The following is a 57,671-nucleotide window of genomic DNA, read 5'->3' as shown; positions in this document are numbered from 1 at the left end:
TGGCGGATAAGCTGGCTGACGTGACCCGCTGCGTGGAAGAGCATATCGGGCTGAAGATGGACGACTTTACCCGTGCGGTCGTGCTTCCGCAGGGCAAATTCGCCGAGTTTTTGTCGCTTCGCGGCGCCGACCGCCGGCAGATGCTGCAGCGCTTATTCCATTTGGAACAGTATGGCGACCAGCTTGCGATGAAGCTGAGCCGCAGAGTGAAAGATAACGATGCCGCGCTGCAGACGCTGGAAGCGGAGCAGCAGGGGCTGGGCGGCGCCGGCAAGGCCGATGTAGACACGGCGGCCGGGCGGCTGGAGGAAGCCGTCCGGCACGCGGCAGAATGCCGGGCCAAGCTGGAAGCGGCGCAGCGTCTGAACGAGCAGTATGCCCGGATTCGCGAGCTCCAGGAGGAGCGGCAACGCCGTGAACGGCAGCGGCAGGGGCTGCTCGAGCGGGAGCCGGCCATCCGGCTGCTGGAAGAGAAGCTTGGCAAGGCCGACGAAGCCGAGAAGCGGCTGCCCGCGCTTGCTGCTTGGCGGAGCGCGGACGAAGCCTGGCGCGGCAAGCTGCACCTCGCCGAGACGCGCGAGCGTGCCGCGGCCGAAGCTGCGGCGGCCGCTGAGGCGCTGGCCGCTGCGGAAACGGCCGCCGCCGCCGCGCTGGCCGCGGAAGAGCCGGCCCTCCGCCAGGGGGCCGACCAATTCCGGCGCGCGCTTGAGCTGGAAGCCGAGCTGGCACGCCTGCAGCGCGAGCTCGCCGAGGCGCTCGCGCGGCAAAGCGAAGCCTCCCAAGGGCTGGCCGCCCGCCGGGAGGCACTGGCCCGGGAGCGCGAGCTTTTGGCCAAGGGCCAAAAGCGCCAGCAGGAGCTGCAGCAGAGCCTGCAGCCCCTTTCGGTGCGCTCCCAGGAGCGGGCGTCGCTGCAGGAGGCCCTGCAGCGGCTGCAAGCCCTGCGTTCCGCCGAGTCCCTGTGGGGGACGGCGGAACGGGAGCGCCGCGAGCGCGAGGCACAGCTCGCGGCGGCGCAGGCGCGCCTCGCTGCCGCCGGGGAGCGGCAGCAGGCGCTGGCGGCGCAGGGCGGCGCGGCGGTGAACGCCGCCGCCCTGCACCGCGAAGCGCTGCGGCTGGGCGCCGCCGCAGCGGCTTCCGCGGCCGCGCGCCTGGCGGAGCGCGCAGCGGCGCACGAGGCGGCGCTCAAGGCACAGGAGCGCCGCCGCCTGTCGCTGACGCTGGCCGGGGGGCTGCTCGAAGGGCAGCCCTGTCCGGTATGCGGCAGCATGGATCATCCCGCGCCGGCTGTTGACGGCGCGGAAGACAGCCTTGCAGCCCTGGAAGAGGGGCTGCAAGCCGTCCGTGCGCTGGAGAAGCGCGCGCACGAGGCGGCGAACCTGCTCCGCGGCCAGCTGGAGCAGGATCAGGCCTGGCTGGAGCAGGCCTACGGAGACCTGGCCGGCGAAGCTTCAGGGGCGCTAGTAGCCGCCGGGCTGGCGCAGGAGGCGTTGGGGTGGCCGCAGGAACAAGCCGCCGGCTTATTGGAATCGGGCCAAAGCGCCGAAACGCCTTCGTTGGCTGCGGTATGGGCCGCTGCCGGCATTAGCTTCGATGGCGGTATGGCCCTTGGCGATGCTAAGTTTACGCCTAGCGGCGCTTCCCATGCCGGACAAGACCTCCCGGACGAAACCATGCTGTCCGCGCTGGAGACGGCGCTGCCCCGCCTAAAAGCGCGCTCCGGCGAACAGCGCCGGGCGGCGGGGGAATGGCAGCGCGCCATGCAGGAAGCGCAGCAGCACAGCCATAAGGAAGCTGCGCAGACCGCGGCGGAGCAGTCCTGGGCGGACGGGCTGGCGGCCAAAGCGGATGAGCAGCGTGCGGGGCTTGCGGCTCTGCGCGGCGAATGGGAGGCGCGCTTCCCCGGTATGGCGCCGGGCGAAGCCGAAGCCGCTTACCGTGACATGCAGCACAAGGATGAGCAAGCAGAGGAGATTCGCGGCCGTCTGGACATCGCCGTGAAATTTCTCGACGAGAAAAGCGCCGCCGTGCAGTCGCTGCAGGAGCAGGCAGCCGGGCTCGACAAGGAGCTGACGCACTGGAACGCCCAGCTTGAGGGCAAACAAGTGCTGGCGCAAGAGAAAGAGGAACGGCTGCGGCAAATTACCGGCGGCCGGTCCGCTGCTGAACTGCTGGCGGAATGCGAGGAGCGGCTGCGGGGACTGCAGGCGGCGCTGGAGAGCGGCCGCGAGCGCGCCCGCAGCGCAGCGGAGCTGTCCCAGCAGGAGACGAGGGAAGCGGCGATTGCCCGCCAGGCGGAGGTCTCGGCACGCGAGCATCTCGCATCCGCCGCTTCCCGCTGGCAGGAGAGCCTGGCCGCTTCGCCGTTCTCCGCACCGGAAGAAGTGGAAGCTGCCTCGCTTGGCGCAGACGAGCGGACGGAAGCTGCTGCCCGTGTTCAGGCGTACCGCGCCGAAGAAGCCGAGGTGGCGCTTCAGCTGCGGGATATCGAGGCCAAGCTGGGGACCGGCAGCCTAAGCGAAACGCAGTGGCAGGAGAGCGTCCAGGCGCTGCGTGCCGGTAAAGAAGCGGACGAGCAGGCGCTGCAGTCCCGGGCGCGGGCGCAGCGCGATCTGGAGGATGTGCAGCAGCGGCATGTTCGCTGGCTTGAGCTGGAGGAGCGGCGCAAGGAGCATGCCGTGCTGCAGGACCGCTTGGCCAAGCTGCAATCCGTTTTGCGCGGCAACGCCTTTGTCGAATACATCGCCGAAGAGCAGCTGATGCAGGTGTGCCAGTCCGCGTCGCAGCGGCTGCGTTTCCTGAGCAAGCAGCGCTACGCGCTGGAGGTCGATTCCGGCGGCGGCTTCGTCATCCGCGACGACGGCAACGGCGGAGTGAAACGGCCGGTGTCGACTTTATCCGGCGGCGAGACCTTCCTGACCTCATTGTCGCTGGCGTTGGCGCTGTCCGCACAGATCCAGCTGCGGGGCCAATATCCGCTGCAATTCTTTTTCCTCGACGAAGGGTTCGGCACGCTCGATCCCGAGCTGCTGGAGACCGTCATTACGTCGCTGGAGCGGTTGCATAACGATCAGCTGTCGGTCGGTATCATCAGCCATGTTCCGGAACTGCGGGCCAGGCTGCCGCGCAAGCTGATTGTCGTACCGGCCGAGCAGGGCGGAGAGGGCTCTCGCATTGTTTTGGAAAAAATGTAAAGTCTTTTTTTAGAGAGTGACGTTGGTCACAGATACACCACCATAGCACTGTTATAATACAGCTAAGCCGACATCATTTGAAACACCTCGGCGGACGTATGACGGGGAACTGCAACATCTCCTAATCATACGTTCGCCGCCATCTCCGTTTTCTGAACGGAGAAGGGTGTTTCTTTTTTTTTGTCTTTTTTGCTTATAAAGAAAGTATACTTCCCGGAATCTCCGCAAAATACCGGACTTCACAAAGGTACCCCTCACTATGAAGGGGTGTTTTGAGGTCTGTACCTGATACAGTTCGGCTGTCTGTAGACACAAAGATGACGTTCGCTTTCGTAATCCGTTACGATCCTGTATGATGGAGGATAACGAGGCAAGACTGCATACCGAAACCAACTGTTTGGGAGGCTAATGGATGGAAACCATATTTAGCAAAATTATTGAAGGCACAATTCCGGCCAAAAAAGTATTCGAAAACGAACGCATTCTGGCCTTTTACGACATCGAACCGGCTGCTCCGGTGCATGTGCTGATTATTCCCAAAAAACCGATCCCTTCGATGAACGAAGTGACGACCGAGGATTTGCCGCTGATCGGCGAAATCCACGCCGTCGCCCAGCAAATCGCCGCCGAACTGGGCATCAAGGAGTCCGGATACCGGCTGATCAATAACTGCGGACCGGACAGCGGACAAGCCGTGCCGCATCTTCATTACCATCTGATCGGCGGGGCCAAACTCGGCGCGCTTGTCGGCGGATCGAAGTCGCATGCCTGACATAGGAAGTGCGTCTTGCTGCCGGCAGAAAAAAGAATGGTGTGAAGGTTGACACCCTATTTATTTTTGACCTATAATGAAATTTGATGAACCGTGTTGTTATGCTCTTGGACGGTCTGGTCGGAGGGAGGGAAAACTGGTGTCTGAAACGAAAGTTCGTAAAAACGAGACAATTGATGCTGCACTTCGTCGCTTTAAACGTTCCATCGCTAAAGATGGTGTCTTGGCTGAGGTGAAGAAACGCAAGCATTATGAGAAGCCAAGCGTGAAGCGCAAGAAGAAGTCTGAGGCTGCTCGCAAGAGAAAGTTCTAGGAGGATCACTGTAGCATGAATCTTAGCGATCGATTGAACGAAGATATGAAGCAAGCGATGAAGAGTAAGGACAAGTTCACACTCTCCACCATTCGAATGGTTCGTTCTACAATAAAGTATCTTGAAATAGATTTGAAGAGAACATTAGACGACAACGAAGTGCTTGATATCCTTAGTCGTGAAATCAAACAGCGCAAAGATGCCCTCCAGGAGTTTGAAACGGCGGGACGCGATGAGCTTGCCGCCAATACGAAAGCAGAAATCGAGATTATCAGCAAATACCTGCCAGAGCAGCTTACCGAAGAAGAAATTAAAGTAATTGTACAGCAGACCATCCAGGAAACCGGTGCTTCTTCGAAAGCGGATATGGGTAAGGTAATGAGCGCGCTGATGCCGAAAGTCAAAGGCCGCGCTGACGGTAAAATCGTGAACCAAGCGGTTCAGCAGTTTCTGCAATAATAAAACGCTAGCACCCCTTTAACGAGGGGTGTTTTTCGTGTTTTACGGACCTCCGTACTCCCGCCAGGGAGTACGGAGGTTTTTTCGTTTTGTCCGCACCAATTGCCATACGCGCATCCTCATAAAAAAAAGATTGCCCGCATAAGGTGTTACAGAAGGCAGGAAGGGGGAGAAGGCTACTTATGACCCGGATCGGCCGCAAACTGCGGGGTTTGACGGGCGGAATATTGGATCTTCCGCAGGATGTGCTGCAGGAGCTGCCCCGCATTACCCTGATCGGCAACCAGGAATTGCATATTGAGAACCATCGCGGTGTTCTGCATTTTTCAGACTCCGAGCTGCGCATCGCGCTGTCCAAGGGCTCGCTGGAGATTGTCGGCAACAATCTCTCGATCCGTAACATCGTGGGCCAGGAACTGGCGGTTGAAGGGAGCATCGGAGAAATCAGATATAAGGGAAGCGAGGAGAAATTATGAAAGAGCCGCCTCTTTCGGCGCTGCGGGGATACGTTACGCTGCAAATCAAGGGAGCGCAGGTGGAAAGGTTCATCAATGCCTTGTCAGAAGCGGGAATCCTGATCTGGAATGTCAAACCTGCTGCCGGAGGCGCCGAGCTCCGGTTGCTGCTGGATGATTTTTTCCGGCTGCGCCCGCTCCTGCGGGGGACAAGCTGCCGGATGCATGTGAAATCCCGGCACGGCCTTCCATTTCGCATGGCGAGATTGTGGAAGCGGAAGTTTTTTGCCGCGGGCATCTTAATGTTCGGTATCGGTCTGCTGCTGCTTTCCTCCATGGTCTGGAATGTGGAGGTGGAGGGCAACGACAAAATTCCTTCGGAGGATATTTTGGCCGCTGCCCGGCAGGAGGGCATTTTTCCGTTTCAGTGGATTTGGCGCCTCGGCGAACCGGACAAGCTGTCGAAACAGCTGAATTCGCGAATCCCCGGCGTAACCTGGGTGGGTCTTCAGCGTACGGGGACGAACATCACGATCCAGGTGGTGGAAGCCGATCAGCCGGAGCCGCGGCCGCTGCTGAATCCGAGGCATCTCGTCAGTTCGGCCGATGCCGTCGTTACCGAAATCTATGCCGAGCAAGGCCGGCCGGTCGTCGGCATCCATTCGCGGGTAAAGAAAGGCCAGATCCTAATTTCCGGAACGCTCGGCGATGAGGCCAATCACCAGACCGTGGTCGCCAAAGGCGAGGTCCGGGGGCTGGTATGGCATGAATACAATATCGAGGTTCCGCTCAAGACCACCAGCAGCCAATATACCGGAGAACGCAAGGACCGGATCTACGTGGTGCTGGGCCATTGGGCCATCCAGGTTTGGGGTTACGGAAAATCGGGGTTCGCCTCGTCCCGCACCTTGACCGAGCTGGATCCGCTGTCCTGGCGCGCGTATGACCTTCCGCTCGGCGTGATGACCGAGAAGGAGCTGGAGTCCCGGCAGGTCACGGAAACGCAGACGCCGGAGGCGGCGCGCGAGGAAGGCATCCGGCAGGCGCAGGCCGATATTCTGGCGAAAAACGGAACCGACAGCGTGATCAAAAGTCAAAAAATTTTGCATGAGAAGAGAGAGAATGGTAAAGTTTATATGAAAGTGCTCTTCGAGGTGGAAGAGAGAATCGCGGAAGAACTTCCGATAGTAAACAACTGAGGAGAATGAGGCTACTTGTCAGAACAGACTTCAAGCATTCGTATAGCTTTGCAAAATGCGGGAGAAGCGCAAGCTCTGTTTGGCCCGCAGGATGGCTTTCTAAAAATCATCGAACGGGAGATTCCGGCGGTCATTGACTCGCGCGAGGCGGAGATTACGATCCGCGGCGCGGGCCGCGAGGTGGACATGCTGGAACAGCTGTTTCTTGTGCTGTTGTCGCTGATCCGCAGCGGCTACATCCTCAGTGAACGCGATGTGCAGTATGCCGTGGAGCTTGCCAAGGACTTTCATGCCGACCAGCTGCTCGACTTGTTCAAAGGAGAAATTACGACGACTTTCCGCGGACGGCCGATCCGTGTCAAAACCATTGGCCAGAAGCATTATGTGACTACGATTAAAAAACGCGACATCGTCTTCGGCATCGGACCTGCGGGTACGGGCAAAACCTATTTGGCCGTCGTGCTTGCCGTGGCCGCGCTCAAAGAAGGCTCGGTCAAGCGCATCGTGCTAACGCGTCCGGCGGTGGAAGCGGGGGAAAGCCTCGGATTTCTGCCCGGCGATCTGCAGGAAAAGGTCGACCCGTATCTGCGCCCGCTTTACGACGCCCTGTACGACGTTATGGGCCCGGATCAGGTCGCCAAGGCGCTGGAACGCGGGCTGATCGAAATTGCGCCTCTGGCGTATATGCGCGGCCGTACGCTCGACGATTCGTTCATTATTCTGGACGAAGCCCAGAATACGACGCCGGAGCAGATGAAAATGTTCCTGACCCGCCTCGGGTTCGGCTCCAAGATGGTCATTACGGGCGACGTGACGCAGATCGACCTGCCGCGCGGCAAAAAATCCGGTCTGATCGAAGCGTCTTCGATCCTGTCGGGCATTGAAGAGATCGGCTTTGTCTATTTTGCCGAGCAGGATGTAGTACGGCATTCCCTGGTGCAGAAAATAATCGTTGCCTATGACCGCTCTGCCGAAAACCTTGATTAAAAGGGGATTGTCTTATGGCCTCCAAGCAACCTTCGAAACTAAGCGCATTTGTATACAGCAACAACGGATGGAAGTATAGCGCGGCGACGCGCTATGCTCTTTTCCTGTTATTGGGGCTTGTTTTTTATTTCAGCCTTGCACCGGACCTGGTGCCGAAGAAATACGACATTAAAGTGAATACGGTCAGCGCCACGGAGATTACGGCGCCGATGAAGATTCAGGACAAGAAAGCGACGCTTAAAGCGCAAGAGCAGGCGGCGGAGAATGTCCTTCCCAAATACCAGATCGTTCAGATGCGCTCGGAAAATCTCGTAACGTCCCTGCTGGACCGGATCGACCGCCTGAATCAGGACGACTCCATCTCCCAAAGCGATAAAATTACGATTTACCGAGAGGAAATCCCGCAGCGGGCGAACGATTTCGTGGCAAGTTACGTGGCGTCGGCCCGAAGCGCCGGCACCTACACAGATAACCTGCTAACCGAAATGCAGGATAAAATCAAGGAACAGGCGTATTCGATTCCGGAGGAAACGTTTATCAAGATCCCCCGGCTGACTTCGCAGGACATTATCGACATGAAGCCGGTGGCGCGCGACATTGTCAGCCGGCTGATGAACGACCAGATCTCCGAAGCCGATGCGGTTCGCGCCAAGGTCGCGGAGCTCGTCAGCATCAGTTCATTGAACCAGCGGACGGCGCGGGAGGTCGTGCAGGAACTGGTTCGGCTTGCGATTACGGCCAACAAATTTTACGACGAGGATGCCACCAAGGAAGCGGAAGTGCAGGCGCGCGACAACACGCCGCCTGTCTATATCGAGCAGGGGGATGTGCTGGTCGCCAAGGGGCAAGTGATTACCCCCGAACTGTACGCGCTTCTTGACGAAAACAAGCTGCTCAGCAGCGAGGTCAATTACTGGCCGCAGTTCAGCCTTTTTTTGCTGTCGGTGCTGCTTACGGCCGGACTTTTGGCGTTCATCCGTTATTCGGGCGGCCCTTCCGGCTTTAAATACAACAATTCCCAGCTGCTGATGCTGGTGCTTGTCTTCATCATCAACATTATCTCCATGCGTTTAATCGCCATTTTACAAACGGATGCCCGTACTTATGTCGGTTATCTGGCGCCGGTCGCGATCGGCGCGATGCTGATTACGATGCTGCTCGATCTGACGCTGGCGTATTTCTGCTCGATTCTGTTTGCCGTGTTGTCCAGCATTATTTTCAACGTGCAGACAAATTCGGTTTTCGATTTTAACTTCGGATTCTTTGCCCTTATTGTGTCCTATGTTGCGATCTTCGCCACCCACCGGGCCGGTCAGCGCTCGACCCTCCTCAAGGGCGGGATTATGGTATCGCTGTTCGGCAGCGTCTCCGTCTTTATGCTGATTTTGCTCGGCGGAGGGGTCTGGAACGAGACGTCGACCCTGTATGCGACGGGCTTCGCTTTTGCCAGCGGCTTGCTGACGGCGGTGCTTGTCATCGGGCTGATGCCGTTCTTCGAAGCCACCTTCGGCATTTTGTCCGCATTGAAGCTGGTAGAGCTGTCTAATCCGAACCATCCACTGCTGCGCAAGCTGCTTACGGAGACGCCGGGGACGTACCATCACAGCGTGATGGTCGGCAATCTGTCCGAGGCTGCTGCCGAAGCCATCGGGGCGGACGGGCTGCTCTGCCGGGTAGGTTCGTATTATCATGATATCGGCAAGACGAAACGGCCGTTTTATTTTATCGAAAACCAGAACGACATGGAAAATCCGCATGATGCGATCGAGCCGAAGCTGAGCAAATCGATTATTGTGGCACATGCCCGCGACGGCGTGGAAATGCTTAAGGAATACAAGCTGCCCAAGCCGATCCGCGATATTGCCGAGCAGCATCACGGCACGACGTTCCTGCATTATTTTTACCATAAGGCACTGAAATTGGCGGAGGAAAAAGGCATCGAGCCGGATTTCACGGAAGAGGATTTCCGGTATCCGGGGCCGAAGGCCCAGTCGAAGGAAGCGGCTGTGGTCGGCATCGCGGACAGCGTCGAAGCCGCTGTACGTTCGCTCCGCAAGCCTACGGTAGTGCAGGTGGAGACCATGATCGAGAAAATAATCAAAAGCCGGCTCGACGATCATCAATTCGACGAATGCGATTTGACGATCAAGGAGCTGGACATCATCGCCCGGACGCTGAAGGAGACCGTGATGGGGATTTTTCACTCCCGGATTGAATATCCTGAAGATGTGCGCAAGCCTAAAAAAGAGGAAGGGGCCGCGAATGCATGAGCCTGCAATTAGTATGGAGCAACGAACAGGAACAATTTGAAATCGGCGGCGAATGGATCGGCCTGCTGGAGAACATCCTGCAAAAGGCGGGGGAAGCCGAAGGCGTGGAGGACGGGGAAGTCGCGCTGACTTTTGTGGATAACGAGCGGATCCACGAGTTGAATATGGAATACCGGGGAATTGACCGCCCGACGGATGTGCTGTCGTTTGCGATGAACGAGTCGCTGGAGGATGAACCGGATATCATTTACGAACTGGAGGAAGGCGAGGAGCTGGAAGAGGTTCCTAACATTCTCGGCGATATCATCATTTCCGTGGAACGGGCGCAGGAGCAAGCCGATGAATACGGCCATTCCCTGAAGCGCGAGCTGGGCTTCCTTTTTGTGCACGGGTTTCTCCATCTGCTCGGGTACGACCACCAGGATGCCGCTTCCGAAGCGGAAATGATGGGTAAACAGGAAGCCGTGCTGGCGCAGGTCGGGTTGACGCGCTGATGGCGAAGAATACGGCGATCGGCCACAAACGGTTTTGGCATTCGTTCCGGTACGCCGCCCAGGGCATTGCGTGGGCCTTTAAATCGGAGCTGAATATGAAAGTACATACCGGAGTGTCGGTGCTTGTATTAATTGCTGCGGCTGTATTCCGGCTGCCTCCGGCCAGCTGGCTGCTGCTGCTGCTCGCGATTACGCTGGTTTTGACCGCTGAACTGCTGAATACCGCGATCGAAGCCACGATTGACCTGGTTTCTCCGGACGTCCACCCTCTGGCCCGCGTTGCCAAGGATACCGCTGCGGGAGCCGTTTTAATCACGGCGGTGTTTGCCATTATTGCGGGAATTTATGTTTTTTATCATCCGGTGATGGACTGGATCCGCCTTTATGTTATATTCGAATAACCTTCCCGTGCGCGGCGGTGTGCCCGCCGCGGAAGAACGCAGCTAATCCACCCAGCATTCATTTAAGGAGGGGCTTTATGGACGCAGCCTTACTGTTGCAAGAAGCGATCAAAGCAAGAATCAACGCTTATATACCTTATTCCCATTTCGGCGTCGGCGCAGCCCTGCTCGATCAGCAAGGACATGTCCACCATGGCTGCAACGTGGAAAACGCCGCCTTCGGACCGACCAACTGCGCGGAGCGGACTGCGCTGTTCCGGGCCATTGCGGACGGTGAGCAAGCCGGTTCGTTCAAGGCGATCGCCGTCGTCGCGGATACCGACGGTCCCGTATCGCCCTGCGGCGTGTGCCGCCAGGTGCTTGTCGAGCTGTGCCCGCCCGATATGCCGGTTTTTCTCGGTAATCTTAAGGGCGACGTGACGGAAACGACGGTACGCGATCTGCTGCCGGGGGCGTTTGGCCCTTCGGATCTGGAGCAGGGCAAGACGAGCTGAGCCGCTGCGGCTGTTCAGGTAGTGCCCGTTGTATTTTATACAACGAAACGACCGATTATTGTGCAAAACCCCGATTCTGTTGTATTTTATACAACAGAATTTTGCTTTTTCGCCTAAAATGGCGCATAGTAGATAAATCCATTGCACTAAACGCAATCAAAACAAGAAATCGCCCGTTTTTAGCGGATTCCATTGCACAAAATGCAACGCAGCAATGTTCCCGCAGGGAACGAGCGCTCCGAAGTGTGCCGCAGTAAAGCAATGTTCCCATAGGGAACGAGCGCTCCACGCGCAAACGCAGCACGCAGTGCTCCAATTCCGCGCCGCATTCCAGCGTGTTCCCGCAGGGAACGAAAGCGCTCATCGCACTACAGCCGCCAACAACGCGCCTTTCTGCCGCCCTAGCCACATTCCGGGTGTCCAGAGGGCCGGGGCCCTTGGGGTCCCCCTTGGCTAAGGGGGATTTAGGGAGATCGAAAATCTTTATCAAAGATATTCAGTTGCATCCATTCACGAGAGGAAAGATGTTATGCCATTCAAATCCGGGTTTGTCGCCATTATCGGCAGACCGAACGTCGGCAAGTCGACGCTGATGAACCAAGTGATCGGTCAGAAGATCGCCATCATGTCGGACAAGCCGCAAACGACCAGAAACAAAATCCATGGCGTGTACACGACGAACGATTCGCAAATCGTTTTCTTGGACACGCCGGGTATTCATAAACGTCAATCGAAGCTGGGCGATTACATGAACAATACGGCGATCGGCACGCTGGGCGAAGTGGAGGCCGTATTGTTCCTCGTGGACGCGTCCGAAGGCATGGGCGGCGGCGACCGCTTTATCGCCGAGCAGCTCGCTAATGTCAAGACGCCGGTATTCCTGGTGCTGAACAAGATCGACAAAATCGAGCCGGAGGCGCTGCTTCCGCTGATCGAGTCGTACCGTAAGCTCGTGTCATTTGCTGAAATCGTGCCGATTTCCGCAAAGCTGGGCAGCAATGTCAACACGCTGCTGGAGCAAATCACTAAATATTTGCCGGAAGGGCCGCAATATTATCCCGAAGATCAGGTAACGGACCATCCGGAGCAGTTTGTCTGCGCCGAGCTGATCCGCGAGAAAATTCTCCATATGACCCGCGAAGAGGTGCCGCATTCCATAGCGGTTACGATCGAGGACATGCGCGTGCAGGAGAATGGCGTGGTTAATATCTCCGCCGTTATTTTTGTGGAACGCGATTCGCAGAAAGGCATTATCATCGGCAAGCAAGGTGCGATGCTGAAGGAAGTGGGCCGCCGTGCCCGCACGGACATCGAAAACCTGCTCGGCTCGAAGATTTTTCTGGAATTATGGGTAAAAGTGAAAAAAGACTGGCGCAACCAGGAGCGCGTACTGCGCGATTTGGGCTTCCATAAAGACTCTTAAGGCTGCGGTATCCGGCGGTATATGGCAGGAATTGCAAGGATAGAACCTGTTTTTGCGCACATCCTATCTCTGAAGAGACATCGTGTTTCCGAAGAAAGGGTGAATACGAATGCGAGATTTTTCGTGGAAGTATTTTGCAATGACTGGAGATGTCGATGCTTATCTGCTGTACCGGGAGGCCGGAGATTCGCCGGTGGAGGCCGGACCGCTGCTCGCAGAGGAAGAGAAGGTTCTGGATGAAGAAGCGCAATAACGACTGGTTGCTCGCCGAATGGTTGGGGGAAGAGGCATGCTTTACAGGGTGGAAGGGATCGTCATCCGCAGCATGGACTACGGCGAAGGGAACGCGATCATTACGCTTTGCACCGAAAACGCCGGCAAGGTAGGGGTGCTCGTACGCGGAGCGAAAAAAGTAAAAAGCCGCCATGCTGCACTCATTCAGCCGTTTACCGTGGGAGAATTCGTGTTTTTCCGGGGGGGCAGTGGGCTGGGGACCTTAAACGCCGGAGAGATCAAGGAATCCCATCATGCGCTGCGCACCGACATCGTCAAAGCGGCTTATGCTTCATATGCCTGCGAGCTGCTGGACCGCGTGCTGCATGACGAGGAGACGGGCAGCTTCTGGTTCCGCCAGCTGTCTGCCTGTCTGCAGGCGCTCGAAGAGGGCAAGGACCCCGGCGTTATCATCAATATGTTCGAAATGAAAATCCTTCAGGCGGCCGGATACGCTCCGGAGCTGAACGCATGCATCGTGTGCGGACGCGAACGGCCGGATGAAGAGCTGCGGATCAGCCCCCGCCTCGGCGGGGTGCTTTGCCGCGCCTGCAAGCACAACGATCCGCCGGCGATGGAGATTTCGCCCCGGTCGCTGAAGCTGCTGCGGGTATTCGCCATGCTGGATCTGACAAGGCTCGGCAACGTAGATGTCAAGGACAGCACACGGGAAGAGCTAAAGAAGATTATGCGCGGATTCATGGACATGCAGCTCGGGCTGAGGCTGAAGTCGCAAGGTTTTCTCGACCAGCTCGATAAATACGATATTTGACGAAATCCGTTCTATCCGTTATTATATGAACAGTTTAAGCTTACATGACCGCTATTGCTCCGGTGACACGGAGACGCACGGCGATCGGGAAAGTAATGAACGTAAAGGCCGTCCAAAGCGAACCGGGGACAGTGAAAGCCCGGCGGGGCAGCGTTCATGAACATGGCGCCCGGGAGTGCGGAAGCGGCGAATGCAAAAAGTGGATTGCACGGCGGACCCCGTCAACGCGGATGATCCGGTGCGCAATCAAGTAGGGTGGAACCGCGGGAGTACATATACGCTCTCGTCCCTATGTCTGAATGTTCAGGCATGGGGGCGAGAGCTTTTTTGTCTGAGTGGGTTTAAGGCTATTTATTTTACAAGCGAAGGAGACGGTAACATGAATTTTCAGCAAATGATTCTGACGCTGCAGCAGTTCTGGGCGGCGCACAACTGTATTCTCGTCCAGCCGTATGACACGGAAAAAGGGGCGGGAACGATGAACCCGATGACGTTTCTGCGTTCGCTCGGACCGGAGCCGTGGAAAGTGGCGTATGTGGAGCCTTCGCGCCGTCCGTCGGACGGACGTTACGGAGAGAATCCGAACCGCTTGTATCAGCATCACCAATTCCAGGTCATCATCAAGCCGTCGCCGGACAACATCCAGGAAATTTATCTGGAGAGCCTCAAGGCGCTCGGCGTTGATCCGCTGCTGCATGACATCCGTTTTGTCGAAGACAACTGGGAGAACCCTTCGCTCGGCTGCGCCGGCCTCGGCTGGGAAGTATGGCTGGACGGCATGGAAATTACCCAGTTTACGTACTTCCAGCAAGTGGGCGGCATCGAGACGAACCCGGTCGCGGTAGAAATCACCTACGGCATGGAGCGCCTGGCTTCGTACATTCAAGAGAAGGAAAATGTGTTCGATCTGGAGTGGGTGGACGGCGTGACGTACGGCGACGTGTTCCATCAGCCGGAGGTTGAGCATTCGACGTATACGTTTGAAGTTTCCGATGTAAAAATGCTGTTCACGCTGTTCAACACCTATGAGGAAGAAGCCAAACGCGCGATGGACAATCACCTCGTCTTCCCGGCGTACGACTACGTGCTGAAATGCTCGCATACGTTCAACCTGCTGGATGCGCGCGGCGCGATCAGCGTGACCGAACGGACCGGCTTTATTACCCGGGTACGTAATCTGGCCCGTACGGTAGCGAATACCTATGTGGAGGAACGCGAAAAGCTCGGCTTCCCGATGCTCAAGAAAGAAGGTGCTGAGGCATGAGTAAAGATATTTTATTCGAGATCGGACTTGAGGAAATTCCCGCACGGTTTATCCGCGCCGCCATGGAGCAGCTGAAAGAAAGAACTCTGAAATGGCTGGAAGCCTCGCGTATCGCCCACAGCGGCGTAACCGCTTATGCCACCCCGCGCCGTTTGGCCGTGCTGGTCAAGGATGCTGCCGAAAGACAAGCGGATGTCAGCGAAGAAGTGAAGGGGCCTTCCCGCAAAATCGCGCTGGACGCAAGCGGCCAATGGAGCAAAGCGGCGTTGGGCTTCGCCCGCAGCCAGGGCGTGTCCCCGGATGCGTTTACGTTCAAGGAGCTTGCCGGCGTAGAGTATATTTATGTTACGAAAAACAGCGACGGCGTCGAAACCGCCTCCTTGCTGTCCGAAGGCCTGAACGGCATCGTGCATGCCATGACCTTCCCGAAAAATATGCGCTGGGGCGCTTATGATTTCAAATTCGTGCGGCCGATCCGCTGGCTGGTGGCCCTGTTCGGACAGGAAGTCATCGACCTGGAAATTACCGGCGTCAAATCCGGCAACGTAACCCGCGGCCACCGTTTCCTCGGAACCGAAACGACGATTGCCGAACCGGCGCAATACGTCGAGGCGCTGCGCGCACAGCATGTGCTGGTTGATGTAGAAGAACGCCAAGCGCTGATTCTGGAGCAAATCAACAAGCTGGCGGCCGACAAAAACTGGACGATCGCCGTCAAAGACGATCTGCTGGAGGAAGTGTTGTTCCTCGTCGAAACGCCGACCGTGCTGTTCGGAACGTTCGATCCGGCATTCCTGAACATTCCGCAGGAAGTACTGATCACGTCGATGCGCGAGCATCAGCGTTACTTCCCGGTGCTGGACGCTTCCGGCAAACTGCTGCCATTTTTCGTGACCGTGCGCAACGGCAACGGCGAATCGCTGGACGTCATTGCGAAGGGGAACGAAAAAGTGCTGCGCGCCCGCCTCTCCGATGCGAAGTTCTTCTATGAGGAAGACCAGGAGCTGAAGATCAGCGACGCACTGGCGAAGCTGGAGACGATCGTGTATCATGAAGAGCTCGGCAGCATCGGCGACAAGGTGCGCCGCATCCGGAATATCGCCGACTCCCTTGCCGCCAAGCTCGGACTTTCCGGCGAGACGGCCGCCGAGGTCAGCCGCACCGCGGATATTTGCAAATTCGACCTCGTGACGCAAATGGTGTACGAATTCCCTGAGCTTCAAGGCACCATGGGCGAGGATTACGCCCGCAAAGCCGGCGAGCCGGAAAATGTCGCCAAAGGCATCTTCGAGCATTACCAGCCGCGTTTTGCCGGCGACGCCGTGCCTTCGACGGAAGCGGGCCTGCTCGTCAGCTTGGCCGATAAAATCGACACGATCGTCGGCTGCTTCTCGATCGGCATCATTCCGACCGGCTCCCAGGATCCTTACGCGCTGCGCCGTCAAGCGGCAGGCATCGTGCAAATGGTGCTGGAGCATAAGTTATCCATCGGGCTGGACGAAATTTTCGCCGCTGCGCTTGAGGTTCACAAAAGTTTCCGTCCGGAGAAAACTTTTGCGAACGAGCTGCGTATAAGTCTTTACGAATTCTTCGGCCTTCGCGTGAAGCGTCTTCTCGCCGACAATGGCGTTCGTTACGACGTCGTGGATGCTGTTACTGCCGCAGGCTTTGACTCCATCGTTGACGTAGTGGACCGGAGCCGCGCGCTTACCGATGCGGTGAGCAGCCAAGCCGATTTCAAGGTTACGGTCGATTCGCTGACCCGCGTCGCCAATCTGGCGGCCAAGGCAAGCGGCAACGCCGCGGTTGATCCGTCGCTGTTCACCGAAAAAGCCGAATCGGAACTGTATGCTACCTGGCAGTCCAAGCACGCTCCTTATGCGGCTGCGCGCGAAGCGCGGAACGCCGCCGAAGCGCTGGCGCTTTTATCCGGACTGAAGGATGCCGTTACCGGATTTTTCGATTCCGTAATGGTCATGGCCGAAGATGAGCAGATCCGCGCCAACCGTCTGGCGCTGCTGTCTGCCATCGACGCCGATTCCCGGGCGTTTGCCGATTTCGGCAAGCTGGTCTGGTAGCACCCGCTTAGACGGTGTGAAATGGTGAATCCTGCGCATTTGCTGCATTTTTGGTATAGATCGCTGGTTTAGGGTATAAATATACGGAACGGTGCCAATTTTCGTAAGTTGACATCCGTTCCGTATTTATGCTTCTGAAAGAAGGAATTTAGTTCCTGGGAGCGTATATATATTACACGGGAAACGGGTGATGTCCTTGGAAGAAGCCCGAAGAACTACAATTGTGGTCGACGGCGATGCCTGTCCGGTCAAAAAGGAGATTGCGGCGGTGGCCCGTTCTTTTCGCGTTCCGGTGTTGATGGTTTCGTCTTTTGACCATGTGCTGCAGGCGGAGGAAGGCGTAAGCGTCGTCCAGGTAGACCGCGGCGATCAAAGCGCCGATCTCTACATCGCCAACCATATCCGTCCCGGCGATATCGTATTGACCTCGGATTACGGTCTGGCCGCGCTTGCGCTCGGCAAACGCTGCAAGGCGCTCTCCTTCCGGGGGCGCGAATACGACGATCGCTCGATGGACTTTATGCTGGAGGGCCGGCATGCGCGAGCGGTGGAACGCCGAAGAGGAACATATGCGAAAGGACCGAAAGCGATCACTGCGGAAGAAAAAATTCTTTTTCAACATAAACTGACAAAACTTTTGACTCTTTTGCAGGAGAACGCGCAAATTTAGCGAATTATATTTATTTGTTAAGAGATGAAGGTGGTTACAGTGGCTAACGGACACGGAAATATCCCGGAAGAAATCATCGAACGCGTGCTTGCGCGGCATGATATCGTGGATACCGTCGGCAAGGTTGTCCATTTGTCCAAGCAGGGGAAATATTTATGGGGCCTCTGCCCGTTTCATTCGGAGAAAACCCCTTCCTTCACCGTGACCCCGGAACGGGGCGTCTTTCACTGCTTTGGTTGCGGCATGGGCGGAAATGCCATCAAATTCAGGATGGAAATTGAAGGATTAACCTTCCCCGAAGCTGTCCGCATCATGGCAGAAGAAAGCGACATTCCTTTCCCGGAAGCCGGCGGAGGCTATGTGGCGCCACCGGACCCCGAACGGGATCGATTGCTGCAGGCATATGAATTGTCTGCCAAATTCTATCATTATTTGCTGAAGAACACGGAATACGGCAAGTCTGCCATGGAGTATTTAAGGTCCAGAGGCTTCAGCGACAAAATGATCGACCAGTTTCAAATCGGATTTGCGCCCGACCAGTGGGACCGGCTGCTGCAGTTTTTGGAGCGGCGTGGTTTTGATCCCCCGGCCATGGAGAAGGGCGGATTGTTATCGGCGCGGGGAGAAGGCAAAGGGTACATTGACCGTTTCCGGGGAAGGGTGATCTTTCCGATTGCCGGACGTACGGGCAAGGTCATCGCGTTTGCCGGAAGAATCCTCGGCGAGGGCCAGCCGAAATATTTGAACTCGCCGGAAAGCAAGCTGTTTAACAAAAGCCGCACGTTATATAACCTGCACCAGGCCAAAGCGTCCATCCGCAAAACGCGGCAAATCGTCCTTTTTGAGGGCTACGGCGATGTCATTTCGGCATGGGAGGCAGACGTGCATAACGGCGTGGCTACGATGGGGACGTCGCTTACCGAAGGTCATGTGTCTTTGATGAAGAGCATGGCGGATGAAATCGTTATCGCCTACGACGGCGACCGTGCCGGACAAGCTGCGGCGATGAAGGCTATTCCGATGCTGGAGGGCGGCGGCCTTAGGGTAAAGGTTGCGCTGCTTCCGAGCGGCATGGACCCCGACGAATTTATTGCCAGCTACGGCGGCGAACGCTTCAGGAACCAGGTTATCGAGTCCGCGGTTTCGTCTATAAAATTTAAGCTTATATATCTGAAAAAAAACCATATACTCGTAGAAGAAGACGGTAAAATCGCCTATGTCAAGGAGGCGCTGCCGATTATCGCTACACTTGCTTCCTCGACAGAACGGGAAGTGTATTTGCGGGAAATCGCCACCGAGCTGGAGCTGTCATATGATAGCTTGAAGCAGGATTGCAATCTGCTGCGGGCGTCCATGCAAAAAAACATTCCCGAAGGGGATAATAACGATAAAAGGTGGAATAATGGTAGGCATAAAAAAGGGCAGGTGCAGACACCCACGCTGCTGCCCGCTTATCATGTTGCGGAACGGAGACTGCTCTCGCTGATGCTTCAAGATCCGGAAGCGGCGACCTATGTCGGCGAGCGCCTCGGAGAAGAGTTCAACATCGATGATCATGCGGCAATTGCCGCTTATCTATATGCCTATTACGCGCAAGGCAAACCGCCGGATATCTCGCTGTTTTTGTCATCGCTTCAGGATGACCGCCTGGAAAAGACGGTAACGTCGATCTCTATGATGGATCATCCGCCGGGCTGGAATCCGCAGGTTCTGGACGATTGTATCCGCGAAGTGCGGAAGTATCCGGTACAGCGCAGGATGGAACAAAAACGCGAAGAAATGATCCAGGCGGAGAAGTCAGGTGATTTTTTGCGTGCGGCACAAATCGCAAGTGAGATTATAGCCCTAGAGAGACAATAACCATTGACTGGATGAGACTAGGGAGGAGGGAGTCGAATTATGGCGAACGATCAGCACACTGAACTGGAAACGGAACTCACACTGGATCAGGTTAAAGATCAGCTTATTGAGTACGGAAAGAAAAGATCGTCACTGAATTACAAAGATATCATGGAGAAACTGTCGCCATTCGATCAGGACCCCGAGCAAATGGAGGAGTTCTACGAACAGCTGAGCGACCTCGGTATTGAGGTTGTGAACGAAAACGACGATGAAGGCTCTCCGCTGCGCCAAGGCGAGGACAACGAAAACGGGGACAGCGACGATTTCAGCTTTGATGACGACCTCTCTCTGCCGCCGGGCATCAAGATCAACGATCCGGTCCGGATGTATTTGAAGGAAATCGGCCGCGTTCCGCTGTTGTCCGCCGACGATGAAATCGAGCTGGCGATGCGGATCAAGAACGGGGACGAAGAAGCGAAACGCCGGCTGGCGGAAGCGAACCTGCGTCTCGTAGTCAGCATTGCCAAACGTTATGTCGGCCGCGGCATGCTGTTCCTGGATTTGATTCAGGAAGGCAATATGGGTCTGATCAAAGCGGTCGAGAAATTCGACCACAACAAAGGCTTTAAGTTCAGTACCTACGCCACCTGGTGGATTCGTCAGGCGATCACGCGGGCGATTGCCGACCAGGCGCGGACCATCCGGATTCCGGTGCATATGGTCGAGACGATCAACAAGTTGATTCGTGTCTCCCGTCAGCTGCTGCAAGAACTGGGACGCGAGCCGTCGCCGGAGGAAATTGCCGCCGAAATGGAACTGACCGTGGAAAAAGTGCGGGAAATCATGAAGATTGCCCAAGAGCCGGTATCGCTCGAAACGCCGATCGGCGAAGAGGACGATTCCCATCTGGGCGATTTCATCGAGGATCAGGAGGCACTTGCGCCTGCGGATGCGGCTGCTTACGAATTGCTCAAGGAGCAGCTGGAGGATGTGCTGGACACGCTCACAGAGCGCGAGGAGAATGTGCTTCGCCTGCGTTTCGGTCTGGATGACGGACGGACGAGAACACTGGAGGAAGTCGGAAAAGTATTCGGCGTTACCCGGGAACGGATCCGTCAGATCGAAGCCAAAGCGCTGCGCAAACTGCGTCATCCAAGCCGCAGCAAGCGGCTTAAGGATTTTCTCGAATAGGATTTGCGCTGGACCTTCTGCTGCACGCGGCAGGAGGTCTTTTTGCTTGGATTAGCCAAGAGCTGGATGGATTCACATGCGGGGGGAGCCGGTGATTCTGGAAAAACGTGAGATTATTTTGAGAGAAATCCAATACTGGCGGAGAAGCAAGCTGCTTCCGGAGCAGTACTGCGATTTTCTGACCAATCTGTATAACGACGATAAAGAAATCAAAGACAGCAACCCGGTTTCGCTTAAAAATCTGGGGCAGGGAAGCGTCAAAGTCTGGCTGTTTGGTTTTGGGATAATTTCCTTGATTTTCTTGATTAGTCTTTATTTTAGCGTTTTTCCCTGGCCATTGCAACTTGCGACAGCGCTCTGCGTACTGGTCGTCTGCTACGGTTATGCGGCACTGTACCGGGATCGGAACCTTGTCATCAGTCTCATGCTAGCGGGTGTTGGCAGCGTGCTGACGCTGGGCTTTGGCTTATGGATGATCTCCCTGCACAAGCTGGACCCGGATCTGTGGCGCCCGGCACTGATCGCGTTTTGCGGTCTGCTTTGGTGCGTGCTTGGGTTTACGCTGCGGATCGGACTGCTGCAGTATTGCGGTTATGCTTTTTGGGCTTTGCTGTACGCCGGATTCTTCGGGGATAAACGTCCGGATGCTTCGATGCTCGAGTTGGAGCTGCTATGGCTGCCGCTCTGCGTGCTGATGATCTGGCTGAGCTGGCTGCTGCACCACCGGGTGGCCGGTGTGTCGGGCGTGTTCCTGGGTGTCGGCGTTTCGCTGTGGCTGATGCCGGAAATCGATGCTTTGTGGCTGAGACAGGATTACCCGGATTGGGTACCCTTATTGTTAATCGGAAAAGTGGCAGTGGGCCTTGCGCTGCTGTTTATTTTCCGTAAAAAATGGATAACGTGGGTGGCTTCATGAACAATGTGAAATTATCGGACCGGCTGAGTAGGGTGCTGGACCAAATCCCGGCCGGCAGCCGTCTGGCCGACATTGGCTCGGATCATGCGCTGCTGCCGGTGGCAGCGGTGCAAGGCGGGAAGGCGGTATCGGCCATTGCCGGCGAAGTGAATCCCGGGCCGTTCGAGGCGGCCAAACGCGGCGTCGCCGAAGCGGGTCTGGGACGCGTCATTGATGTGCGCCGCGGCGACGGGCTGGAGGTACTGGAAGCCGGCGAAGCGGACTGCGTCACTGTATGCGGGATGGGCGGTGCGCTGATTGCGGCCATTCTGGACCGCGGAACGGCACTGGGCAAGCTCCACGGCGTGAAGACGCTGGTGCTTCAGCCCAATGTCGGCGAAGAAATTCTGCGCGCCTGGCTGGTGGAGCATGACTGGGTGCTGACCGGCGAGCAAATTCTGGAGGAAGACGGCAAAATCTATGAGATTCTGACGGCGGCACGCGAGGATGCGGCTGCCGGTTTGACGAACGATGCGCTATACCGTACGCGGAAGCTGGCCCACGGTGAGCTGCTCTGTGACCGGGAACGGATGCTGCAGATGGGACCTTGGCTGCTGGAGGCGCCGAATGCCGTATTCGCGGCCAAATGGCGCAGCGAGCAGGCCAAGCTGGAGGGTATTCTGCAGTCGTTATCGCGTTCGGAGCTGGAATCCGCCGAAGAGAAGCGGAATCAAATCCGCGGACGGATGACGTTAATTTCGGAGGTGCTGGCATGCTTGCCAAAGGTCAAACCGTAATTCAATATATGGAGCAGCTGGCTCCAAAACATTTGGCGGAGGAATGGGACAATGTCGGGCTGCAGCTTGGCAGCCTGCAAAAGGAGATTACCGGCGTGCTGGTTGCGCTCGACGTCAACGAACAGATCGTCGATGAGGCCATCGCCTTGGGCTGCAACCTGATCCTGGCGCATCATGCGATCATTTTCCGCCCGATTAAAGGCATTCTGACGGATACGCCGATGGGGCGGCTCTATGAGAAGCTTGTCAAGAACGATATCGCCGTCTACATCAGCCACACCAATCTGGATGTCGCCGAGGGCGGCATGAACGACTGGATGGCGGAGGCACTCGGTATCGAAGGCGGCGCGCCGATCAAAGATATCCATACCGAACAGCTGTCGAAGCTGGTGGTATTCGTGCCGAAGGATCATCATCAAAAAGTGCTGGATGCGATCCTGAACGCCGGTGCGGGTTGGATCGGCAATTACAGCCATTGCAGTTTCAATATCGAAGGCTATGGCACGTTTGTTCCGCGCGAGGGCGCAGAGCCCTACATCGGCGAGACGGGCAAAATGGAGCGGGCGGAGGAAATCCGCATCGAAACCATCGTTCCGCAGCCGATCCGCAATAAGGTCGTGCAGGCCATGCTGAAGGCGCATCCGTATGAGGAAATCGCCTATGACCTCTACCCGATGGATCTCAAGGGCCGCAGCTTCGGTCTCGGCCGGGTCGGCAAGCTGAAGGAGCCGCAGACGCTCGGTGAATTCGTGGATACCGTCAAGCAAGGCCTGAACGTGCCGCATGTCCGCGTCGTCGGCGATTTGAACCGGCCGATCCGCAAGGCGGCCGTCATGGGCGGCTCCGGCGCGAAATATTACAGCAGCGCCGTCTTCAAAGGCGCCGATGTCCTGGTGACCGGGGACATCGATTACCATACGGCGCAGGATGCCGTGCTGGCTGGGCTGGCGCTGATCGACCCGGGCCATAACGCGGAGAAGATCATGAAGGTTAAGGTCGCCGAATGGATCAAAGCCAAGCTGGAAGAGCACAAATATGCGACAATGGTCCATGCTTCGCAGATCGAAACGGAACCATTTGCGTTTATGTAAATTCTTCTTGTAAAATCTATAATTAACACTTGTGCCGGCTTGCCTCACTCTGTATAATATACAATGTTGTTCGGGAAGTTTGACAGACAATCGCCGGCGGCTTTGACCGCGGGAGGAAAGTCCGGGCTCCACAAGGCAGGGTGCTGGATAACATCCAGTCGGCGCGAGCCGAAGGATAGTGCCACAGAAATGGACCGCCGATGGCCGCTTTCGTGCGGCACAGGCAAGGATGGAACCGAGGTGTAAGAGACCCCGAGGAACGCTGGTGACTTCGTTCCTGGTAAACCCCATCTGGAGCAAGACCTAATGAGACGCAGCGCACCCTTTTTAGGATGCGCAGCCTTCGCCTGAGGCGCGTCTAGGTTGGTCGCTGGAGCTGTGCAGTAATGTACGGCCTAGATAGATGATTGTCGCTTAAAGTGGGAGGGTAGTTCCCGTTTGAACCACAAGGAGCACAGAACCCGGCTTACGGCAAACTTTCCTAACTGACAACTAATATGCATTTTGATCGATGTTGCCGATGCAACTGACAACAGGCAGCCCTCAAGACGATCCGCAAGGATGGCCGAGAGGGCTGCTTTTTTGCGTTTTCAGTTTAGCACGGGTTTAGGCGCGGGCTTCTGTCCGGCGGTGCGCATCATATTGCGCCACCGCCTGCTCGAGCCGCGAAATGGCGAGCGGCACCAGCTCCGGCGGCGTATGCGTGAAATTCAGCCGCATCGTGTTGTGCAGCGGCCCGGCGGCATAGAATACCTCGCCGGGCACGAAGGCGACGCCTTGTTCCACGGCGTAGGGCAGCAGTTCCGCGGTGCGGATATGCCCGGCCAGCGCCAGCCAGAGGAACATGCCGCCGGCCGGCTCGCGGAAGGCGGCGTCCGGCAGCGCCGAAGCGCGCAGCCCGGAAGCCAGCCGAAGCATCCGTGCGTGGTATTCGCGCGAGATCCGGCGGATGTGACCGTCCAGGTCAAAGCGCTGCAGCAGCTCGTACAGCGCGCGCTGGTCGATCGTGCTGGAATGCAGGTCCGCCGCCTGCTTCGCTTTGGCGACGGTGCGGATCAGCTCCTGCGGGCCGACGAGCCAGCCGGTGCGCAGAGCCGGAGCGACGATTTTGGAGAAGGTGCCCGTATAGACCACTATGGATTCCCCGCCGCTGCTGCGGTCAAGGCCGGCGATCGCCGGCGGGCGGGCGCCCGGCGTTTCATCGAAGGCAATCTCCCCGTACGGATTATCCTCCAGGATCAGCACGCCATATTTGCGGCAGAGCTCCAGCACTTGCTCGCGGCGTTTCCTGCTCCAGGTTGCTCCGGTCGGATTATTGAAGGTCGGCACCGCATACAGCAGCTTTGCCTTCCACTGAAGGATCTGCCGCTCCAAGTGATCCGGCAGCATGCCTTCATCGTCGCTCTCCACGGCGTGGATCGCGGCCCGGTAAGAGCCAAGCACCTGCAGCGCGGCTAAATACGTCGGCGCTTCCACGAGCACGGCATCGCCGGGATCCAGCAGCATTTTGCAGACCAGATCGATAGCCTGCTGGGAGCCTGTGGTCAGCAGCAGATCGTCCGCTCCGGCGGGAATGCCTTGCGCCGTCAAGCGGGCGGCAACGGCCTCGCGCAGCGGGGTATAGCCCTCGGTCAAACCGTACTGCAGCGCCGAAGCGTCTACCGAAAGCGCTTGGGCGTAGGCCTCGCGCACCGCTTCCAGCGGAAACGTCTCCTCGGCGGGCAACCCGCCGGCCAGGGAAATGATGTTGCCGCCCTGGGTCAGCTTCAAAATTTCGCGGACTGCCGATGATCCAAGATGCTGCGCTGCCTGGGAATAAGGAATTTTCATGAATGGAACCTCCCGTAGCCTTGATTTTGTAGTATCATAGCGGCATAATGCTATAACAGTAAAGCAATGAATATAACAGTGGGGGCATGCCAGATGCATATGGAATTGCGGCGCGGCGGCGGAAAACCGCTGCCCCGGCAAATCAGCGAAACGTTGGCCCAGCGGATTACCTCCGGCCTGCTGGCCCCGGGAACTCAGCTGCCGTCCGTCCGGCGGCTGGCAGCCGAGCTGGCGGTGAGCCAGGTGACGGTTAGCAAAGCCTATGAGGAACTGGAGAAGCGGGGCCTCCTGGATTGCCGGCAGGGAAAAGGCTGCTACGTCGCCAACCGGCAGCTTAGGACTCCTGACGAAGGAAAGAGCTGGGCGGACGAATACGGGGACTATTTGCCGCGCGCGCAGCTGTGGCATAATTTCGACTCGTCTGCGGTCCATTATTCTTTTCATGTAGCCGCCATCCACTCGAGCTTGCTTCCGCTTGCCCCGGTAGGTGCCGCAATGGCCAAGCTGGTGCAGGAGCAGCCTGAACTGATGGCGGAGTACGGCAATTTTCAGGGCGACCTGGACTTGCGGGAAGTCATGGGCCGGCATTTGCAGGTGCGGGGAATGCAGGTGACTTCGCGGGATATCCTGATCACGAGCGGAGCGCAGCAGGGAATCGATCTGGTGGCCCGGACGTTTATCGGGCCGGGAGACGCCGTGTACATGGAAGCGCCGGGCTATACCGGGGCGATCGACGTTTTTGCCGGCCGCGGGGCGGAGATCATTCCGGTACCGGTCGATGAGGAGGGCATGCGGGTAGACATTCTGACCCGGTTATGCGACCGCCGGCCCCCGAAGCTGATCTACACGAATCCTTCGTTCCAGAATCCGAGCGGCGTGACCATGAGCATGCGAAAAAGACAGCGGCTGCTGGAGCTTGCCCGCAGCTACCGCTGTCTCATCGTCGAGGATGACCCCTTCAGCGACTTGTATTTCCATAAACCGCCGCCGCCGGCGATCAAGTCGCTGGACGGCTCGGGCCATGTCGTTTATTTGAAAAGCTTCAGCAAGGTGCTCGCTCCCGGGAGCCGCATTGCCTGCGTGGCCGCCGAATCCGGCATATTGTCCCGCCTGATCGCCGCCAAATCGTCCAGCGACCTCGGCAGTCCGCTGCTGACGCAAAAGGCGGTGCTGCCTTTTATCCGGGATGAATACGAGCCGCATGCGCGCATGCTGCGCAGCGCCCTTCAAAGACGACGGGACAAGGCGATCCGTCTGTTACGCGCCTATGCGCCGTCCGGCGTAACCTGGAACACGCCGGACGGCGGGCTCAACCTCTGGCTGAAGCTCCCCCCTGCCGCGGATGTCATCCGGCTGCACGGGGAAGCGGAGGCTTCGGGCATCTCGTTCCTGCATGGAGAGGTCTGTTACGCCGGAGAAGCGCCTCCCGGCCATATCCGCATTTGTTATGCGCAGATGTGGGAGGATGAGATGGCCGAGGGGTTGCGGCTTTTTCTGGTGCTGCTCGCGAAGCATCTCCGCAGCGCGGCCGAATAACGGCCTCCCGGCACTGACCGATGGTAAGGGCGGCTTTTTATTTGCCTTCCTGCAGCCGCTGCTGCAGCGTCTTCATCTGCTGGCCGACATGCTGAGGGAACAGCTGCAGCGGCACTTCGCCGCCGGCGGCCTGCAGCGTCCGGTAAATGTCGACCTGGCCCCAGCCGTAATATTTGTCGTGGCCCGGGTCGCCGAGATCGATTGTATTGGCCGTCATCAGATCCATGACTTCCTTGTTGGTCAAAGAAGGATTCATCGAGCGCACCAGGCCGGCAAGCGCGGCTACATGCGGGCTGGCCATGGAGGTGCCGGACAATGCCGCGTACTGGCTGCCGGGATAAGTGCTGGCAATGCTTTCTCCGGGGGCGGCGACATCGACATAATCCCCGTAATTGGAGAAAGAGGCACGCTCTCCGGAGGCGTTCGTGGCCGCGACGGCCAGCACTTCAGGATAAGCGGCCGGATACCCCGGACGCTCCGTGTTGTCGTTCCCCGAAGCGGAGACGATGACGACATCCTTGTTGTAGGCGTATTTGATCGCGTCATGCAAAAATTCCGAGTCGGCATAGTTGCCAAGGCTGAGGTTGATGACTTTGGCGCCGTGATCCGTAGCCCAAATAATGCCTTCTGCGACGGAATAGGTCGTCCCTGCGCCTGAGCTGTCGAGCGCTTTGACCGGAAGGATTTTGTTGTACCAGCTGATGCCCGCAACGCCTTCGCCGTTGTTGACGAGAGCGCCGATGATGCCGGCCACATGGGTACCGTGGCCTACGTCGTCATCGGGAACCGAGCCGCTGGTCAGCGCATTGTAACCGGTCAGCAGCTTGCCGTTTAAGTCGGGATGGTCCGCCTGAACGCCCGTATCCACGACGCCGACGATAATATCCTTGCTGCCCCTGGAGATATTCCAGCCTTTCCCGGTCTCGATCGCCGGCAGATTCCACTGATAGTCGGAGAACAGCAGATCGTTTGGCGTAATTCCGTTCGGCTCCAGATTTTCGGCCGCCGCTTCATTGGTTAAATACATGAAGTGGGGCTCCACATATTGCGGCTGCCATTTACGGGCAAAATAAGCCTTCAGCCGGGCATAATCCATCGATTCGGAACGGAAAATATAGGCGTAGCCCAGCTTGCGCGGTTCCTTGCAGGCGATATCCGCCGAAATGGTCTTCAGTTCCGTATTGGAGGGATGCCCGCTTTGGAAACGGACGACGATTTCATTTTCGTAAAAATGGCTCGCGTTTTCGTTGTCATGCCCGGTTTTGACCGTAATATCCTTGAGCGTATCGGCATGTACCGACTCCACGCGGAACTTTCCTTCCTTTGGATAAGGGATGAGGCGCAGATTTTTCAATTGGTGATCGGCAACGCGGTCGAGAATCTGTTGGCTGATCAATGCGATAGCGCCGGAATCGGTTTTTGGATCACGCTGCGCGATAAAATAATATTTTTTACCCCCCATCACAAAGGAAGAGGATTCGTAGGAATCTTGGGATTTGCCGGCTTTTTTGGCCGCTTCCAGTTGTTTGCTCAGGAGCTTGTGTTCTTGATCGGTGACATCCGGAAGCTTGGACTGAAGAACATGGGTTTTGCCGGTGCCGTAATCGGCTTTGAGCAGCATGGCGATATGCCCGTGTCCCTGCTGCAGGCGCTGTGCATATGCTGAAAGACCGGCAGGGGGCATTCCCGCCGTTTCGGCCAGCATGGCCTGCATATGTTTGCGGACGTCGGCCCGGTTCAATTGATCCGTTGCCGTAACATCCTGCGTCAAATGCTCTTTTTTCAGTGTTTTTTCCGACGAGGGATTCGGAACGGACGCCTGCCTGAGTGTCCCGCCGTTCGTCTGCGGACGCAGCAAAACCGTAAGCAGTACCAGGGTGAACGCCGCTGTGGCGATACCGGCAAAAAGCATGTTTTTCCGTGACATAGTTCCCGCTCCTTCAAGCTTTTGTGATAGCTGTAGGGTTCGGAGGGGAAGGATGTTTTATGCATCCAGAAAAGGATACCGCGTCCCACAGATTTATGTTAAGATCAAAAAGTAAACGCCTTCTCAAGTATGAAAAATTGGCCCAATGTCCGGCCAGGACTAATTTAAGGGGGAGCAACCGCCATGTCAGCAGCCAATGTGCACAATTTGTGTGAAACTACGAGAGAGAAATTGAAATCCGTCATCGGAAAAATGGAAGCCTTCCTGAACGAACACGCGCTGCCGCAGCTGGTTAACGACGAGGATGAAGAAACCGTTGTTTTCTATAAAGGATTTTTGTCCGACCTGCGCCATTTGCTTGTCTTTTCGGAAATGTCTTACGAGAAGCTGGGAATCGCGCTGCGCCGCGCCACCTTCGACGAAGCTTTCGCCCAAAAGGCGCTTTACAATGTATACCACTACGGGGTAAACAATTTCTTTTATCCGAAAAATGAAAGTTACTCTGAAGACGGCCGTTACGCTTATACCGGCCAGGACGCGATCCGTTTCCGCAAAAAACCGGTGCGCGCCGCCCGCGATATCATTTTGGACATCACCAAGGTGTACGAAGAACTTCGCGACGATCTGACCTACTACGAAAACGATTATTTGACCGAAAAACGGATGCAGAACCAGGTTTAGACGAATTCTGTCTCCATTCCAGAGAACCGTGCCTGTTCGGCGTTATGCCGGCGGCCGGTTCTTTTTTTGCAGAATAGAGGGAAAAACCGCTGGACATAATGAAGCTTAAGCAACGTTGACGGACAACCCGCCATTATTTGCATCCTAAGCTGATGTTCAGGAGGCCATTACCCATGGATACACATGAAGACCGCCCGGGCGAAAACGGCACCCCGCGGAGAAGAAAAATCATCCTGCGTCCACGAAGCCGGGTGGATTACCCGCGTCGCGATAAATCTTTAAACGAAGAATATGCGGCTGAAGTCAGTCCGCTGCCCGCCCATGTTCACCGCATGAACGAAGGGGAAAAGCAATCCGGCCAAGCGGGCGCTGAACCCGAAGCCGGCATTCAGAAGCTGGGCTATTTCGGTTTGGGCTTCGGCATCGCTTCCCTGTTTATCTGGTCGATCATTCTGGGGCCGGTTGCCGCCGTGCTGGGCTATTTCGCCTACGGCCGGGGGGAGAGAACGACCGGTGCCTGGGCGATGGGGCTGGGTCTGGTGTCCACGCTAAGTTACTTCGTGATGATTCCGTTCGTGCGCTAAAACGTTCCTGATCCACCCTGCTGAAACAGGCTTGAAGACCTATCTTTGAGGGTCTCAGGTCTGTTTTTTTGTGGAGAACTGTAGCATAATGGTGCAGAAAATTGTAAAATAAAGGCGCAAATAAGGTCATCACCCCGCTAGAACGGGATTTGTATAAAGGAAGGTGTACCGATGGATGTCAATTCGGTTTCCGCGGGCGGAACGGGACAGCTGAAATGGGTCAATTTAAAAAGCGTAAGCACCGGCGAATCGGGGAACTCCGGGAGCGTGGGCGGTACTTCCGTAAGCTCAGCCAAGGATTTTGCCGCATTGCTTCAGGGTTTGGCGCTTAGCGGAAGCAGCGGTTTGGGCAGTTTATCTTCGTCCTCGGGCGATGAAGATTCCTCCATATCCAGTTTGTTATGGCAGCAGCTCGGTGGAACGGGCCTGTCATCTTACGGAGACATTTCCGGGGAAATAACGGATACGGTGCCAACGGAATACGAGGGGCTGATTCAGGCGGCAGCCGCCAAATACGGCGTCCCTGTTGATCTGATCAAAGCGGTCATCGATACGGAATCCTCGTTTAATCCGAATGTCGTCTCCTCGGCAGGAGCCAAAGGTCTGATGCAGCTGATGGATGGCACGGCGAATGGGCTGGGCGTGTCCAATCCGTTTGATCCGGCGCAAAATATCGACGGCGGCGTCAAATATTTGTCGTATCAGCTCAAGCGATATGGCGGCGAGGAAAAGATGGCGCTCGCGGCTTACAATGCCGGACCGAGACGGGTGAACGACCTCGGCGTCAGCAATGACAGCCAGCTGATGGCCAAGCTGTCCGAGCTGCCGAAGGAAACCCAGGCCTATATCGCCAAGATCGAGCGGGCGCGGGCTCAGTATACAGGTTAAGGCTCATAGGAAAGTTCGTCCAGGCGTGACGTCGTGAAAGATCAGGACGTCGTTGCGGATGTTTGTTATAATAAAGATCAACGGATTTTGGTGTCCGCAGGGACCCGGAATCCGCTGGTCTTTTTTTATTAAGATTTTGGGGAGTCCACGCAAAGGAGAACATCGGGTCATGCTGTATTGGGATTATGCCGCGGCGGCTCCACCATACGACGAGGTCGTGCAGACGCTGGAGCAGGTGATGAGGCAACACTATGCGAATCCGTCTTCGCTGCATCAAGCGGGTGCGGATGCGAACCGTTTGATCAACCGCGCCAAAGAGGTATGTGCGGCTGCGCTTCAATGCAAGCCTGCGGAGCTGATCTTTACCTCCGGGGCGACCGAAAGCAACAATTTGGCGATTAAAGGCGCCGCTTTGCAGTATCAGGGCAGAGGCCGCCATCTCATAACGACCGGGATCGAGCATCCTTCGGTTTATGAAAGCTGCCGGCAGCTGGAGCAGCTCGGCTGGGAAGTTACTTTTATCGCGCCTGATCAAGACGGCGTCGTGAATCCGGAGCGGCTTGCTGCGGCGGTCCGCAAAGACACGGTGCTGGTCAGCGTGATGCATGTCAACAATGAAACCGGAGCGGTTCAGCCGCTCCGTGAGATTGGGCAACGGGTCAAAGCTGCCAATCCGCGCACGCTGTTTCACATCGACGGCGTGCAGGGCTACGGCAAGCTGGAAACGAAGCTTGCCGGGTGGCAGGCCGACCTCTACAGCCTGTCGCCGCATAAAGTGCGCGGTCCGCGCGGCGTCGGCCTGCTGTACGTCAAAGCAGGGGTCAAGCTGTTCCCCCTGCTGACCGGGGGCTCGCATGAGCAGGGGCTGCGGGCCGGCACGGAAAATGTGCCGGCCATTGTCGCCGCGGCCAAAGCGGTGCGGATGAGCACCGAGCGCCGCGAAGCCTTCGGCGAGCAGGTCACGCCGCTGCGGGACCGGCTGCTGCGCTTCTTGCGGACGGTGCCCGAATTTCAGCTGAACAGCAGCGAAGCGGGAGCCCCGCATATCGTGCATTTTTCGTATCCGGGTATGAAGGGCGAGGTGCTGGCGCGCAAGCTGGAGGAGCTTGGGATGCTGGTCTCGACGCGGTCGGCGTGTTCGTCCAAGCTGGCAGAACCAAGCCGAGTGCTGCTGGCGATGGGCCGCAGCGTTCCGGCCGCCCTGGGCGGCATCCGGATCAGCTTGGGCGACAGTCACGCCGATGCGGATGTGGCGCAGCTGGAGCAGGCGCTGCTCACTGCGGTGAAAGAACTTAAGATTGCTGAAGGAGGCATGAACTGACCAATGAAAGCGAATGGGGCGGAAGGCGCGATCAGCGCCGGACGCCATTATGAATATGCCGATATGCTGCTGCTGCGTTTCGGCGAGTTTACGTTAAAAGGCAAAAACCGCGCGCGCTTTGAGAAAACGGTGCTGCGCCATGTTAAGGAACTGCTGAAGCCGTATTCCCGGGCGGTAATCAGTAAAGAGTACGGCCGCTTGTACGTGGAACTGAACGGCGAACCCGCAGGCGAGCTGATTGGGGCGCTGAAAGGTGTATTCGGCATCGAATCGGTCAGCCCGGTTAAAGTGGCGCGGTCGGAGTTTGACGATATTTTGGCGGTATCCCGCGCTTTCCTGGAGGTTGTCGCGCCGCCGAAAGGCACGACCTTCAAAGTAAACGTACGCCGCGTATGGAAAGGTTTCCCTTACGAGTCGCTGGCGATGAGTAAACGTGTAGCTACGCCGCTTCTGCAAGGCTATCCTGGGCTTATCGTTGATGTGAAGGCACCGCAGATGGAGATGAAGATCGAAATCCGCGAAGGCAGCACCTATATTTTCTGCGAGCAGATTCCAGGCGTCGGCGGTTTCCCGCTCGGCACCAACGGCAAAGCGATGCTGCTGCTATCCGGGGGCATCGACAGTCCGGTCGCAGCCTGGTCGTCCATGCGGCGCGGGCTTGAAGTGGAATGCATTCATTTTTACAGTTTTCCTTATACGAGCGAGCAGGCACGTCAGAAGGTTGTCGACCTTGCCCGCGTCCTGTCGCGGTATGCAGGCGCAATCAAGCTGCATCTCGTGCCGTTTACGGAGGTGCAGACCTCTTTTGCCGGCATCGGCCAGGACAAAATGATGATTACGCTGATGCGGCGGGCAATGCTGAGAATCGCTACGCAGCTTGCCGAACGCGAAGGCGCATTGGCGCTGGTGACCGGCGACAGTCTCGGGCAGGTAGCCAGCCAGACGCTCGGGAGCATGAACGTGATCGGCCGCGCGACGGACCTGCCGCTGCTGCGGCCGCTCGTCATGATGGATAAAAGCGACATTATCGGGATTGCGCAGCAGATCGGAACCTACGATCTCTCCATTCTTCCATACGAAGACTGCTGCACGCTGTTTGTGCCGAAATCCCCGACCACCAACCCGAATCTGCATATCGTTGAGAAGATCGAAGCGACGCTGCCAGGATATGCGCAGCGGCTGGAGACGGCAGTCGCATGTACGGAGACGATCACCATAACGCCGCACGGCAATGAAAAACCAGGCGAGCTGGCCGGCGCCGCGCCGGGAATCAAAGAAGAGTGGTTCTAACGACAAAGCCCTTATTTCCGAAAATGACCTGCCCAAAGCGGCATTTTCAGTGAAATAAGGGCTTTTTTTGTCCGTAAAGATTGCAGTGCCCATTCGAAACTTCTACCGATCCGGCTTACCACCGCTTACCCCAACGCTCCGCGGTGCGGCGCTTTTTTCGGGGCATGGCTGCGCCGCCAGTGGCCGGCAGCCAGTATGCCGGCGATGATGACAAGCGCGAGCAGCACCCGCAGCAGCGGATGATCGCCAAAGAAAGGCTCGATCCGCTGCTCGCCCGCGATCATCGTGGAGGCAGTGTAGCCGAGCACGGCGGAGCCAATATAGATGATCCACGGATACCGGTTGATCAGCTTAATGAACAGCGTGCTGCCCCAGACGACGATCGGCACGGAGATCAGGAGGCCGATGACTACCAGGACGATGTTGTGGCCCGATGCTCCGGCGATGGCGATGACATTGTCGAGCCCCATGGCGGCGTCGGCGACGATGATAGTGCGGACGGCCGACCACAGTGTTTTGCCGGCTTTGATCTCCTCGTCTTCATGCGATTCGCCGGTCAGCAGCTTGTAAGCGATAAAGATCAGCAGCAGCCCGCCGATCAGCAGCAGCCAGGGCACCTTCAGCAGCCAGACGACGAGAATCGTGGCGACAATCCGCAGCAGCACGGCGCCGCCGGTGCCGAGTAGGATCGCCTTTTTTTGAGTTCCTCCCCTGAGGTTCCGCGCGGCCAGCCCAATGACTATGGCATTGTCGCCGGCCAGTATCAGGTCGAGAAAAACGATGTTCAGCAGCGGCAATATAAAATCCGTGAAGCCCATGCTCACGTAACGTCACTCCTCTAAAATGTTGGCCCGAATCCGAAACCATCCTTAGTTTTGTATACGCCAAAACCGCCCAGGACATGCGTCCGTACGGAAAAAAGCCGGACAAACGGCATAGCTTGCCCCGTTTTTTCATACAAGTATTACAGGTAGACGGGGAGGTAAGGGAATGGAAACGTTACTGCTGCTGGGGGAAATTTTGATGATCAATCTGGTGCTGAGCGGAGACAACGCCATGGTGATCGCCATGGCAAGCAAGAATCTTCCGGAAAAGCACCGCAAAACGGCGGTATGGTGGGGAGCGGCCGGTGCCGTGCTTCTGCGCTGCGCGATGACGTTTGCTGCGGTGGTGCTGCTGAAAATTCCCTTCATCCAAGCCGGCGGAGGCGTACTGCTGCTCTGGATCGCTTTCAAGCTGCTGATTGACGAGGAAGAAGAAATCACGGTCCGCGACAGCGGCAGCTCGATCTGGAAATCGGTCCGGACAATTCTCATCGCCGATTTCATTATGAGTCTCGATAATGTGCTGGCCATTGCGGGTTTGGCCCAAGGTGATTTAGCGCTGATTGTCATCGGGATCGCCATCAGCATTCCGATCGTTGTCTGGGGCAGCGGCATCATTGCCAAATGGCTGCACCGGTATCCTGTGCTGATCTACCTCGGGGCGTATATTTTGGCCTATACGGCGGGGGACATGCTCCTGCAGGATGCCAAATTCGGCATGGTGCTGTCTTTCCTGCTCCCGGCCTTTCACACCATGCTGCCAGTGGCACTGGGAGTCGCCGTCGTAGCGACCGGTGCGCTTAAACGCAAGTGGGCGTCCGTCGACTGACGGCGAAGACACAAAAACCGCGGAAACGGACGGATCGGGTCCAAGCCGCGGTTTTTGGCTTGTCCGGCAACCTTCAAGGTGATAGCGTTTTATCTCTTTTTCGGATAAAATAAAGAAAAAAACTGCCGCTTCCCGGCAGATGAACGCTGTCGAACTTCGAAGGGACGGGTGTCTTATGTCTTCCAAAAACGATATGAAATTAGGTATATTTATTGTCGCTGCGGGTCTTGTCATTCTGCTGGGCAAGCTGGGCGTATTCGGATTTCTGGGGCGGACGCTGTGGCCGCTCGTTATTTTGCTTCCCGGTTTGCTGCTGCACGCCCTGTTTTTCAGCCGCCGGGCATCATCCGCGGTGCTGCTGCCGGCCGGAATTTTAACGGTTTACGGACTTTTGTTCGGTTTCTGCAACACCTTCGGCTGGGGCTTCATGAAGCATCTTTGGCCGGTGCTGCTGCTGGGCGTTGCCGTTGGTTTGTTTGAGCAGTCGCTTGACGGCCGCAGCGGCGGGGTGAAGGTGGTTTCGATCGCTCTGGGGCTCATCAGCATCGTCCTGCTGTTCTTCAGCCTGCTGGGTACGGGCGCGCTATATCTGGTCGGAATCGTATTGGTGGCAGCCGGCGTTTGGCTGATTGCCGGCCGCGGCAAATCGGGCAATCGCAATAAGTGGAATCGCGGCTGGTAATTGACAGTTATTTTTTCATGAAAAGACTTGCTTTTCATCGTACTTTCAATATAATATTAGTGGTATTGAAGCGTCGGCTTTTCGCCTGGCGCTTCTTTTGTGAGAAGTCTCGAACTTGGTATAAATTTGAATAATTTCAATTTGATAAATGAGAGGATTTGGGTACAAATCATGCATTCAAGAAAAGATATTCGCAATATTGCGATCATTGCCCACGTCGACCATGGTAAAACGACGCTGGTCGATAAACTGCTGCAACAGTCGGGGATTTTCGGCGCCCATGAGCATGTGCAGGAACGCGCGATGGACTCCAACGACTTGGAACGGGAACGCGGCATCACCATCCTGGCGAAAAATACGGCAATTACCTATAAAGATTTCCTGATCAACATCGTGGATACCCCTGGGCACGCCGACTTCGGCGGCGAAGTGGAACGGATCATGAAAATGGTTGACGGCGTGCTGCTGGTCGTCGACGCTTACGAAGGCTGCATGCCGCAAACGAAATTCGTCTTGCGCAAAGCGCTGGAACAGCATTTGACGCCAATCGTGGTCGTGAACAAAATCGACCGTCCGGCGGCGCGTCCGCAGGAAGTAATCGACGAAGTGCTCGACCTGTTCATCGAGCTCGAAGCCGACGACAATCAGCTCGACTTCCCGGTGGTCTACGCATCTGCGCTGAACGGAACCTCCAGCATGAACGCGGAGAAGCAGGACGACAACATGCTTGCACTTTATGAAACGATTATCGAGCATATTCCGGCACCGACCGAAAAAGTGGATGAGCCGCTGCAATTCCTGGTTACGCTGATGGACTATAACGAGTATCTCGGCCGGATCGCCATCGGACGCGTCAACCGCGGCATCATCAAGCAAGGCCAATCCGTAACGGTCATCATGCGCGACGGCAAGAGCAAAACGGCCCGCATCGAGAAGTTGTTCGGCTTCCAGGGCCTCAAGCGCGTAGAGATCGATGAAGCGGGCGCAGGCGATATCGTGGCGATTGCCGGCATCAAGGACATCAACATCGGCGAAACGATTGCCGATTCGCAGTTCCCTGAAGCGCTGCCTGTCCTGAAGATCGACGAACCGACGATGCAAATGACCTTCCTGGTCAACAACAGCCCGTTCGCCGGCAAGGAAGGCAAATGGGTGACTTCCCGCAAACTGCGTGAACGCCTCTATAAAGAACTCGAAACCGACGTCAGCCTGCGCGTCGACGATACGGACAGCCCTGACGCATTTATCGTTTCGGGACGCGGCGAGCTTCATCTCGGCATCCTGATCGAAAACATGCGCCGCGAAGGATACGAGCTGCAGGTATCCAAACCGGAAGTTATCGTTAAAGAAATCGACGGCGCCAAGATGGAGCCGCTTGAACGCCTCCTGATCGACATTCCGGAAGACAGTATGGGTGCGGTCATGGAAAGCCTGGGAACGCGCAAAGCGGAAATGGTCAACATGATCAACAACGGCACCGGACAGGTCCGCCTGGAGTTCCTGATCCCTGCACGCGGCCTGATCGGCTACAATACGCACTTCCTGACCCTGACCCGCGGTTACGGCGTCATGAACCATGCGTTTGACAGCTACGCGCCGTTGATCGGCGGCCAAGTCGGCGGACGCCATCAAGGCGTTCTGGTCTCCAGTGAAACGGGCACAACCACCTTCTACGGCATGATGGGCGTGGAAGACCGCGGCATCCTGTTCCTTGAGCCGGGCACCGATATTTACGAAGGCATGATCGTGGGCGAGCATACGCGCGACAACGACATCATCGTCAACATCTGTAAGGAAAAAGCGCTGACCAACGTACGTTCGGCAACCAAAGACGAAACCGTGAAAATGAAGACTCCGCGTCTGTTCTCGCTGGAAGGCGCGCTGGAATATTTGAACGACGACGAATATTGCGAAATTACGCCGAAGTCGGTCCGCCTGCGCAAAAAGATCCTGAACAAGGGCGAACGCGAACGCGCTGAAAAGCAACGCAAATCCGCGCAAGCAAGCCAAGCCTAAGCTCCTATAAAAAAGGGCCGTCCCCAGCCGCGTTGCGGCTGCCGGATGGCTCTTTTCATCTTCAGTTTCGAATTTGCAGATAAACTAGCCGGCAGATGGTATAATGGTAAACGATACGGAATCCGATTCCCGGAGAGGAGTGACGGGCCTTGCAACATTGGTTCGCTGAGCATCCAGTCATCGCGTATTTCATTATTTTTATTTTGCTGACTTATGTGTACAACCGGGTGTTTCGACCCAACCAGAAACTGTCGCTTGCCAAAGAAATCATGCTCTACGTCATGATGGCCATCGGCTCCGGCATGCTGCTGATTTTTCAGCACGATAAGCTTCCGATCATCCAGTGCCTCATGGTGGCGGTCGCTCTGATGCTGCTGGTGCGCGTCCGCTATATAGTCGAGGCCAGGCAGAAACGGAAGGCTGCCGCTGCAGCCGAGCGGAAATGAATGGACGCAACTACAAAGAAATGAAAAGGATTATTTGCCATTATGAATAACAACAAAGGAAATTTGCCGCCGAGATCGCGCGGTACGTACAATCGGCTGCCGTCCGCCGCGCCCGGGAAACCGGTCAAAAAACGGCGCAGTAAAGCCGCGAGAGTGTTACGGCTCTTTCTGGCCGTGCTCCTGATCGCCGTAGTCGCGGTGATGATTTATGGCGGTTCATTGCTCTGGAAGTTTTTTCACGGAAGCTTCGGGGTCGATCAGCCGGTGGCCTCCGGCCAGCTCGCTTCGCAAAAACCCTTGACGCTGCTGTTGCTGGGTACGGATAACCGCCCGAAGCACAAATCGAATCTGACGGATGTCATCATGGTCGTGTCCATGAATCCGGATACCCAGAAGGCCACCGTCGTTTCGCTGCCCCGTGATACGTATGTACAGCTGAGCGGCTATAAAAAAACGAAAATCAACGAATTTTACGCCCGCTTCAAAGGTAAGGAGAAGACCTCCGGCATTCTTGCCAAAGACGAGATGAAGACGATGATGGGCAAATATCTCGACATCAAGGTCGATTACACCGCCGTGCTGGATTTCCAGGGCTTCCGCGACATCGTGGATGAACTGGGGGGCGTCAGCGTCAACATCAGCGAAAATATGTGTTATACGGATTCCGTGGACGGTACGGATATCAACTTAAAGCAGGGACCGGCCAAGCTCGACGGCGACGATGCCCTGGATTATGTGCGTTACCGCAAGTCCAATTGCAGTCCGCAGACCAAAGCATCCAATGATTTTGAACGCAACGAACGCCAGAGCGAAGTGCTGAATGCGCTGATCGGCAAAATGCAGAGCCTCGGCGGCGTGCTGAAAATCGGCAGCGTGATGGATTCGATCGACGAGAATCTGACGACCGATATCGAAAACGATCAGATTAAGAGTTTTATCAAAACCTATTGGAAGATCCCGAAGGAAAACGTTGAATTCAAGCCGGTGACCGGAACCTGGCGCAGCCCGTATGTATATATTAACGAAGAAGAACTGGATGCGGCCAAAAAAGCGCTGCAGACGACGCTCGGCACGTCAAATTGAATGCAAGTTTGGCGTTGTGCTATAATATAATCAAGTAAACGCACTAGAGCCGCATAGGAGGCCTGTTACTATGTCCGAAGCCGTTGCCCAGCTCAATGAAACGTTGCTATCGATGCTGCAATCGGAAACGTTTGTGCTCCTGAATACCGTGGACGCCGAATCCGGCGGTCCGACTTCAACGGCGATTTCCTGGATTTATGCGGTCAGCCCTTCCGTCATCCGGTTGGCGATCGACCACAGGTCCCGTCTTGTGAACAACATTAAAGTAAACCCGCTCGTGACGGTGACGATTTTTGGCGGGGGAACGGTATATGCCGTCAACGGCCGTGCGTCGGTCAAACAAGATCCGCTTGCGGATGTCCCGTTCAAGATGTGCTGTTTCGACATTGAAATCGAGGCGGTGCGCAACGCGCTGTTCTACGGCGCGAGTCTTGAATCCGCCCCTAAATATGCAAAGGTATACGATGCGCGTGCAGCTGAAAAGCTGGACGGACAAGTGTTTGCCGCCATGAAAAAAGCCCAGTGATGGTTCACTAGGCTTTTTTTGTCCCATATTTTGCGGCTTGCCGTGCTTCGAAAGCGATGTTAACGGCGAAGTGAGCTTGCCGGAAGAATGGCCTGCATGCGCTAGCGGTTTCCGCCGGGTTTGGTGTCCTCCGGAAGCTGGGGAATGATCCGGCCGATCATGTCGGCCAGTTCAGCGGAGAATCCCGAAACGGGATGGCCCTGGGAGATATGCTTTCCCATCTCGGTCAGACGGTTACCGATATCAAGATCGGCGGTGACAAAGGCGCGAACGCCCTTCGGATCTTTGCGGATCGCTTCGGCGACGGAGTATTTGATCGTTCCGACGCGGGAGCGGTCGAGCGACCCGGCGACATCGATGCCGACGACGGCGACATTGTTCACCACGACGCAGTGGGCGCCTTTGACGCCCGGCACTCTTTTTGCCAACTGTTCAAAATGATCTTTCAGCGCAACATCCTTTTCATTTCCCGTGACGGCGGTTTCGCCGCTGCGAAGCTCGTTGTTATTCGCTACCTGGTCCTGGGCAGACATTTGCCGGATCTGGCGGTTGCCCTTGACGCTCAGTTCCTTAGCGGCTTGTTCCGATTGTTTATCCTGAGGAGAGGGTGATGCATCTTTATCAGCGACGCCGCAGCTTGTTAACAGCAGCAGCAACAGCAACAGACACATTGATTTTCTCATATGTGACTTACTCCTTTCGGCCATTACGTTCTTTTGTTTTAGCTTGCCCCGGCGGAAATGAGTTATGTATGACCAATCAAACCAGGCGCTGTGGAGGGGATAACATGAAAAAGATTTTTGTTCTGGACACCAACGTGCTCTTGCACGACCCCAATTCGATTTTTGCCTTCAAAGAGAATGAAGTGGTGATTCCGGCCGTTGTCCTGGAAGAAATCGACTCCAAAAAGCGAAATGCCGACGAGATCGGCCGCAATGCCCGCACCGTGTCGCGTCTGCTAGATGGACTGCGGAGCCTGGGCCACCTGCACAGCGGCGTTACCCTCGAACACGGAGGGACACTGAAGGTGGAATTGAACCACCGCAGTTTTGTTAAAGTACAGGAAATGTTCGGTGAGGTATCCAACGACAACCGGATCCTGGCCGTAGCCCTCAACTATCTGCTCGAGGAGAATCAGAAGGAGGAGCCGCGTCCCGTCGTGCTCGTCAGCAAGGACGTGCTGGTCCGGATCAAAGCGGATGTGCTGGGCATTACGCCCGAGGATTATTTGTCCGACCGCACCGGCGACCTGAACGAGCTGTATACCGGCTACCAAACCCTGTTGGTTCACCCCTCTTTAATCGATGAATATTACAGCCACCGCTTTTTGCCGATCAAGCAATTGGGGCTGTCTTACCCGCTGTATCCGCATGAATTCATCATCCTGAAGGATGAGATCGGCAGCGGCAAATCCGCGCTGCTCAAAGTCAATGCCGACGCCACCCGGCTGGAGCCGCTCTATCTCGGCAACGACGCCGTCTGGGGCATCAGCGCCCGCAACGCCCAGCAGCGGATGGCGCTTGAACTCCTGCTGAACGAGGACATTCCGCTCGTGACCATCACCGGGAAAGCCGGTACCGGTAAAACCCTGCTGGCGCTGGCTGCCGGATTGTTCAAGGTCGAGGATGAGCACCGGTATAAGAAACTGCTGATTGCCCGTCCTGTCGTGCCGATGGGCAAGGATCTCGGCTACCTGCCGGGGGAAAAAGAAGAAAAACTTCGGCCATGGATGCAGCCGATCTACGATAATCTGGAATTTCTGTTCGACACCAAGAAATCCGGCGATATCGATAAAATCCTGATGGGTCTGGGCAGTATTCAGGTGGAGGCACTGACCTACATCCGCGGCCGCTCCATCCCGGCGCAGTTCATTATCATCGATGAAGCGCAAAACCTGTCCCGCCACGAGGTGAAGACGATCGTCTCCCGCGCCGGGGAAGGCAGCAAGGTCATTCTGATGGGCGATCCGGAGCAAATCGACCATCCGTACCTGGACGCCGCCAGCAACGGACTCAGCTACATCGTCGAGAAGTTCAAGCAGGAAGGCATCAGCGGCCATATCACGCTGGAAAAAGGCGAACGTTCGCGCCTCGCCCAGCTCGCCGCCGATTTGCTGTAGCGCGAGTTCATACCGCTGTTTAGGAAGAGCCGGGAGCTAAAGAAGCTCCCGGCTTTTTTGTGCGGCGGGGCTTGGTTTACGGCTTGCATGGTGTGCGGCTATGCTTTGGTACCCGAGCCTGCCGCGCCTTGAAGCCGCCGGAGCACGAGCTTCGTTGCACTCTGTACAACGGGAGCACGCGGCACTGGGGACGGGAAGCCCTAGGCCGTGGCACTTAGCCCGCCGCCCCAAGAAGCGGCAGGTTTTGTTTTGTGCGGAGCCGGTGATGGCGAAGCGATTAGCGGTGCTGCCTAGAGAGGAAGAGGCGGAGGAAGTTTGGAACTGGGAGGAGCGGTAGCGTTCGCCTTTGATTTCGGATGTCTTCTGCCTCTAATTCCAATCCAAACATCCGAAATCAACAGCGACCGGAAGTCCAAATCTCCTGCAGCGTCGCCCGAGCGGGAAAGCAGCACTAACAGCCGCGCAGCAATCATCAAGCGTTTAGCCAAAACCACACCCGCCCGCTTCACATATATAATAGAAGAGAACGTTTTCAAAACTGGCGCAGACAAGCGCAGGCGGCTTCTGGTAAAATAGTGGATATGAATGCCGGCAGGAAGGGGGAATAAGATGAAGCGCAGATATTATTGGCTTTTGCTTGCGGTATTGCTGCTGTCGCTGACAAGCATGCCGCCCAGCATGAGCCTGATTTCGCGGGAGGGCAGCAAGCCGAATCCGCAGCCGCTTAATCCCCTTGTCCGCCCTGACGGCGGTACTGAAGGCAACCTTCCGGTCCTGCGGATCCGTGTATCTTTATCCCAGGCAGAGTTGAGCGAACTGAAGAAAATGAGCGGGAATTTTACACTGTCCACCGGGATCGAAGTGGCGTTCACCAATGCGGAGCCTGAAGAGGGCGCAGATGCGCTTAAGGAGGATTTGACCATCGGCGACAGCCCGGACATCATTATGACCGACGGGCGCAACATTGCCGATCTCGCTTCCAGGGGCTATTTGCTGCCGGTAGACGTCTACCAGAGCATCCCTGGAAGCTCACCGCTGAGTGCCCTGATTCCCCGGATGCAGTGGAACGGATATAACTGGGGAATTCCGCTGGACATTGACCCCTATGTGCTGGTCTATTCGCCCAAGCGGCTGACGGAACTTGGACTTACAGGCGCACCAAAGAGCATGGAGCAATGGGGGCTTCTGCTGGAGCATCTGCGCGCGGAGCAAGGCCGGGAGCATTATTTGCTAGCCGCCGATACCCGCAATCCCTACGGCTATATCGCGCTATGGGAGAGCATGGGGAATATTCCGGAAGCGGAAAGCACACAGGTGCTGGCTTGGATGCAGGAAGCTCGGAGCTATTATTATTTGACCAGCCGCTATAATCCGGACATCTGGGATATGCTGCAGGACGGAAAATTGGCGGTGGCTTTGCTGCCGTTATCGGAGTGGCAAATGCGGGGAAACGGGACGCTTGCCGCCGAAGCGCCGGCTGCCGTTGCTTTTAATGGCTACCAGGCAATGTATAGCCGTTTTTTTGCTCTTCCTGCAAAATCGGCCAGCCCGGAGGAAGCCGTAAGCTGGCTGTCCTATATCACTTCAAGCAACGCACAGCTGGAATGGATGGAGAATACGGGGCGGCTGCCCGCTTTGGATGAGTTATACCGCAAGACCTTGCCGGCTGCGGTCAAACTTCCGTTTGCCGCCGGTCTGCTGCTTGCGGAGCCGGAGGAGAATGCCAAGCAGCAGGCCGGTACATGGGGCGAGTATACCGAGGCGGCGGCGCTGTTCCTGAGCGGCAAAATCAGCGCGGAAGAATTTACCGGACAAACCGGCGGTGCATTAGAATGAGAGAGACAATTTCACATACAGCACGCCGTTTTCGCTGCTGACGTCAGATGCGCGAAGGAAGGAAACGACTTCCTGCGGATAGAACCCGAGATCGAATTCCTTCTCCAGTTTTTTGCAGGTGGCTTCCGGAAGCTGCAGGCCGTTAAAGACGACCTGGTCGATATGGAACATCAGCGCGTTTTCCGGTTCTTCCTGGATGCTGTAGTGGCCGGTCACCGTTAACGATAGATTGCCGCTCGTCCCCGATGCCGTAACCTTGTCCGGATAGAACCGGAAAGAGAAGTTTTTCAGCAGCTCGTTTTGCGAGGCAAGGAAGGCATTGAGCTGCTCGTCTTTTAGGGCAATCGTATAAGTCATGCCTTTGCGGCTGAGAACGCCTTTTTCATTTTGTACGTAGTTGGGCAGCCGGTTCATTGCGGAAGACAAAGCTTTGAAATATTTGCGGACTTCATAAATGCCGATATTCTCCCAATACTGCGAAAACTCCTCGAGTAAAGCGCTCATGCCAGCGGGATCGCTGCTGGATGTAATGCCCTTCTCAATCTCCTCATTTAAGGCCGCGACGCGTTGCTTTTGCTCCTCGAGCGCAGCCCGGACGGAAGCCAGCTCTTCCGCGCTGCGTTTAGCCGCATCCGTGGCTTTTCGCAAACTTTTGTACTCCTTCTCGTATTGTCCCAGAATGTCCCGGTCGGCGCCCATTACAATATCGTAATAGTCCAGCAGCGCCAGCATCTGGCTGAAGCTGCCCGCGTTCAGCAGCGAGGCCAGCAGACCTTCGCGTTCCCCCATGTAGTAAGCGCGAAGGATCGCCGCGGCATGGGTCTTTTTATCCGCAATCGCCGCCTCTTTGGCTTTGGCTTGCGCTTCAAGTACAGGAACCTTTTTCTCCAACACAAGCTGTTCGGCGGAAATTCGTTCGATTTCTTGCTCGATCTCTGCGGAAGACAAGGACTGCTCCAGCAGCTTTCGGGCGGACGAACTATCCGGAATGACGGGTGGGGGCGGACTTGCGGAAGGGGAGGGATCGGCGTTTAAACCGTAGACCGGCCAAATTGGAAGCAGCAGGATGCACAGGACGATGAGCGCAGCGGCATAAAGGCGGTTGATAGGGCGGCAAGTCGGCACAGGCGCTTTCCTCCTCTTGGCGTTATGTACTCATCTTATGATATGTCCTGCCGAAATAGGATACAACAAAAAAACGGAAGCGTTCTTTGTCCAAAGAACTCTCTTCCGTTTAGGCGCAAAATATCGCGGATTACAGGGGCAGGCCCATTTTGAATACCGTCCAATAGCTGAATCCGGTAAACGTAACGATCATATACCCCCAGAATAACAGAATGTAGGTTTTTTCCGTAAACTTCATAAATCCAAGCACCACGAAAAAAGCGGTCTGTAAAAAGAACAGCAGCGCCATTTCGATCATATCCCCGGCAAAGGCCATCAGCCCGATCGCCAGCGTGAAAAATCCGAGTACGCGAAACATGCGGTCCAAGAGAAAATCCCCCTTCCTGTATATTCCCGTATATTTTTCCTTCGCTTCATTATACATTGCCGCCACAACGGCTGTAAACGAATTCATCCCAAAATTTAACGAAATATCCGCAAAATTATGATTTTTAGCATTGACATGCCCACTATCTCATTTAGCTAGAAAAAATAGCAACGGAAGTATGATGTCCGGTTAAATTGGAAATACATTTTAGTATCAAATAGATTCTATGAACTCTATCAGAGGCATAGGAATGGAGTAAGCAGCTTTTATCCTATTCGCTACCCGGTGAATCGCCGTTTAGAGAAGATGATGATTTCAAGACGTTGTTAGGAGGGTTAGGCTTTATGACAGCCGTTAGACAGGATGCTTGGAGTGCGGAAGATGATCTGATACTCGCGGAAATCACGCTTCGGCACATCCGGGAGGGCAGCACGCAGCTTGCCGCGTTTGAGGAAGTGGGCGAAAAAATCGGCAGAACCTCTGCCGCCTGCGGATTCCGCTGGAACAGTTGCGTGCGCAAAAGCTATGAGGACGCGATCAGCATTGCCAAAGGGCAGCGCCAGAAACGCAGTTATCTGAAAAAGCAGCCGGTGACCAGGGGAGCTCAAGTGGCCGGACTTATGCTTGGAGAGCTCGAAGAAGAATATGTGCGGACCGACGGTTTGAATGAAAATTCTTTATCCATTGATGCGGTTATTCGTTTTCTCCGGCAATGGAAGGGCAGCTTCCAGGAAGCAGGCCGCCAGCTCAAGATGCTGGAACGGGATTTACGGGAGAAAGAAAGCGAACTCACCGAACTCCGGGCGGAAAATGAGCGCTTGTCCAAAGAAGTGAATTTGGCGCAAAGCGATTACCGGGTCGTCAATGACGATTACAAGGCTCTGATTCAAATCATGGACCGTGCCCGCAGGCTTGCCTTTTTGAACGAGGAAGAGGATGAACTGAAGACCCGCTTCAAAATGGATGCCAACGGAAATTTGGAGCGGCTGGAGTAACAGATTTTTATAGGACGCATAGAGGCGCAGTGCCGTAATGGCACTGCGTTCTTTTTTTATTTTCACGGCTTATATGGACATCCGGTCCGATTTACTTTCAATTGAACCGGGGCTGCCGCTATAATGGATTCAAATCGCAGCATAATTATTACCAAAGGAGATTTCTATGAAAATTGATTTGATCGGCGCTGGCGCGATGGGGCTGCTGCTGGCGGGGAAACTGGCAGCTGCCGGTGATGAAGTCAGAATCTGGTGCCGCAGCGAGGCACAGGCGCAGCAGCTTGCGGAGCAAGGGCTGACCGTATATGACGGGGACGGCGGCGCGGCGCGGCGGCTCACCGGGGAACAGTTTCGTGCTGCGCCCGCAGCATGCTTCGCCGATCGCTGGCTAGCCGAGCCCGCCGATTGCCTGCTGATTACGCTCAAGCAGCATGATTTTCACCGGTCGCTGCCGCAGCTGCTCGCTCCGCTTAAAGGAAGCAAGCCGGAGATCGTTTGTTTTCAGAACGGGTACGGCCATTTGGAGACACTCCAAAGTCTGCTGCCGGAGGCGGCGATATGGGCGGCGGTCACCACAGAAGCTGCCAAAAGGAAATCATTCACCGAGGTTATTCATGCCGGAAAAGGGGAAGTATATATCGGGAAGAGCTTGAATGGCAATCATGGAGCCGGACAAGTTTCTATTACCGCAAATAGTTTGGTCGAAGCGCTGAATAAGGCAGGATTTTCCGCATTTCTGTCGAATGAAGTGGATACCATGATTTTCCGGAAGCTTCTGATCAATGCGGTAATCAATCCGCTTACGGCCATTTGGCGCGTGCCAAACGGCGAACTTCCGATGCCCGGATACCGCTTGCAACTAATGAAGGAACTGTACGAGGAAGCGTCATCGATCTTCGATGCCTGCGGCATTTCGTACGGGGCGCATACATGGGACGACATTCTGCAGGTGTGCAAGGCGACCGCGGACAATGTGTCTTCCATGCTGGCCGATGTGCTTGCCTTCAGACCGACCGAGGTGCAGTGGATCAACGGCAGCATTGCAGCGATGGCGGAGAAGCGGGGACTGAAAGCCCCGCTGCACCGCTGGATCTGCCAAGTCATGGATGGCATGACTGTGAAGGAGAGGTGAAGCGGCATGGGGTGGCTGAAGGATTCGTTCGTCGCGTTAAGCGTAATTCCGTTTGTTCCGTTTGTGCTGATTTATATCGGCGGCCTGCTGATGAAGTCTGATAAACGCAAGACGTTTTTTCTCGCGATGGATGTCACGACATTGTTTTTGCTGCTGTGTGTTTCGGCGCTGTTCAACAACCAGTTTCATTCGCGCTTCGGATTTTTTCTTATACTACTTTTTGTATTAATATCCGCTGGACTGATTGGCGGGGCGCAAAATCGGCTCAAGGGAAAAGTGGACGGCAAACGATTATTTCGGGCGGTTTGGCGGCTTTCATTTTTTCTGATGAGTTTCGGTTACGTATTATTTATGGTTGTCGGCCTCATACAGTACATATCACAAGCGATGTAACATTCCATTGCTTCGTTAAAGCGTCAATGTCACAAAATTTTTAAGTTTTAAAAAAAATCCGTTTTCAGAAAATATTGCTCTAGATTTTTTTGACCACTGGTTGTATAATCATAAACCATATACCACATTCTATTTAGGGGGAACTGCTAGATGAAGAAGAGTAAAAGTCTTTTGCTCATGATTGCATTGGTTCTTGTTATCAGCACAGTGCTCGCAGCCTGCGGCAATAACAACAATGCAAACAGCGGCAACACTGGTAACACCGGCAACACTGGCAATGCTACCAACAGCGGTAATGCTTCTACCGAAGAAAAATTGGCCGCTGACCAAACACTTAGAATCAACCTGAGTGCAGAACCGCCTACATTTGACCCTGCTCTTGCTCAAGACAGCCAAGCAAACACTGTTTTGAAAACAATGTATGAAGGTCTTACCCGCATGAATGATGAATCCGGTCAAGCTGAACCGGGTATCGCTGAGTCCTGGGACGTTTCCGCTGACGGTCTGGTATATACCTTCCACCTGCGCGATGCGCAATGGAGCAACGGAGATCCTGTAGAAGCTGCTGACTTCGTTCGCGCTTGGAAACGCGTGCTCGATCCAAACACAGATCCAACAGCACCTTACGCTTACCAATTGTACTACCTGAAAAATGGTGAAGAATATTATACTAAGAAAATTACCGATTTCAACGAAGTTGGCGTAAAAGCCGTTGATGCGAAAACTCTTGAAGTTACGCTGAAAGCTCCAACTCCTTACTTCTTGGGATTGCTTTCCTTCTATACTTATTACCCTGTGCACAAATCCGTAGAGGGTAATGCAAAATGGGCTACAAGCAAAGACACAATGATTACCGACGGACCGTTCACCCTGACTGAATGGACTACCGGCCAAGCTCTGCAAGTAACAAAGAACGACAAGTACTGGGATGCAGCTAACATCAAACTGAGCAAAATCGACTTCTCCCTGGTTAACAGCGGTGCAACCGAATTGCTGAGCTACAAAAACGGCGAGCTGGATCGCGCTGGCGCTCCTACTGGCGAAATTCCTACCGAGCAGCTGCCTATCATCTCCAAAGAACTGCCTAACGAATTCGCTCGTAAAGGTATTGCAAGTGTTTACTACTACGAGTTCAACATCACCGAAAAACCGTTTGACAATGCTAAAATCCGTAAAGCTCTGGCAATGACGATCAACCGTCAAGCTCTGATCGACAACGTAACACTGGGCGGCCAATTGCCGGCATTCGGTTTCGTGCCTCCAGGCATCGCCGGCGCTGACGGCGAATACCGCAACGCAGTTAAAGACAGCTACTTCACTGAAGACACAGAAGCAGCTAAGAAATTGCTGGCTGAAGGTCTGGCAGAAGAAGGCCTGACTGCACTGCCACCGGTTGAACTGACTTACAACACAAGTGAAGGCCACAAGAAAATCGCTCTGGCGATTGCCGATATGTGGAAACAAGCTCTGGGTATCACTGTTAACACTGTGAACCAAGAATGGGCTGTATTCATCGAAAACCGTCAAAACCTGAACTACCAAGTAGCGCGTGCCGGTTGGACTGCGGACTACAACGATCCAATGACCTTCCTCGACATGTGGGTAACTGGCGGCGGTAACAACGATACCGGCTACGCTAACCCTGAGTATGACAAGCTGATCAACGACGCTAAAACAAACTCTGATCCAGCTAAACGTCAAGAAGACTTTGCAGCAGCGGAAAAAATGCTGATCCAAGACGATCAAGTATTGATTCCAATCTACTACTACACTAACAACTCCTTGACTAAGCCATACCTGAAGGGCGTAACGCTCGACTTCAGCGGCGCGATCGACCTGACTCGCGGATACCTGCTGGAGCACTAAGATTAGCCTACTGACTTCAGTCGTACCGAACTGAATATGCGTGGTCTGAAGTTAGCAATATACTTCGGGATATATATGTGGAGTTCCATATATATCCCTTTTTTTTGCATTTCCGGCGATTTGTCAGACTTTATGAAGGATTACAAATTAAGGCATTAGACAAATTCCGTCAGATTTCATAAAATTGAATAGGTGTCTAAAAAATAGAAGAAGGAGGTGTTGATGGGGATGGTTCGTTATGTTGCCAACAAACTGTTTTATATGATCGTATCGCTGTTTGTGCTTATTTCAGCGACTTTTTTTCTGATGAAAGCTATTCCGGGGGACCCGTTTACTTCTGAGAAAAAAGTCCCGCCGGAAATTAAAGCGCGTTTATACGAGCAATATGGACTGGACAAGCCGCTCTATCATCAGTATTTCAAGTATTTGGGTGATATTGCGCAAGGAGACCTGGGAGTATCCATGAAACGTCTGAACCAGGATGTAACGCATCTGATCGGACAAACGTTCTCCGCTTCCCTGCGACTCGGGGTAGTGGCTATTATCGTGTCGGTTATCGTCGGGGTTCTGCTCGGGATGCTTGCCGCACTTTATCACCGGAAATTTATCGACAGCGCAGCGATGGTAGTGGCGGTCCTGGGGATTGCGGTGCCGAGCTTTGTCGTCGCTTCCGTATTGCAGTATCTTTTTGCGTACAAATGGCATATGTTCCCGGTATCGGGCTTTAAAGGGCCTATGTACTATTTCCTGCCGGTTGCGGCGCTATCTGCCCAGCCAATTGCGTTTATCGCCCGTCTGACACGGTCAAGCATGCTTGAAGTGCTGCATTCGGACTACATCAAGACGGCTAAAGCCAAGGGCCTCAGCTGGTTTGCCATTTTGAGCCGCCACGTGCTGCGCAACGGCATTCTGCCGGTCGTTACGTATATCGGACCCATGACAGCCAACGTTGTTACAGGTTCCGTCGTTATCGAACAAATCTTCGGCGTCGGCGGGATCGGCAAACAGTTCGTAGAAGCGATCGGTGTCCGCGACTATACGGTCATTATGGGGATTACGATTTTCTACGGCGTTCTGCTTATGCTTGCCCGTTTCATTACGGATATTGCCTACGTCTTTGTAGATCCGCGCATTAAACTTACTGGAGGAAAGGAGGGCTAAAGATTGGCATCTGACAAAAATCTGGTTTCGCTGGATGCGAACCTGACCGCGGAGGATTTCCGCAAGATCGGCATTGACGAAAAAGAAGCCGAAGTTATTCAGCGTGAAAGTCTTTCCGCCTGGAGGGATTCCTGGCAGCGTCTGCGCCAAAACAAAATGGCAATGACCGCGCTTATCGTGCTTGGGGTAATCGTCCTTGCTTCGCTTATTGGTCCGTTGTTCTCGAAATATAATTATTATTCCAATGATTTGCTCAGCACCAACAAGCCTCCTTCACTCAAGCACTTGTTCGGCACTGACGACTTGGGCCGCGATATTTTCGTGCGTACCTGGTACGGAGCGCGGATCTCGCTGCTTGTCGGCTTGTGCGCAGCGGCAATTGACTTGTTTATCGGCGTTATTTATGGCGGGATCATGGGTTACTTCGGCGGTCGCGTCGACAACATCATGAATAAATTTTCCGAAGTACTTTACGCCATTCCTTACCTGCTCGTCGTTATTTTGCTGTTGGTAGTTATGGAGCCAAGCCTTGGCACCATCATTCTCGCACTGACGATTACCGGCTGGATTAACATGTCCTGGATCGTGCGCGGCGAAATTATGCAGCTGAAGAACCGCGAATTCGTGCTTGCTTCCCGTTCCATGGGTGCCGGCTCCAAACGGCTGTTGTTCCGCCACTTGCTGCCGAACGCCGTTGGACCTATTATCGTTACCATTACATTGTCGGTTCCGAATGCGATTTTTGCCGAAGCGTTCCTGAGCTTCCTCGGTCTTGGCGTACAAGCGCCGATCGCATCCCTGGGTTCGATGATCAATGACTCCCTTACCGGATGGCTTTATTATCCTTGGCGTTTCCTGTTCCCGGCTATTCTGATCAGCTTAACGATGCTTTCCTTTAATATTTTTGGTGACGGCCTTCGCGACGCGCTGGATCCTAAATTGAAGAAATAGGCGGTGAATGTGGATGGAACCGATTCTGCAAATCAAAGATTTGCACGTCTCCTTTTTTGTAAAGGGTGGAGAGGTTCAAGCTGTCCGCGGAATGAATTTTGAAGTAGGCAGAGGCGAAACCGTAGCTATTGTCGGTGAATCCGGCAGCGGAAAAAGCGTCACGGCCCAATCGATCATGCGGCTGATCCCGTCACCGCCTTCCAAGGTGAAGCAAGGCGAGATATTGTTTCAGGGGCAAGACTTGCTGAAAAAGAGCAATAAAGAGATGGAAAGTATTCGCGGCAAAGATATTGGCATGATATTTCAAGACCCGATGACTTCGTTGAACCCAACGATTAAAGTAGGAAAACAGATCACCGAAGTTTTGATCAAACATCAGAAAATGTCAGCGGCCGAAGCGAAAAAACAAGGTGTCGAGATGCTGAAGCTGGTGGGCATCAAAAATGCGGAGGCTCGCTTTAACCAATATCCCCACGAATTTTCCGGTGGTATGCGTCAGCGCGTAATGATCGCCATTGCACTGGCGTGCCGCCCGTCCCTGCTCATTGCCGATGAGCCAACCACTGCGCTCGATGTGACGATTCAGGCGCAAATCATGGAAGTTATGAAAGAGATGCAGGACAAGCTCGGCACCTCGATCATTCTGATTACCCATGATCTCGGCGTCGTTGCCGGGATGTGCGATCGGGTGATTGTCATGTATGCCGGCGAAGTGGTCGAGACGGGCACCCGCTGGGAGATTTTCAAGAATCCGCAGCATCCTTACACCAAAGGACTGCTGCGTTCGATGCCGCGTCTGGATCAAAAGAAGGGTGAGCCGCTGATTCCGATTATCGGGACTCCCCCGGACCTTATTAAACCGCCAATCGGCTGTCCGTTTGCCGCTCGCTGCAGCGAAGCGATGCATGTCTGCGGACAAATCGATCCTGGCGCCACAGAATTCAGCGAAACGCATATAGCACGTTGCTGGAATCTGCATTCGATGGCCAAGGAGGTGCAGTACGTTTGAGTAAGAACCTGATCGAAGTTGAAGGTCTTAAGAAATATTTCAATGTAGGCAAAGGAAAAATTCTTAAGGCGGTTGACAATATTAATTTCTCGATCCGTGAAGGCGAAACCCTCGGTATGGTAGGGGAATCCGGTTGCGGCAAAACGACTGCGGGCCGTACGGTTTTGCGCTTGTATGAACCGACTGCGGGAAGCGTAAAGTATAACGGTACCGATATTTACAAATTGTCCGCTGGCAAAATGAAAGCTATGCGCCGCGACATGCAAATGATTTTCCAAGATCCGTACGCATCGCTGAATCCGCGTTTTACCGTATCCGATATTATCGGCGAAGCGCTGGATATTCACGGGATGGCCGGCAGCCGTGCTGAGCGGAAAAAACGGATCGAAGAGCTGTTGGATATGGTTGGTCTCAACCATGACCACGCAACGCGTTACCCGCATGAATTCTCCGGCGGTCAGCGCCAACGGATCGGGATTGCCCGCGCGCTTGCGGTGAATCCGAAGTTCATCGTCTGCGACGAACCGATCTCTGCGCTCGACGTATCCATTCAGGCACAGGTCGTCAACCTGCTGAAGGAACTGCAAGACCGTCTGGGACTGACTTATCTGTTTATCGCGCATGACTTGTCCATGGTTAAGCACATCAGTGATCGCGTTGCCGTAATGTATTTGGGCCGTATGGTCGAGTTGGCGGAGAGCGAAGAGCTGTACGCTAATCCGATCCATCCGTACACCAAATCGCTGCTGTCCGCAATTCCGGTTCCGGACCCTGAAGTGGAAGCGAACAAGAAGCGCATTCATCTGCATGATGAGCTGGGCAGCCCGATTTATGCGGCCGGCGAGAAATCAAATGACAGCGACTTTGAATTGGTAGAAGTGTCCAAAGGGCATTTCGTGGCCAAACAATACGCGTAATACATGCATAGTCGAAGCGGGGGCGTACAAGCTCCCGCTTTTTGCTTCGCCCGTAACGATGTGCCGCTTCTTGAAGAAGCGGCAAGCTTTGACGTAATCCGCGACTTTGGATACAATCAATAGGGGTTAATGGCAATCATCCCGTGTTTACATAAAGCAAGGCATATTCAGACAGGAGGCATATCATCGATGAATACCGTCAGCGAACCGCTATTGGGCGGTTCCGCGCTCGCACGCGATTATATAGAACATTTTGAGAAAGTAGCCCATTTGTACGGCGGCGATTTCCGCCTGCCGGAGAGCCGGGTACGCCGGGCCGCCTGGCTGGATGATAACGAGACCAAGCGCGCGGCCCGCGCCGGGGTCGTCTCGGTGCTGCGGGCATATAATTTACAGCATAACCCTCATCCGAAGGTGATGGAGATGCTTGAACGGCTGGAGCAGCCGGGAACACTCGCCGTGACGGGCGGTCAGCAGAGCGGTCTGTTCACAGGCCCGCTCTTTGTCATCTACAAGGCGATTACGGTGATCCAGGCCGCCCGGACGGCATCGGAGCAGCTTGGCCGCCCGGTTGTCCCGGTCTTCTGGATCGCCGGAGAAGACCACGATTGGGACGAAGTAAACCATACCTTCGTTTTGGGCCGATCCGGTGAGATTGCCCGGATCAAGCTGGATAAGCCCGAAGGGCCGCGGAATTCGGTCAGCGGCATCGGGCTCGCGCTGGAGAGCTGGGAAACGGCCTTCGGGCAGGTGGACAGCCTGCTGCAGGATAGCGAATTCAAACCGCAAATCATGGAACTGCTCCGCGAGTCCGCACAGGAAGGCGGCAGCCTGACGGACGCTTTTGCCAAGCTGATGGGTCATTTGTTTGGCCAATACGGCTTGATTCTGCTGGATTCGGCAGACCCGCAGCTCCGTAAGCTGGAGGCGCCATTTTTCGCCAGGCTGATTCAGGAGAACGACGAGCTGGAAGCGGCTTATCTTGCTTCCGCCGAAGAGATTAAGGCAGGCGGCTATGAGCTGCAGGCCGAGGTGACGAAAGACGCCGCCAATCTCTTTTACATTCACGAAGGGATGCGGCTGCTGCTGCATAAGGAAGCAGGGCGGTTTACGGACCGCAAGGGCAACATATCTTTTTCCCGGGAAGAACTGCTCGGACAGCTTGAAGCGCATCCGGAACGGTTCAGCAACAATGTGCTGACGCGGCCGCTGATGCAGGATTATGTGCTGCCGGTGCTGGCGACCGTATTGGGCCAAGGGGAAATTGCCTATTGGGCGATTCCGAACCGGGCGTTTGCTGCCGCAGGCGGGCAAATGCCGCTGCTGCTGCCGCGGATGTCGTTTACGGTCATTGAAGGCACCACGCAAAAACATATGGAGAAATACATGCTGACCTTCCAGGATGTCGTCAAGGGGCTGGAAGGCAAACGCAAGGAATGGCTGGCCGCGCAGGATGCGCTGGGACTTGAAAGCCGGTTCGCCGAAATCAAACAGGCATTTACCGCGATGTACGAGCCGCTGATCGAACAGCTTGGCAACATCCAGGCGGGACTGCTCAAGCTGGGCGGCAGCAACAAAGAGAAGATTCTCGACCAGATCGCTTTCCTGCAGGGAAAAGCCGAAGATGCCCTGGCGAAGCAGAACGAAGCCGGACTCCGGCAGTGGGAACGGATCGAGCAGTCGATCATGCCGCATGGCCGTTTACAGGAGCGCCACTATAACGTAATGAACTATCTGAACCGCTACGGGCTGGGCTGGATCGACGAGTGTATGGCGCTAGAGCCCAATTTCAGCGGACAACATCGTCTGCTATATATGTAAGATTTCAACTTCAGGAGGTATGTTATGAGTTCATCTGCGAAGCAAAGCAGCATTATCGCCGATCCGGGGCTGGCGCCCGAAGGGCATCTGAAAATCGACTGGGTGCGCCAGCATATGCCGGTGCTGAGCCGGATCCGCGAGCATTTTGAAGCCGAACAGCCGTTCAAAGGACTGAAAGTATCGATCACGCTGCATCTGGAGGCGAAAACGGCTTATCTCGCCAAAGTGGTTCAGGCCGGCGGGGCAGAAGTGACCATTACCGGCTCCAATCCGCTGTCGACGCAAGACGATGTGTGCGCGGCGCTTGTCGAAGACGGCATTACTGTTTTCGCCAAATACAATCCTTCGCCGGAAGAGTTCAAAGCGCTGAATATCAAGGCGCTGGAGAGCAAGCCGGATCTGATTATCGACGACGGCGGAGATTTTGCCACCTTGCTGCATTCCGAGCGGCCCGACCTGATGGAGAATATCCGCGGCGGTGCAGAAGAAACGACGACGGGGATTATCCGACTGAAGGCGCTGCAGAAGCAGGGCATCCTCAAGTTCCCGATGGTCGCCGTCAATGACGCCTACTGCAAATATCTGTTCGATAACCGTTACGGCACAGGGCAATCGGCTTGGGACGGTATCGTCCGCACCACGAACCTGATTGTTGCCGGTAAAACCGTCGTAGTCGTGGGTTACGGCTGGTGCGGCAAAGGTGTCGCCATGCGGGCCAAGGGCCTGGGCGCGAATGTCATCGTGACCGAAGTGGATGCAATCAAAGCGGTCGAAGCGCATATGGACGGGTTCCATGTCATGCCGATGCTCGAAGCTGCGAAGCGCGGCGATTTCTTCGTGACCGTAACCGGCAACCGTTATGTCATCCGCGGCGAGCACTACGATGTGATGAAAGACGGCGCTATTCTCTGCAACGCCGGACATTTCGACGTGGAAGTCAACAAACCGGAGCTGGCGGAGCGTTCGGTCTCCAAACGCACGGTCCGCAAGAACATCGAGGAGTATTTGCTGAAGGATGGACGCAAGCTGTATTTGCTCGCCGAAGGCCGCTTGGTCAACCTGGGCGCGGCGGACGGACATCCCGCGGAAATTATGGATACGACGTTCGCCCTGCAGGCGCTGTCGCTTAAATACGTGAATGACAATTACAAAACCATCGGCGTTAAAGTGGAGAACGTGCCGTACGAGCTGGATGAGCAGGTTGCACGCTATAAGCTGGAAAGCCTCGGCATCGCCATTGACCGTCTGACACCGGAACAGGTTCAGTATCAGGACAGCTGGAATTTGAACGATTAAGCGGTAGGGTTGATCCATATCCCATATATGCCCGTTGCCATGCAGATGGCCGGGCTTTTTCTTTTTCCGGGCCATGAAAAAATTACCTGAGGAGAGAAAAAGGTTTTTGATTTTTAATGGCGAATCTATTATGCTTAAGTGGTGTAAAGTGGGGTAAAGTGGGGAATCGGTAGCAAGGAGTGGGGCAGCAGATGTTTATGGGCGAATTCCAGCATAGTATCGACGACAAAGGCCGCATCATTATTCCGGCCAAGTTTCGCGAATTGCTCGGCGCCTCGTTTGTTGCGACCCGCGGCCTGGACTCCTGCCTCTTTGTTTATCCCATGGAAGAATGGGGAATCATGGAGCAAAAGCTCAAGAGTCTTTCACTCATGAAATCCGACGCCCGCGCCTTCAGCCGATTCTTTTTCTCGGGAGCGACGGAGTGCGTCTGGGACAAGCAGGGCAGAGTCAATCTGCCGGCGAATTTGCGGCAATATGCCAAGCTGGACAAGGACTGTATCATTCTGGGCGTTTCGAACCGGGTGGAGATCTGGAACAAAGAGCTTTGGGAGCAGTACTTCGCACAGTCGGAGGAATCGTTTAACGAGATTGCCGAAAAACTGGTTGATTTTAACTTCGATCTATAACACAACACATACACTACACTCACATTCATTCGATTACTGCCCTGGAGGGATGCAGCTTTGTTTCATCACATCACGGTGCTTAAGGAAGAAGCGACAGAAGGGCTGCATGTCCGGAAAGACGGGATTTACGTCGACTGTACGCTTGGCGGAGCCGGGCACAGCTCGCTTATTGCTTCCAAGCTGGGCGAGCAAGGCCGGCTGATCTGTCTCGACCAGGATGACTGGGCGCTGGACAATGCGAAAGCGAAACTGGCGGAGTA

General features: G+C 55.4%; 54 protein-coding genes and 1 other RNA gene (2 of these 55 only partly in view). 49 read left to right on the top strand and 6 right to left on the bottom strand.

Annotated features, from left to right (window positions below; genetic code table 11):
• The 23 genes from BMW84_RS10565 to rnpB form a co-directional block, all read left to right on the top strand.
• Positions 1-3,191: the 3' portion of an AAA family ATPase gene (locus BMW84_RS10565; RefSeq protein ID WP_091067508.1), read on the top strand. 367 nt of this gene lie to the left of the window's left edge; only the last 3,191 of its 3,558 coding nucleotides appear in the window; its start codon lies beyond the left edge, outside the window; it ends in the stop codon at positions 3,189-3,191.
• Between the two features lie 412 nt (positions 3,192-3,603).
• Positions 3,604-3,963 carry a histidine triad nucleotide-binding protein gene (locus BMW84_RS10560; protein ID WP_091067506.1) on the top strand — a complete coding sequence of 120 codons (360 nt, stop codon included), beginning with the start codon at positions 3,604-3,606 and terminating at the stop codon, positions 3,961-3,963.
• A gap of 139 nt (positions 3,964-4,102) precedes the next feature.
• Positions 4,103-4,276, top strand: a complete 174-nt coding sequence (gene rpsU / locus BMW84_RS10555; RefSeq protein ID WP_005547957.1) for a 30S ribosomal protein S21 — start codon at positions 4,103-4,105, stop codon at positions 4,274-4,276.
• 15 nt (positions 4,277-4,291) lie between these two features.
• On the top strand, positions 4,292-4,735 hold the full coding sequence (locus tag BMW84_RS10550; RefSeq protein WP_091067503.1) for a GatB/YqeY domain-containing protein: 444 nt from the start codon (positions 4,292-4,294) through the stop codon (positions 4,733-4,735).
• Between the two features lie 182 nt (positions 4,736-4,917).
• A complete protein-coding gene (yqfC, locus tag BMW84_RS10545) occupies positions 4,918-5,211 on the top strand; it encodes a sporulation protein YqfC (RefSeq protein WP_091067501.1) in 294 nt (97 codons plus the stop codon).
• Complete coding sequence (gene yqfD, locus BMW84_RS10540; protein ID WP_091067498.1) at positions 5,208-6,389, top strand: sporulation protein YqfD; 1,182 nt, start codon at positions 5,208-5,210, stop codon at positions 6,387-6,389. Before yqfC ends, yqfD begins: the two co-directional genes overlap by 4 nt.
• A gap of 15 nt (positions 6,390-6,404) precedes the next feature.
• Entirely contained in the window at positions 6,405-7,376 is a 972-nt protein-coding gene (locus tag BMW84_RS10535) for a PhoH family protein (RefSeq protein ID WP_091067496.1), read from the top strand.
• 14 nt (positions 7,377-7,390) lie between these two features.
• Positions 7,391-9,646: an HD family phosphohydrolase gene (locus BMW84_RS10530; RefSeq protein WP_091067493.1), complete on the top strand. Its 2,256-nt coding sequence runs from the start codon at positions 7,391-7,393 to the stop codon at positions 9,644-9,646.
• Positions 9,643-10,140: an rRNA maturation RNase YbeY gene (ybeY, locus tag BMW84_RS10525; protein WP_091067491.1), complete on the top strand. Its 498-nt coding sequence runs from the start codon at positions 9,643-9,645 to the stop codon at positions 10,138-10,140. Before BMW84_RS10530 ends, ybeY begins: the two co-directional genes overlap by 4 nt.
• Positions 10,140-10,541: a diacylglycerol kinase family protein gene (locus BMW84_RS10520; RefSeq protein ID WP_091067488.1), complete on the top strand. Its 402-nt coding sequence runs from the start codon at positions 10,140-10,142 to the stop codon at positions 10,539-10,541. Before ybeY ends, BMW84_RS10520 begins: the two co-directional genes overlap by 1 nt.
• A 77-nt stretch (positions 10,542-10,618) precedes the next feature.
• Positions 10,619-11,035: a cytidine deaminase gene (gene cdd, locus BMW84_RS10515; protein WP_091067486.1), complete on the top strand. Its 417-nt coding sequence runs from the start codon at positions 10,619-10,621 to the stop codon at positions 11,033-11,035.
• A gap of 529 nt (positions 11,036-11,564) precedes the next feature.
• Positions 11,565-12,458: a GTPase Era gene (gene era, locus BMW84_RS10510; RefSeq protein ID WP_091067483.1), complete on the top strand. Its 894-nt coding sequence runs from the start codon at positions 11,565-11,567 to the stop codon at positions 12,456-12,458.
• Between the two features lie 109 nt (positions 12,459-12,567).
• Entirely contained in the window at positions 12,568-12,711 is a 144-nt protein-coding gene (locus BMW84_RS10505; protein ID WP_091067480.1) for a YqzL family protein, read from the top strand.
• 36 nt (positions 12,712-12,747) lie between these two features.
• Positions 12,748-13,503: a DNA repair protein RecO gene (gene recO / locus BMW84_RS10500; RefSeq protein ID WP_091067477.1), complete on the top strand. Its 756-nt coding sequence runs from the start codon at positions 12,748-12,750 to the stop codon at positions 13,501-13,503.
• Positions 13,504-13,882: 379 nt separating this feature from the next.
• Positions 13,883-14,767, top strand: coding sequence for a glycine--tRNA ligase subunit alpha (glyQ, locus tag BMW84_RS10495; protein WP_091067476.1), 885 nt, complete (start codon positions 13,883-13,885; stop codon positions 14,765-14,767).
• Positions 14,764-16,845 (top strand): glycine--tRNA ligase subunit beta, encoded by a 2,082-nt coding sequence (gene glyS / locus BMW84_RS10490; protein WP_091067474.1) that lies wholly within the window; start codon positions 14,764-14,766, stop codon positions 16,843-16,845. Before glyQ ends, glyS begins: the two co-directional genes overlap by 4 nt.
• 190 nt (positions 16,846-17,035) lie before the next feature.
• Positions 17,036-17,515, top strand: coding sequence for a YaiI/YqxD family protein (locus BMW84_RS10485; RefSeq protein WP_091067473.1), 480 nt, complete (start codon positions 17,036-17,038; stop codon positions 17,513-17,515).
• 39 nt (positions 17,516-17,554) lie between these two features.
• On the top strand, positions 17,555-19,375 hold the full coding sequence (gene dnaG / locus BMW84_RS10480; RefSeq protein ID WP_091067470.1) for a DNA primase: 1,821 nt from the start codon (positions 17,555-17,557) through the stop codon (positions 19,373-19,375).
• A 39-nt stretch (positions 19,376-19,414) separates the two neighbouring features.
• Positions 19,415-20,548, top strand: a complete 1,134-nt coding sequence (rpoD, locus tag BMW84_RS10475; RefSeq protein ID WP_091067468.1) for an RNA polymerase sigma factor RpoD — start codon at positions 19,415-19,417, stop codon at positions 20,546-20,548.
• Between the two features lie 91 nt (positions 20,549-20,639).
• Complete coding sequence (locus tag BMW84_RS10470; protein WP_139209611.1) at positions 20,640-21,464, top strand: hypothetical protein; 825 nt, start codon at positions 20,640-20,642, stop codon at positions 21,462-21,464.
• Positions 21,461-22,240: a tRNA (adenine(22)-N(1))-methyltransferase gene (locus BMW84_RS10465; RefSeq protein WP_175498731.1), complete on the top strand. Its 780-nt coding sequence runs from the start codon at positions 21,461-21,463 to the stop codon at positions 22,238-22,240. The genes BMW84_RS10470 and BMW84_RS10465 overlap by 4 nt, the downstream gene beginning before the upstream one ends.
• Positions 22,216-23,331 carry a Nif3-like dinuclear metal center hexameric protein gene (locus tag BMW84_RS10460; RefSeq protein ID WP_091067462.1) on the top strand — a complete coding sequence of 372 codons (1,116 nt, stop codon included), beginning with the start codon at positions 22,216-22,218 and terminating at the stop codon, positions 23,329-23,331. Before BMW84_RS10465 ends, BMW84_RS10460 begins: the two co-directional genes overlap by 25 nt.
• Positions 23,332-23,405: 74 nt before the next feature.
• Positions 23,406-23,815: RNase P RNA component class A (gene rnpB / locus BMW84_RS10455), an RNA gene on the top strand.
• 122 nt (positions 23,816-23,937) lie between these two features.
• Here the strand turns inward: rnpB and BMW84_RS10450 are convergent.
• Positions 23,938-25,161, bottom strand: a complete 1,224-nt coding sequence (locus BMW84_RS10450; RefSeq protein ID WP_091067460.1) for an aminotransferase-like domain-containing protein — start codon at positions 25,159-25,161, stop codon at positions 23,938-23,940.
• Between the two features lie 93 nt (positions 25,162-25,254).
• On the opposite strand from BMW84_RS10450, the gene BMW84_RS10445 reads away from it, so the two are divergent.
• On the top strand, positions 25,255-26,697 hold the full coding sequence (locus tag BMW84_RS10445) for a MocR-like pyridoxine biosynthesis transcription factor PdxR (RefSeq protein WP_091067457.1): 1,443 nt from the start codon (positions 25,255-25,257) through the stop codon (positions 26,695-26,697).
• Positions 26,698-26,734: 37 nt separating this feature from the next.
• Here the strand turns inward: BMW84_RS10445 and BMW84_RS10440 are convergent, their stop codons facing one another.
• Positions 26,735-28,624, bottom strand: a complete 1,890-nt coding sequence (locus BMW84_RS10440) for a S8 family peptidase (RefSeq protein ID WP_091067455.1) — start codon at positions 28,622-28,624, stop codon at positions 26,735-26,737.
• Between the two features lie 183 nt (positions 28,625-28,807).
• Between BMW84_RS10440 and BMW84_RS10435 the strand changes: the two genes are divergently transcribed.
• From BMW84_RS10435 to thiI, 5 genes are all read left to right on the top strand, one after another.
• A complete protein-coding gene (locus tag BMW84_RS10435) occupies positions 28,808-29,305 on the top strand; it encodes a YpuI family protein (RefSeq protein ID WP_091067453.1) in 498 nt (165 codons plus the stop codon).
• A 173-nt stretch (positions 29,306-29,478) separates the two neighbouring features.
• Positions 29,479-29,889 carry a hypothetical protein gene (locus BMW84_RS10430; RefSeq protein ID WP_091067450.1) on the top strand — a complete coding sequence of 137 codons (411 nt, stop codon included), beginning with the start codon at positions 29,479-29,481 and terminating at the stop codon, positions 29,887-29,889.
• Positions 29,890-30,060: 171 nt separating this feature from the next.
• Positions 30,061-30,777: a lytic transglycosylase domain-containing protein gene (locus BMW84_RS10425; RefSeq protein ID WP_091067448.1), complete on the top strand. Its 717-nt coding sequence runs from the start codon at positions 30,061-30,063 to the stop codon at positions 30,775-30,777.
• A 169-nt stretch (positions 30,778-30,946) separates the two neighbouring features.
• Positions 30,947-32,098, top strand: a complete 1,152-nt coding sequence (locus tag BMW84_RS10420) for a cysteine desulfurase family protein (protein WP_091067445.1) — start codon at positions 30,947-30,949, stop codon at positions 32,096-32,098.
• Between the two features lie 3 nt (positions 32,099-32,101).
• Positions 32,102-33,388 (top strand): tRNA uracil 4-sulfurtransferase ThiI, encoded by a 1,287-nt coding sequence (gene thiI / locus BMW84_RS10415; RefSeq protein ID WP_091067442.1) that lies wholly within the window; start codon positions 32,102-32,104, stop codon positions 33,386-33,388.
• A 125-nt stretch (positions 33,389-33,513) separates the two neighbouring features.
• Here the strand turns inward: thiI and BMW84_RS10410 are convergent, their stop codons facing one another.
• Entirely contained in the window at positions 33,514-34,206 is a 693-nt protein-coding gene (locus BMW84_RS10410) for a TerC family protein (RefSeq protein WP_091068267.1), read from the bottom strand.
• Between the two features lie 172 nt (positions 34,207-34,378).
• Between BMW84_RS10410 and BMW84_RS10405 the strand changes: the two genes are divergently transcribed.
• From BMW84_RS10405 to BMW84_RS10380, 6 genes are all read left to right on the top strand, one after another.
• A complete protein-coding gene (locus BMW84_RS10405) occupies positions 34,379-35,041 on the top strand; it encodes a TerC family protein (protein ID WP_091067441.1) in 663 nt (220 codons plus the stop codon).
• 175 nt (positions 35,042-35,216) lie between these two features.
• Positions 35,217-35,723 (top strand): hypothetical protein, encoded by a 507-nt coding sequence (locus BMW84_RS10400; RefSeq protein WP_091067438.1) that lies wholly within the window; start codon positions 35,217-35,219, stop codon positions 35,721-35,723.
• Positions 35,724-35,894: 171 nt separating this feature from the next.
• Entirely contained in the window at positions 35,895-37,739 is a 1,845-nt protein-coding gene (gene typA, locus BMW84_RS10395; protein ID WP_091067437.1) for a translational GTPase TypA, read from the top strand.
• Between the two features lie 149 nt (positions 37,740-37,888).
• Complete coding sequence (locus BMW84_RS10390) at positions 37,889-38,185, top strand: YlaH-like family protein (RefSeq protein ID WP_091067434.1); 297 nt, start codon at positions 37,889-37,891, stop codon at positions 38,183-38,185.
• A 42-nt stretch (positions 38,186-38,227) separates the two neighbouring features.
• Complete coding sequence (locus tag BMW84_RS10385; RefSeq protein ID WP_091067432.1) at positions 38,228-39,268, top strand: LCP family protein; 1,041 nt, start codon at positions 38,228-38,230, stop codon at positions 39,266-39,268.
• Between the two features lie 70 nt (positions 39,269-39,338).
• A complete protein-coding gene (locus BMW84_RS10380) occupies positions 39,339-39,794 on the top strand; it encodes a pyridoxamine 5'-phosphate oxidase family protein (protein ID WP_091067430.1) in 456 nt (151 codons plus the stop codon).
• Between the two features lie 101 nt (positions 39,795-39,895).
• Here BMW84_RS10380 and BMW84_RS10375 read toward each other — a convergent pair whose 3' ends face one another.
• Positions 39,896-40,477, bottom strand: coding sequence for a YhcN/YlaJ family sporulation lipoprotein (locus BMW84_RS10375; RefSeq protein ID WP_091067427.1), 582 nt, complete (start codon positions 40,475-40,477; stop codon positions 39,896-39,898).
• Between the two features lie 104 nt (positions 40,478-40,581).
• On the opposite strand from BMW84_RS10375, the gene BMW84_RS10370 reads away from it, so the two are divergent.
• Positions 40,582-41,913 (top strand): PhoH family protein, encoded by a 1,332-nt coding sequence (locus BMW84_RS10370; RefSeq protein WP_091067425.1) that lies wholly within the window; start codon positions 40,582-40,584, stop codon positions 41,911-41,913.
• A 609-nt stretch (positions 41,914-42,522) separates the two neighbouring features.
• Complete coding sequence (locus BMW84_RS10360) at positions 42,523-43,749, top strand: extracellular solute-binding protein (protein WP_175498730.1); 1,227 nt, start codon at positions 42,523-42,525, stop codon at positions 43,747-43,749.
• Here the strand turns inward: BMW84_RS10360 and BMW84_RS10355 are convergent.
• Complete coding sequence (locus tag BMW84_RS10355) at positions 43,741-44,874, bottom strand: hypothetical protein (protein ID WP_254772916.1); 1,134 nt, start codon at positions 44,872-44,874, stop codon at positions 43,741-43,743. The genes BMW84_RS10360 and BMW84_RS10355 overlap by 9 nt on opposite strands.
• A gap of 130 nt (positions 44,875-45,004) precedes the next feature.
• Positions 45,005-45,241 (bottom strand): DUF2626 family protein, encoded by a 237-nt coding sequence (locus BMW84_RS10350; RefSeq protein WP_091068262.1) that lies wholly within the window; start codon positions 45,239-45,241, stop codon positions 45,005-45,007.
• Positions 45,242-45,585: 344 nt separating this feature from the next.
• Between BMW84_RS10350 and BMW84_RS10345 the strand changes: the two genes are divergently transcribed.
• From BMW84_RS10345 to rsmH, 12 genes are all read left to right on the top strand, one after another.
• The gene (locus tag BMW84_RS10345; protein WP_091067418.1) at positions 45,586-46,236 is read left to right on the top strand and encodes an RsfA family transcriptional regulator; all 651 of its coding nucleotides are present in this window, start codon (positions 45,586-45,588) and stop codon (positions 46,234-46,236) included.
• A gap of 166 nt (positions 46,237-46,402) precedes the next feature.
• Entirely contained in the window at positions 46,403-47,368 is a 966-nt protein-coding gene (locus BMW84_RS10340; RefSeq protein WP_091067416.1) for a ketopantoate reductase family protein, read from the top strand.
• 6 nt (positions 47,369-47,374) lie between these two features.
• The gene (locus BMW84_RS10335) at positions 47,375-47,761 is read left to right on the top strand and encodes a DUF3397 domain-containing protein (RefSeq protein ID WP_091067413.1); all 387 of its coding nucleotides are present in this window, start codon (positions 47,375-47,377) and stop codon (positions 47,759-47,761) included.
• A 150-nt stretch (positions 47,762-47,911) separates the two neighbouring features.
• Positions 47,912-49,627, top strand: a complete 1,716-nt coding sequence (locus BMW84_RS10330) for a peptide ABC transporter substrate-binding protein (protein WP_091067411.1) — start codon at positions 47,912-47,914, stop codon at positions 49,625-49,627.
• 228 nt (positions 49,628-49,855) lie between these two features.
• Positions 49,856-50,788, top strand: a complete 933-nt coding sequence (locus tag BMW84_RS10325) for an ABC transporter permease (RefSeq protein ID WP_091067408.1) — start codon at positions 49,856-49,858, stop codon at positions 50,786-50,788.
• Positions 50,789-50,791: 3 nt separating this feature from the next.
• The gene (locus tag BMW84_RS10320) at positions 50,792-51,739 is read left to right on the top strand and encodes an ABC transporter permease (RefSeq protein WP_091067405.1); all 948 of its coding nucleotides are present in this window, start codon (positions 50,792-50,794) and stop codon (positions 51,737-51,739) included.
• 13 nt (positions 51,740-51,752) lie between these two features.
• On the top strand, positions 51,753-52,748 hold the full coding sequence (locus BMW84_RS10315; protein WP_091067403.1) for an ABC transporter ATP-binding protein: 996 nt from the start codon (positions 51,753-51,755) through the stop codon (positions 52,746-52,748).
• Complete coding sequence (locus BMW84_RS10310) at positions 52,745-53,665, top strand: ABC transporter ATP-binding protein (protein ID WP_091067400.1); 921 nt, start codon at positions 52,745-52,747, stop codon at positions 53,663-53,665. Before BMW84_RS10315 ends, BMW84_RS10310 begins: the two co-directional genes overlap by 4 nt.
• 189 nt (positions 53,666-53,854) lie before the next feature.
• Positions 53,855-55,486, top strand: coding sequence for a bacillithiol biosynthesis cysteine-adding enzyme BshC (bshC, locus tag BMW84_RS10305; RefSeq protein ID WP_091067398.1), 1,632 nt, complete (start codon positions 53,855-53,857; stop codon positions 55,484-55,486).
• Between the two features lie 24 nt (positions 55,487-55,510).
• Positions 55,511-56,782, top strand: coding sequence for an adenosylhomocysteinase (locus tag BMW84_RS10300; RefSeq protein ID WP_091067395.1), 1,272 nt, complete (start codon positions 55,511-55,513; stop codon positions 56,780-56,782).
• A gap of 191 nt (positions 56,783-56,973) precedes the next feature.
• The gene (mraZ, locus tag BMW84_RS10295; RefSeq protein ID WP_091067393.1) at positions 56,974-57,411 is read left to right on the top strand and encodes a division/cell wall cluster transcriptional repressor MraZ; all 438 of its coding nucleotides are present in this window, start codon (positions 56,974-56,976) and stop codon (positions 57,409-57,411) included.
• Between the two features lie 57 nt (positions 57,412-57,468).
• On the top strand, positions 57,469-57,671 hold the start of the coding sequence (gene rsmH / locus BMW84_RS10290; RefSeq protein WP_091067390.1) for a 16S rRNA (cytosine(1402)-N(4))-methyltransferase RsmH. 751 nt of this gene lie beyond the right edge of the window; 203 of the gene's 954 nt are visible here — the first part of the coding sequence; its start codon is at positions 57,469-57,471; its stop codon lies beyond the right edge, outside the window.

The organism is Paenibacillus sp. NFR01, from assembly GCF_900111565.1.
In the GTDB taxonomy this organism is placed as follows: Bacteria; Bacillota; Bacilli; order Paenibacillales; family Paenibacillaceae; genus Paenibacillus_AQ.
The sequence above is the reverse complement of the archived record's forward strand: the minus strand, read 5'-3'. Positions and strand labels throughout refer to the sequence as shown.

What these genes read in the sequence shown, in the direction of transcription:
- BMW84_RS10370 (WP_091067425.1), top strand. Translation starts at nt 40,582, where the DNA reads ATGAAAAAGATTTTTGTTCTGGACACCAACGTGCTCTTGCACGACCCC.
- thiI (WP_091067442.1), top strand. Translation starts at nt 32,102, where the DNA reads ATGAAAGCGAATGGGGCGGAAGGCGCGATCAGCGCCGGACGCCATTAT.
- BMW84_RS10335 (WP_091067413.1), top strand. Translation starts at nt 47,375, where the DNA reads ATGGGGTGGCTGAAGGATTCGTTCGTCGCGTTAAGCGTAATTCCGTTT.
- ybeY (WP_091067491.1), top strand. Translation starts at nt 9,643, where the DNA reads ATGAGCCTGCAATTAGTATGGAGCAACGAACAGGAACAATTTGAAATC.
- BMW84_RS10450 (WP_091067460.1), bottom strand. Translation starts at nt 25,161, where the DNA reads ATGAAAATTCCTTATTCCCAGGCAGCGCAGCATCTTGGATCATCGGCA.
- BMW84_RS10440 (WP_091067455.1), bottom strand. Translation starts at nt 28,624, where the DNA reads ATGTCACGGAAAAACATGCTTTTTGCCGGTATCGCCACAGCGGCGTTC.
- BMW84_RS10530 (WP_091067493.1), top strand. Translation starts at nt 7,391, where the DNA reads ATGGCCTCCAAGCAACCTTCGAAACTAAGCGCATTTGTATACAGCAAC.
- yqfC (WP_091067501.1), top strand. Translation starts at nt 4,918, where the DNA reads ATGACCCGGATCGGCCGCAAACTGCGGGGTTTGACGGGCGGAATATTG.
- BMW84_RS10465 (WP_175498731.1), top strand. Translation starts at nt 21,461, where the DNA reads ATGAACAATGTGAAATTATCGGACCGGCTGAGTAGGGTGCTGGACCAA.
- BMW84_RS10300 (WP_091067395.1), top strand. Translation starts at nt 55,511, where the DNA reads ATGAGTTCATCTGCGAAGCAAAGCAGCATTATCGCCGATCCGGGGCTG.
- BMW84_RS10375 (WP_091067427.1), bottom strand. Translation starts at nt 40,477, where the DNA reads ATGAGAAAATCAATGTGTCTGTTGCTGTTGCTGCTGCTGTTAACAAGC.
- BMW84_RS10360 (WP_175498730.1), top strand. Translation starts at nt 42,523, where the DNA reads ATGAAGCGCAGATATTATTGGCTTTTGCTTGCGGTATTGCTGCTGTCG.
- BMW84_RS10425 (WP_091067448.1), top strand. Translation starts at nt 30,061, where the DNA reads ATGGATGTCAATTCGGTTTCCGCGGGCGGAACGGGACAGCTGAAATGG.
- rpoD (WP_091067468.1), top strand. Translation starts at nt 19,415, where the DNA reads ATGGCGAACGATCAGCACACTGAACTGGAAACGGAACTCACACTGGAT.
- BMW84_RS10560 (WP_091067506.1), top strand. Translation starts at nt 3,604, where the DNA reads ATGGAAACCATATTTAGCAAAATTATTGAAGGCACAATTCCGGCCAAA.
- typA (WP_091067437.1), top strand. Translation starts at nt 35,895, where the DNA reads ATGCATTCAAGAAAAGATATTCGCAATATTGCGATCATTGCCCACGTC.
- BMW84_RS10430 (WP_091067450.1), top strand. Translation starts at nt 29,479, where the DNA reads ATGGATACACATGAAGACCGCCCGGGCGAAAACGGCACCCCGCGGAGA.
- BMW84_RS10420 (WP_091067445.1), top strand. Translation starts at nt 30,947, where the DNA reads ATGCTGTATTGGGATTATGCCGCGGCGGCTCCACCATACGACGAGGTC.
- mraZ (WP_091067393.1), top strand. Translation starts at nt 56,974, where the DNA reads ATGTTTATGGGCGAATTCCAGCATAGTATCGACGACAAAGGCCGCATC.
- BMW84_RS10385 (WP_091067432.1), top strand. Translation starts at nt 38,228, where the DNA reads ATGAATAACAACAAAGGAAATTTGCCGCCGAGATCGCGCGGTACGTAC.
- BMW84_RS10445 (WP_091067457.1), top strand. Translation starts at nt 25,255, where the DNA reads ATGCATATGGAATTGCGGCGCGGCGGCGGAAAACCGCTGCCCCGGCAA.
- yqfD (WP_091067498.1), top strand. Translation starts at nt 5,208, where the DNA reads ATGAAAGAGCCGCCTCTTTCGGCGCTGCGGGGATACGTTACGCTGCAA.
- BMW84_RS10550 (WP_091067503.1), top strand. Translation starts at nt 4,292, where the DNA reads ATGAATCTTAGCGATCGATTGAACGAAGATATGAAGCAAGCGATGAAG.
- cdd (WP_091067486.1), top strand. Translation starts at nt 10,619, where the DNA reads ATGGACGCAGCCTTACTGTTGCAAGAAGCGATCAAAGCAAGAATCAAC.
- BMW84_RS10325 (WP_091067408.1), top strand. Translation starts at nt 49,856, where the DNA reads ATGGTTCGTTATGTTGCCAACAAACTGTTTTATATGATCGTATCGCTG.
- BMW84_RS10410 (WP_091068267.1), bottom strand. Translation starts at nt 34,206, where the DNA reads ATGGGCTTCACGGATTTTATATTGCCGCTGCTGAACATCGTTTTTCTC.
- BMW84_RS10435 (WP_091067453.1), top strand. Translation starts at nt 28,808, where the DNA reads ATGTCAGCAGCCAATGTGCACAATTTGTGTGAAACTACGAGAGAGAAA.
- BMW84_RS10315 (WP_091067403.1), top strand. Translation starts at nt 51,753, where the DNA reads ATGGAACCGATTCTGCAAATCAAAGATTTGCACGTCTCCTTTTTTGTA.
- BMW84_RS10380 (WP_091067430.1), top strand. Translation starts at nt 39,339, where the DNA reads ATGTCCGAAGCCGTTGCCCAGCTCAATGAAACGTTGCTATCGATGCTG.
- BMW84_RS10405 (WP_091067441.1), top strand. Translation starts at nt 34,379, where the DNA reads ATGGAAACGTTACTGCTGCTGGGGGAAATTTTGATGATCAATCTGGTG.
- BMW84_RS10345 (WP_091067418.1), top strand. Translation starts at nt 45,586, where the DNA reads ATGACAGCCGTTAGACAGGATGCTTGGAGTGCGGAAGATGATCTGATA.
- BMW84_RS10400 (WP_091067438.1), top strand. Translation starts at nt 35,217, where the DNA reads ATGTCTTCCAAAAACGATATGAAATTAGGTATATTTATTGTCGCTGCG.
- recO (WP_091067477.1), top strand. Translation starts at nt 12,748, where the DNA reads ATGCTTTACAGGGTGGAAGGGATCGTCATCCGCAGCATGGACTACGGC.
- BMW84_RS10460 (WP_091067462.1), top strand. Translation starts at nt 22,216, where the DNA reads ATGCTTGCCAAAGGTCAAACCGTAATTCAATATATGGAGCAGCTGGCT.
- era (WP_091067483.1), top strand. Translation starts at nt 11,565, where the DNA reads ATGCCATTCAAATCCGGGTTTGTCGCCATTATCGGCAGACCGAACGTC.
- BMW84_RS10330 (WP_091067411.1), top strand. Translation starts at nt 47,912, where the DNA reads ATGAAGAAGAGTAAAAGTCTTTTGCTCATGATTGCATTGGTTCTTGTT.
- bshC (WP_091067398.1), top strand. Translation starts at nt 53,855, where the DNA reads ATGAATACCGTCAGCGAACCGCTATTGGGCGGTTCCGCGCTCGCACGC.
- glyQ (WP_091067476.1), top strand. Translation starts at nt 13,883, where the DNA reads ATGAATTTTCAGCAAATGATTCTGACGCTGCAGCAGTTCTGGGCGGCG.
- glyS (WP_091067474.1), top strand. Translation starts at nt 14,764, where the DNA reads ATGAGTAAAGATATTTTATTCGAGATCGGACTTGAGGAAATTCCCGCA.
- BMW84_RS10340 (WP_091067416.1), top strand. Translation starts at nt 46,403, where the DNA reads ATGAAAATTGATTTGATCGGCGCTGGCGCGATGGGGCTGCTGCTGGCG.
- BMW84_RS10485 (WP_091067473.1), top strand. Translation starts at nt 17,036, where the DNA reads ATGTCCTTGGAAGAAGCCCGAAGAACTACAATTGTGGTCGACGGCGAT.
- BMW84_RS10505 (WP_091067480.1), top strand. Translation starts at nt 12,568, where the DNA reads ATGCGAGATTTTTCGTGGAAGTATTTTGCAATGACTGGAGATGTCGAT.
- BMW84_RS10520 (WP_091067488.1), top strand. Translation starts at nt 10,140, where the DNA reads ATGGCGAAGAATACGGCGATCGGCCACAAACGGTTTTGGCATTCGTTC.